The sequence below is a fragment of the uncultured Marivirga sp. genome (genome assembly GCF_963974845.1).
Lineage (GTDB): Bacteria > Bacteroidota > Bacteroidia > Cytophagales > Cyclobacteriaceae > Marivirga > Marivirga harenae.
In genome coordinates this window covers 288,357-344,432 of the sequence record NZ_CAXBEQ010000005.1, presented here as the reverse complement: position 1 = coordinate 344,432, position 56,076 = coordinate 288,357, and the positions used below count along the sequence as shown (strand labels likewise).

The 56,076-nt window shown below is 35.0% G+C and carries 64 protein-coding genes and 1 tRNA gene (2 of these 65 running past the window's edge); 27 read left to right on the top strand and 38 right to left on the bottom strand.

Annotated elements, in window-relative coordinates:
- The 4 genes from AAC601_RS13440 to AAC601_RS13425 all read left to right on the top strand — a co-directional run.
- Positions 1-817, top strand: the 3' portion of a protein-coding gene (locus AAC601_RS13440) for an o-succinylbenzoate synthase (RefSeq protein WP_340153539.1). It extends 257 nt beyond the left edge of the window; only the last 817 of its 1,074 coding nucleotides appear in the window; its start codon lies off the left edge, out of view; it ends in the stop codon at positions 815-817.
- A 251-nt stretch (positions 818-1,068) separates the two neighbouring features.
- Positions 1,069-1,521 (top strand): hypothetical protein, encoded by a 453-nt coding sequence (locus tag AAC601_RS13435; protein WP_340153538.1) that lies wholly within the window; start codon positions 1,069-1,071, stop codon positions 1,519-1,521.
- A gap of 342 nt (positions 1,522-1,863) precedes the next feature.
- Positions 1,864-2,028: a hypothetical protein gene (locus tag AAC601_RS13430; RefSeq protein WP_340153537.1), complete on the top strand. Its 165-nt coding sequence runs from the start codon at positions 1,864-1,866 to the stop codon at positions 2,026-2,028.
- A gap of 47 nt (positions 2,029-2,075) precedes the next feature.
- On the top strand, positions 2,076-2,459 hold the full coding sequence (locus AAC601_RS13425; RefSeq protein ID WP_340153536.1) for a hypothetical protein: 384 nt from the start codon (positions 2,076-2,078) through the stop codon (positions 2,457-2,459).
- Positions 2,460-2,615: 156 nt separating this feature from the next.
- Here the strand turns inward: AAC601_RS13425 and AAC601_RS13420 are convergent, their stop codons facing one another.
- On the bottom strand, positions 2,616-3,077 hold the full coding sequence (locus AAC601_RS13420) for a DinB family protein (protein ID WP_340153535.1): 462 nt from the start codon (positions 3,075-3,077) through the stop codon (positions 2,616-2,618).
- A 108-nt stretch (positions 3,078-3,185) separates the two neighbouring features.
- Between AAC601_RS13420 and AAC601_RS13415 the strand changes: the two genes are divergently transcribed.
- On the top strand, positions 3,186-5,210 hold the full coding sequence (locus AAC601_RS13415; RefSeq protein ID WP_340153534.1) for an NADPH-dependent 2,4-dienoyl-CoA reductase: 2,025 nt from the start codon (positions 3,186-3,188) through the stop codon (positions 5,208-5,210).
- 77 nt (positions 5,211-5,287) lie between these two features.
- Here the strand turns inward: AAC601_RS13415 and AAC601_RS13410 are convergent, their stop codons facing one another.
- From AAC601_RS13410 to AAC601_RS13365, 10 genes are all read right to left on the bottom strand, one after another.
- Positions 5,288-5,530 (bottom strand): hypothetical protein, encoded by a 243-nt coding sequence (locus tag AAC601_RS13410; RefSeq protein WP_303269559.1) that lies wholly within the window; start codon positions 5,528-5,530, stop codon positions 5,288-5,290.
- 65 nt (positions 5,531-5,595) lie between these two features.
- Positions 5,596-6,156, bottom strand: a complete 561-nt coding sequence (locus AAC601_RS13405; protein ID WP_303269558.1) for a hypothetical protein — start codon at positions 6,154-6,156, stop codon at positions 5,596-5,598.
- A 101-nt stretch (positions 6,157-6,257) separates the two neighbouring features.
- Positions 6,258-6,713, bottom strand: coding sequence for a DUF255 domain-containing protein (locus tag AAC601_RS13400; RefSeq protein ID WP_303269557.1), 456 nt, complete (start codon positions 6,711-6,713; stop codon positions 6,258-6,260).
- Positions 6,714-6,741: 28 nt separating this feature from the next.
- Positions 6,742-7,623 carry a metal ABC transporter permease gene (locus tag AAC601_RS13395; protein WP_340153533.1) on the bottom strand — a complete coding sequence of 294 codons (882 nt, stop codon included), beginning with the start codon at positions 7,621-7,623 and terminating at the stop codon, positions 6,742-6,744.
- 56 nt (positions 7,624-7,679) lie between these two features.
- Complete coding sequence (gene azu, locus AAC601_RS13390; RefSeq protein WP_303269555.1) at positions 7,680-8,258, bottom strand: azurin; 579 nt, start codon at positions 8,256-8,258, stop codon at positions 7,680-7,682.
- A gap of 69 nt (positions 8,259-8,327) precedes the next feature.
- On the bottom strand, positions 8,328-9,620 hold the full coding sequence (locus tag AAC601_RS13385; RefSeq protein WP_303269554.1) for an iron chelate uptake ABC transporter family permease subunit: 1,293 nt from the start codon (positions 9,618-9,620) through the stop codon (positions 8,328-8,330).
- Position 9,621: 1 nt separating this feature from the next.
- Positions 9,622-10,407 (bottom strand): metal ABC transporter ATP-binding protein, encoded by a 786-nt coding sequence (locus AAC601_RS13380; protein ID WP_303269553.1) that lies wholly within the window; start codon positions 10,405-10,407, stop codon positions 9,622-9,624.
- Positions 10,400-11,347, bottom strand: coding sequence for a zinc ABC transporter substrate-binding protein (locus AAC601_RS13375; protein ID WP_303269552.1), 948 nt, complete (start codon positions 11,345-11,347; stop codon positions 10,400-10,402). The genes AAC601_RS13380 and AAC601_RS13375 overlap by 8 nt, the downstream gene beginning before the upstream one ends.
- A complete protein-coding gene (locus tag AAC601_RS13370) occupies positions 11,328-11,990 on the bottom strand; it encodes a metal-dependent transcriptional regulator (protein ID WP_303269551.1) in 663 nt (220 codons plus the stop codon). Before AAC601_RS13370 ends, AAC601_RS13375 begins: the two co-directional genes overlap by 20 nt.
- A 129-nt stretch (positions 11,991-12,119) precedes the next feature.
- Entirely contained in the window at positions 12,120-13,253 is a 1,134-nt protein-coding gene (locus AAC601_RS13365) for a glycosyltransferase (RefSeq protein ID WP_340153532.1), read from the bottom strand.
- Positions 13,254-13,275: 22 nt separating this feature from the next.
- On the opposite strand from AAC601_RS13365, the gene AAC601_RS13360 reads away from it, so the two are divergent.
- The 3 genes from AAC601_RS13360 to AAC601_RS13350 all read left to right on the top strand — a co-directional run bounded on the left by AAC601_RS13360 (position 13,276) and on the right by AAC601_RS13350 (position 15,660).
- Entirely contained in the window at positions 13,276-14,091 is an 816-nt protein-coding gene (locus tag AAC601_RS13360) for a 2,3,4,5-tetrahydropyridine-2,6-dicarboxylate N-succinyltransferase (RefSeq protein WP_303269548.1), read from the top strand.
- A gap of 45 nt (positions 14,092-14,136) precedes the next feature.
- Entirely contained in the window at positions 14,137-14,985 is an 849-nt protein-coding gene (locus tag AAC601_RS13355) for a DUF3108 domain-containing protein (protein WP_303269547.1), read from the top strand.
- A gap of 81 nt (positions 14,986-15,066) precedes the next feature.
- Positions 15,067-15,660, top strand: coding sequence for a tetratricopeptide repeat protein (locus AAC601_RS13350; protein ID WP_303269545.1), 594 nt, complete (start codon positions 15,067-15,069; stop codon positions 15,658-15,660).
- A 244-nt stretch (positions 15,661-15,904) separates the two neighbouring features.
- Here AAC601_RS13350 and AAC601_RS13345 read toward each other — a convergent pair.
- Positions 15,905-15,978, bottom strand: a tRNA-Met gene (locus AAC601_RS13345).
- Positions 15,979-16,252: 274 nt separating this feature from the next.
- Between AAC601_RS13345 and AAC601_RS13340 the strand changes: the two genes are divergently transcribed.
- From AAC601_RS13340 to AAC601_RS13320, 5 genes are all read left to right on the top strand, one after another.
- Complete coding sequence (locus tag AAC601_RS13340) at positions 16,253-16,642, top strand: START-like domain-containing protein (RefSeq protein ID WP_303269543.1); 390 nt, start codon at positions 16,253-16,255, stop codon at positions 16,640-16,642.
- A 95-nt stretch (positions 16,643-16,737) separates the two neighbouring features.
- Positions 16,738-17,415, top strand: a complete 678-nt coding sequence (locus AAC601_RS13335; RefSeq protein WP_303269541.1) for a molecular chaperone DnaJ — start codon at positions 16,738-16,740, stop codon at positions 17,413-17,415.
- A gap of 202 nt (positions 17,416-17,617) precedes the next feature.
- Positions 17,618-18,010: a hypothetical protein gene (locus tag AAC601_RS13330; RefSeq protein ID WP_303269539.1), complete on the top strand. Its 393-nt coding sequence runs from the start codon at positions 17,618-17,620 to the stop codon at positions 18,008-18,010.
- Between the two features lie 115 nt (positions 18,011-18,125).
- The gene (locus AAC601_RS13325; protein WP_303269538.1) at positions 18,126-19,100 is read left to right on the top strand and encodes an alpha/beta fold hydrolase; all 975 of its coding nucleotides are present in this window, start codon (positions 18,126-18,128) and stop codon (positions 19,098-19,100) included.
- Positions 19,097-19,714 carry a hypothetical protein gene (locus AAC601_RS13320; RefSeq protein ID WP_303269537.1) on the top strand — a complete coding sequence of 206 codons (618 nt, stop codon included), beginning with the start codon at positions 19,097-19,099 and terminating at the stop codon, positions 19,712-19,714. Before AAC601_RS13325 ends, AAC601_RS13320 begins: the two co-directional genes overlap by 4 nt.
- On the opposite strand, the gene AAC601_RS13315 is transcribed toward AAC601_RS13320, so the two are convergent.
- A complete protein-coding gene (locus AAC601_RS13315; protein WP_303269536.1) occupies positions 19,704-20,123 on the bottom strand; it encodes a nucleoside deaminase in 420 nt (139 codons plus the stop codon). The genes AAC601_RS13320 and AAC601_RS13315 overlap by 11 nt on opposite strands.
- 209 nt (positions 20,124-20,332) lie before the next feature.
- Here AAC601_RS13315 and AAC601_RS13310 point away from each other — a divergent pair, with 209 nt between their 5' ends.
- The 3 genes from AAC601_RS13310 (at position 20,333) to hflC (ending at position 23,831) form a co-directional block, all read left to right on the top strand.
- Positions 20,333-21,802, top strand: coding sequence for a M20/M25/M40 family metallo-hydrolase (locus AAC601_RS13310; protein ID WP_340153531.1), 1,470 nt, complete (start codon positions 20,333-20,335; stop codon positions 21,800-21,802).
- A gap of 70 nt (positions 21,803-21,872) precedes the next feature.
- Entirely contained in the window at positions 21,873-22,862 is a 990-nt protein-coding gene (gene hflK, locus AAC601_RS13305) for an FtsH protease activity modulator HflK (RefSeq protein ID WP_303269533.1), read from the top strand.
- Positions 22,863-22,889: 27 nt separating this feature from the next.
- The gene (gene hflC / locus AAC601_RS13300) at positions 22,890-23,831 is read left to right on the top strand and encodes a protease modulator HflC (protein WP_303269531.1); all 942 of its coding nucleotides are present in this window, start codon (positions 22,890-22,892) and stop codon (positions 23,829-23,831) included.
- 127 nt (positions 23,832-23,958) lie between these two features.
- Here the strand turns inward: hflC and AAC601_RS13295 are convergent, their stop codons facing one another.
- From AAC601_RS13295 to AAC601_RS13255, 9 genes are all read right to left on the bottom strand, one after another.
- Entirely contained in the window at positions 23,959-24,219 is a 261-nt protein-coding gene (locus tag AAC601_RS13295) for a hypothetical protein (protein WP_303269529.1), read from the bottom strand.
- Between the two features lie 59 nt (positions 24,220-24,278).
- Positions 24,279-24,527, bottom strand: a complete 249-nt coding sequence (locus tag AAC601_RS13290; protein ID WP_303269528.1) for a hypothetical protein — start codon at positions 24,525-24,527, stop codon at positions 24,279-24,281.
- Positions 24,528-24,533: 6 nt separating this feature from the next.
- Positions 24,534-24,974, bottom strand: a complete 441-nt coding sequence (locus AAC601_RS13285; RefSeq protein ID WP_303269526.1) for a hypothetical protein — start codon at positions 24,972-24,974, stop codon at positions 24,534-24,536.
- 80 nt (positions 24,975-25,054) lie between these two features.
- Positions 25,055-25,765, bottom strand: coding sequence for an SDR family oxidoreductase (locus AAC601_RS13280; RefSeq protein ID WP_303269524.1), 711 nt, complete (start codon positions 25,763-25,765; stop codon positions 25,055-25,057).
- Between the two features lie 313 nt (positions 25,766-26,078).
- Entirely contained in the window at positions 26,079-26,777 is a 699-nt protein-coding gene (gene folE, locus AAC601_RS13275; RefSeq protein WP_303269522.1) for a GTP cyclohydrolase I FolE, read from the bottom strand.
- Positions 26,755-27,165 (bottom strand): 6-carboxytetrahydropterin synthase, encoded by a 411-nt coding sequence (locus tag AAC601_RS13270; RefSeq protein ID WP_303269520.1) that lies wholly within the window; start codon positions 27,163-27,165, stop codon positions 26,755-26,757. The genes folE and AAC601_RS13270 overlap by 23 nt, the downstream gene beginning before the upstream one ends.
- Positions 27,166-27,277: 112 nt before the next feature.
- On the bottom strand, positions 27,278-27,931 hold the full coding sequence (locus tag AAC601_RS13265) for a hypothetical protein (RefSeq protein ID WP_303269519.1): 654 nt from the start codon (positions 27,929-27,931) through the stop codon (positions 27,278-27,280).
- Complete coding sequence (locus tag AAC601_RS13260; RefSeq protein ID WP_303269517.1) at positions 27,928-28,596, bottom strand: hypothetical protein; 669 nt, start codon at positions 28,594-28,596, stop codon at positions 27,928-27,930. Before AAC601_RS13260 ends, AAC601_RS13265 begins: the two co-directional genes overlap by 4 nt.
- Complete coding sequence (locus AAC601_RS13255) at positions 28,596-28,934, bottom strand: PadR family transcriptional regulator (protein ID WP_340153575.1); 339 nt, start codon at positions 28,932-28,934, stop codon at positions 28,596-28,598. The genes AAC601_RS13260 and AAC601_RS13255 overlap by 1 nt, the downstream gene beginning before the upstream one ends.
- Positions 28,935-29,292: 358 nt before the next feature.
- On the opposite strand from AAC601_RS13255, the gene AAC601_RS13250 reads away from it, so the two are divergent.
- Complete coding sequence (locus AAC601_RS13250; RefSeq protein WP_303269515.1) at positions 29,293-29,565, top strand: hypothetical protein; 273 nt, start codon at positions 29,293-29,295, stop codon at positions 29,563-29,565.
- Between the two features lie 44 nt (positions 29,566-29,609).
- Here the strand turns inward: AAC601_RS13250 and AAC601_RS13245 are convergent, their stop codons facing one another.
- Positions 29,610-30,998, bottom strand: a complete 1,389-nt coding sequence (locus AAC601_RS13245; RefSeq protein ID WP_303269513.1) for an ATP-binding protein — start codon at positions 30,996-30,998, stop codon at positions 29,610-29,612.
- Positions 30,999-31,346: 348 nt separating this feature from the next.
- Here AAC601_RS13245 and AAC601_RS13240 point away from each other — a divergent pair, with 348 nt between their 5' ends.
- Both AAC601_RS13240 and AAC601_RS13235 read left to right on the top strand, forming a co-directional pair.
- Entirely contained in the window at positions 31,347-32,267 is a 921-nt protein-coding gene (locus AAC601_RS13240) for a hypothetical protein (protein ID WP_303269511.1), read from the top strand.
- Between the two features lie 3 nt (positions 32,268-32,270).
- The gene (locus AAC601_RS13235; protein WP_340153530.1) at positions 32,271-34,823 is read left to right on the top strand and encodes a CHAT domain-containing tetratricopeptide repeat protein; all 2,553 of its coding nucleotides are present in this window, start codon (positions 32,271-32,273) and stop codon (positions 34,821-34,823) included.
- A 62-nt stretch (positions 34,824-34,885) separates the two neighbouring features.
- Here AAC601_RS13235 and rplI read toward each other — a convergent pair whose 3' ends face one another.
- Genes rplI through rpsF form a run of 3 tightly spaced genes read right to left on the bottom strand, consistent with a single transcriptional unit; the run spans position 34,886 to position 35,979 of the window.
- The gene (rplI, locus tag AAC601_RS13230) at positions 34,886-35,329 is read right to left on the bottom strand and encodes a 50S ribosomal protein L9 (protein ID WP_303269507.1); all 444 of its coding nucleotides are present in this window, start codon (positions 35,327-35,329) and stop codon (positions 34,886-34,888) included.
- A gap of 24 nt (positions 35,330-35,353) precedes the next feature.
- Positions 35,354-35,611 carry a 30S ribosomal protein S18 gene (gene rpsR / locus AAC601_RS13225; RefSeq protein ID WP_013452439.1) on the bottom strand — a complete coding sequence of 86 codons (258 nt, stop codon included), beginning with the start codon at positions 35,609-35,611 and terminating at the stop codon, positions 35,354-35,356.
- Positions 35,608-35,979: a 30S ribosomal protein S6 gene (gene rpsF / locus AAC601_RS13220; protein ID WP_085515787.1), complete on the bottom strand. Its 372-nt coding sequence runs from the start codon at positions 35,977-35,979 to the stop codon at positions 35,608-35,610. The genes rpsR and rpsF overlap by 4 nt, the downstream gene beginning before the upstream one ends.
- A 142-nt stretch (positions 35,980-36,121) precedes the next feature.
- Between rpsF and AAC601_RS13215 the strand changes: the two genes are divergently transcribed.
- Complete coding sequence (locus AAC601_RS13215) at positions 36,122-36,565, top strand: hypothetical protein (protein ID WP_303269501.1); 444 nt, start codon at positions 36,122-36,124, stop codon at positions 36,563-36,565.
- A gap of 465 nt (positions 36,566-37,030) precedes the next feature.
- On the opposite strand, the gene AAC601_RS13210 is transcribed toward AAC601_RS13215, so the two are convergent.
- Together AAC601_RS13210 and AAC601_RS13205 are read right to left on the bottom strand one after the other, a co-directional pair.
- The gene (locus AAC601_RS13210) at positions 37,031-38,176 is read right to left on the bottom strand and encodes an acyloxyacyl hydrolase (RefSeq protein ID WP_340153529.1); all 1,146 of its coding nucleotides are present in this window, start codon (positions 38,174-38,176) and stop codon (positions 37,031-37,033) included.
- A 38-nt stretch (positions 38,177-38,214) separates the two neighbouring features.
- On the bottom strand, positions 38,215-39,147 hold the full coding sequence (locus AAC601_RS13205) for a chromosome segregation protein SMC (RefSeq protein ID WP_303269495.1): 933 nt from the start codon (positions 39,145-39,147) through the stop codon (positions 38,215-38,217).
- 116 nt (positions 39,148-39,263) lie between these two features.
- Here AAC601_RS13205 and AAC601_RS13200 point away from each other — a divergent pair, with 116 nt between their 5' ends.
- The gene (locus AAC601_RS13200; protein ID WP_303269494.1) at positions 39,264-39,848 is read left to right on the top strand and encodes an SAM-dependent methyltransferase; all 585 of its coding nucleotides are present in this window, start codon (positions 39,264-39,266) and stop codon (positions 39,846-39,848) included.
- Here the strand turns inward: AAC601_RS13200 and AAC601_RS13195 are convergent.
- Positions 39,845-40,624, bottom strand: a complete 780-nt coding sequence (locus AAC601_RS13195; RefSeq protein WP_303269492.1) for a class I SAM-dependent methyltransferase — start codon at positions 40,622-40,624, stop codon at positions 39,845-39,847. The two genes, AAC601_RS13200 and AAC601_RS13195, sit on opposite strands and share 4 nt — an antisense overlap.
- A 1-nt stretch (position 40,625) precedes the next feature.
- Positions 40,626-41,012, bottom strand: coding sequence for a Co2+/Mg2+ efflux protein ApaG (gene apaG, locus AAC601_RS13190; RefSeq protein ID WP_303269490.1), 387 nt, complete (start codon positions 41,010-41,012; stop codon positions 40,626-40,628).
- Positions 41,013-41,129: 117 nt separating this feature from the next.
- Between apaG and ung the strand changes: the two genes are divergently transcribed.
- Positions 41,130-41,792: a uracil-DNA glycosylase gene (gene ung / locus AAC601_RS13185; RefSeq protein ID WP_303269489.1), complete on the top strand. Its 663-nt coding sequence runs from the start codon at positions 41,130-41,132 to the stop codon at positions 41,790-41,792.
- On the opposite strand, the gene AAC601_RS13180 is transcribed toward ung, so the two are convergent.
- Positions 41,793-43,253: a leucine-rich repeat domain-containing protein gene (locus AAC601_RS13180; RefSeq protein WP_303269487.1), complete on the bottom strand. Its 1,461-nt coding sequence runs from the start codon at positions 43,251-43,253 to the stop codon at positions 41,793-41,795.
- A 174-nt stretch (positions 43,254-43,427) separates the two neighbouring features.
- On the opposite strand from AAC601_RS13180, the gene gyrB reads away from it, so the two are divergent.
- The 3 genes from gyrB to AAC601_RS13165 all read left to right on the top strand — a co-directional run bounded on the left by gyrB (position 43,428) and on the right by AAC601_RS13165 (position 47,578).
- Entirely contained in the window at positions 43,428-45,389 is a 1,962-nt protein-coding gene (gene gyrB / locus AAC601_RS13175; protein ID WP_340153528.1) for a DNA topoisomerase (ATP-hydrolyzing) subunit B, read from the top strand.
- A gap of 171 nt (positions 45,390-45,560) precedes the next feature.
- Positions 45,561-46,721, top strand: a complete 1,161-nt coding sequence (locus AAC601_RS13170) for an aminotransferase class I/II-fold pyridoxal phosphate-dependent enzyme (protein ID WP_303269483.1) — start codon at positions 45,561-45,563, stop codon at positions 46,719-46,721.
- Positions 46,718-47,578, top strand: coding sequence for a prephenate dehydrogenase (locus tag AAC601_RS13165; RefSeq protein WP_340153527.1), 861 nt, complete (start codon positions 46,718-46,720; stop codon positions 47,576-47,578). Before AAC601_RS13170 ends, AAC601_RS13165 begins: the two co-directional genes overlap by 4 nt.
- 37 nt (positions 47,579-47,615) lie before the next feature.
- Here the strand turns inward: AAC601_RS13165 and AAC601_RS13160 are convergent, their stop codons facing one another.
- Positions 47,616-48,308, bottom strand: coding sequence for an NAD-dependent deacylase (locus AAC601_RS13160; RefSeq protein ID WP_303269479.1), 693 nt, complete (start codon positions 48,306-48,308; stop codon positions 47,616-47,618).
- Positions 48,309-48,386: 78 nt separating this feature from the next.
- Here AAC601_RS13160 and AAC601_RS13155 point away from each other — a divergent pair, with 78 nt between their 5' ends.
- Entirely contained in the window at positions 48,387-49,334 is a 948-nt protein-coding gene (locus AAC601_RS13155) for an OmpA family protein (protein WP_303269477.1), read from the top strand.
- Positions 49,335-49,389: 55 nt separating this feature from the next.
- Here AAC601_RS13155 and AAC601_RS13150 read toward each other — a convergent pair whose 3' ends face one another.
- Both AAC601_RS13150 and AAC601_RS13145 read right to left on the bottom strand, forming a co-directional pair.
- On the bottom strand, positions 49,390-49,824 hold the full coding sequence (locus tag AAC601_RS13150; protein ID WP_340153526.1) for a peptidylprolyl isomerase: 435 nt from the start codon (positions 49,822-49,824) through the stop codon (positions 49,390-49,392).
- A gap of 70 nt (positions 49,825-49,894) precedes the next feature.
- Entirely contained in the window at positions 49,895-50,761 is an 867-nt protein-coding gene (locus tag AAC601_RS13145) for a substrate-binding domain-containing protein (RefSeq protein ID WP_340153525.1), read from the bottom strand.
- A gap of 152 nt (positions 50,762-50,913) precedes the next feature.
- On the opposite strand from AAC601_RS13145, the gene AAC601_RS13140 reads away from it, so the two are divergent.
- On the top strand, positions 50,914-53,238 hold the full coding sequence (locus tag AAC601_RS13140) for a transglycosylase domain-containing protein (RefSeq protein WP_340153524.1): 2,325 nt from the start codon (positions 50,914-50,916) through the stop codon (positions 53,236-53,238).
- 24 nt (positions 53,239-53,262) lie between these two features.
- On the opposite strand, the gene AAC601_RS13135 is transcribed toward AAC601_RS13140, so the two are convergent.
- The 4 genes in view from AAC601_RS13135 to AAC601_RS13120 are tightly spaced (at most 8 nt apart) and all read right to left on the bottom strand, a layout consistent with a single transcriptional unit that may run on beyond the window.
- Positions 53,263-54,141: a biotin-dependent carboxyltransferase family protein gene (locus AAC601_RS13135; RefSeq protein WP_340153523.1), complete on the bottom strand. Its 879-nt coding sequence runs from the start codon at positions 54,139-54,141 to the stop codon at positions 53,263-53,265.
- Entirely contained in the window at positions 54,128-54,799 is a 672-nt protein-coding gene (gene pxpB / locus AAC601_RS13130; protein ID WP_340153574.1) for a 5-oxoprolinase subunit PxpB, read from the bottom strand. Before pxpB ends, AAC601_RS13135 begins: the two co-directional genes overlap by 14 nt.
- Positions 54,799-55,554, bottom strand: a complete 756-nt coding sequence (locus AAC601_RS13125; RefSeq protein ID WP_340153522.1) for a 5-oxoprolinase subunit PxpA — start codon at positions 55,552-55,554, stop codon at positions 54,799-54,801. Before AAC601_RS13125 ends, pxpB begins: the two co-directional genes overlap by 1 nt.
- An 8-nt stretch (positions 55,555-55,562) precedes the next feature.
- Positions 55,563-56,076, bottom strand: partial view of an Nramp family divalent metal transporter gene (locus AAC601_RS13120; protein WP_340153521.1) — the 3' portion only. It continues 698 nt past the right edge of the window; only the last 514 of its 1,212 coding nucleotides appear in the window; the start codon falls outside the window, past its right edge; its stop codon occupies positions 55,563-55,565.

The following is a 56,076-nucleotide window of genomic DNA, read 5'->3' as shown; positions in this document are numbered from 1 at the left end:
TGAAATTGCAAGAGATGCTTTTCCTGAAGGTTTTCCATCTATCCGATTTGCTATTGAAACTGCCTTATTGGATGCAATGCATGGAGGTAAGAAGATGATATTTGATACGGACTTCTACAGAGGCAAAGAAAGAATTCCTATCAACGGCTTGATATGGATGGGAAGTAAAGAGTTTATGCAGAAACAGATTCAGGAAAAATTAGATGCAGGTTTTGATTGCATTAAAATGAAGATTGGGGCCATTGATTTTGAAACCGAATTAAAACTTTTAAAGTCCATTCGTGATAAATATAGCCAAAATGAAATCACCTTAAGAGTGGATGCCAATGGAGCTTTTAAACCATCTGAAGCATTAGAGAAATTAAGTGAGTTGGCTAAATTGGATTTACATTCCATTGAACAACCCATTAAAGCTGGCAAGACTGATGATATGGCTTTTTTGTGTAATAAAACACCACTTCCCATTGCATTGGATGAGGAATTGATCGGTATTTATAGAAAAGCAAGAAAGATTGAACTTTTAGAGGAAATACAACCGCAGTATATCATTCTTAAACCAAGTTTATTAGGAGGCATTCAATCTACAATGGAGTGGATTAAAATAGCCGAATCCATGAACATTGGTTGGTGGATGACTAGTATGCTGGAATCTAATATCGGCTTAAATGCCATCTGCCAATTAGCCTCTTATTTAAAAGTAAAAATGCCTCAAGGCTTGGGAACTGGGCAATTATATCATAATAACATTGCTTCACCGATTAGTATTGCCAATGGGGAAACTTTTTATAATTTAAATAGTAAGTGGGGTTCGATCTGAAAAAATACATATGTATTTGGGTGGTTTGTATTTAATTATTAAGTTTACATCAAACGTTCATACGATTTTTAAAAGTATTTCAGTAGTTTTAATATGTTTCGAAGATCCAAAAGTTGGTGGCACACGGACAATTAATGCAATCTACAACCATTAATCTAAGCGAAATTAAAAAAGGAGCCTATACGGTAAAAGTACAACACCAAGGATTAACCGAAACCAAGCAATTAATTATCAACTAAATTTGACTAATTATGAGAGACTTAATTTTTTTAATATTTCCCGCTCTATTGTTTATTTCATGCCAAGAGGAAGCAGTGGAGGAGGAGCTGGAGCCAATCGATAAAGATTCATTATATGGGAAATGGCAGTTGGTGGAAGAATGGGATGGGGTTATGTCCGATCCTTATGAAGTAGAGGATGGTTATTACCGTACTTTTAATTCAGATTCTACTTGTTCTGTGAGTTGGTCTTTTAAGGATTGTGATAATGTAAAATGTGCATTCAAATTATCAAGTGATAGTACTAGTGATATAATGGAAGTAGCGTTTACTTGTCAAGACAATGGTGAGACCGAAATAGTTAGTGGTTTTTATCGTTATGAATTGGAAGATGGTTTTTTAAAGTTGACTCCTCATGAAGATTACCATACATGTGATGAAGGTTGTTGGGAACGTTTTAAAAAGGTAGCCAACGAGGAGAAATGAATTCTTTTAAAGCTTGTCTCTCTTTATATCATAAAGTACTTATTGTGAGGAATTTATTATTTTTAATGATTCCATTATTATTGTTCAGTTCCTGCAAAGAAGAAACAGTAGAGGGGGGGGCTGGAGCCAATCGATAAGGATTCTATATATGGAAAATGGCAGTTAGTAGAGATATGGGGCGGGGCTACTTCAGGTTCCACATATCTAGAGGACGGTTATTTTTATACTTTTAATTCAGACTCTACCTGTTCAACTAATTATCTTGTTTTTTGTAAAACTGGTGAGGAGCTTTTAGTTGGTACTTATGGTTTATATGAAGATGATGAGGGAAAAATCATGAAAATGAGGATTGAATGTGAAGATAGACAAGATGGGATTATACCTAATTCTTTATTTAGGTATAAAATGGATAATGGCTTTTTAAAATTGACTCCCCATGAAAGTGTAAATACTTGTGATGAGGGTTGCTACAGAAGTTTCGAAAAAGTAGCTAATGAGGAAAAGTGAGTTTGAATTTTAAACAGAAGTTTTCTTTAGATTGACTATAACCGTTTATGAGAAACTTACTATTTATAATAATTCCATTTCTAATGTTTTTTTCCTGCAAAGAAGAAACAGTAGAGGAGGAGTTGGAGCCAATCGATAAAGATTCTTTATATGGAAAATGGCAATTAGTGGAAGAATGGGATGCGATTAGCGGATATTATGATGTAGAAGATGGTTATTTTATAACTTTGAACTCTGATTCATCTTTTTTAACAACACAACGAGGGGTAGGATGTCCTGATGGCAGAAAAGAAGGTTTTTTTGAATTGTCTTCGAATAGTATAAGCGACATGTTATACATAGAATTAGATTGTGTAATTGAGGGGTATGATGATTTTGTCCCCCACTTTTTATATCGTTATGAAATGACCGATGGGTTTTTAAAGTTATAGCCTCATGAAGATTTTAATACATGTGATGAAGGTTGTATTGAAAAATTTGAAAAGGTAACCAATGAAGAAAAGTGAGTTGCTGAAATTAACGCTTGTCTTCCATTTAATCATAGAATATTTCCCCTCTGGTCTTAGCGTCTCGCTAAGACCAAAATGTTAATAACCCAAAGCTCTTTTTAATGCCAAAACATAGCCTAAATGCACTGCTTCATGTATATTGTTAAACTGCAAAGCATCATTAAAACTATTTAAGGTTATTCCAAAGCTGGTTTCGTAAGGCTGATAGTCATCAAATCTCATTTCCCGAATATCATAGCTTAGTTGCTCATCGGCAATTTTTCCCAATTCAAAAATATTCGCCAATTCAGTTTTTGGATTTTCAATCTCAGAGGGAAAACTTCCTTTTTTATATCGTTTAATAAAATCAGTAGGGAGTGTAAAATCTAAACCTGACATACCATAAAGTAAAACATTTTGGGTAACTACCGCATGGCCAATATTCCATAAAATATGATTATTGAATCCTTCAGGAATCATGACTAAATCAGCTTCATTTACTTTTTCCACGGCCTTTTCAAAATTATTTCTGATAACCTCATGGTTGGTAATAACTTGCATATTCTCTCAATTTTGTGACGAAAATACCAATAAATTCACGATATTTTAATCCTTTTAGAAAAGATTATATAAATTGCTAATTGTTCGGCATGCATACTAAATTTAATTATGGCACATTCAACTTATCCGCACTTATTTGAACCTTTAGACTTAGGTTTTACACAATTGAAAAACAGAGTTTTAATGGGGTCTATGCATACTGGACTAGAAGAAGCTAAAGATGGCTTCGAGAAAATGGCTGCTTTTTATGCAGAAAGGGCAAAAGGCGGTGCAGGATTAATTGTAACTGGTGGAGTTTCTCCTAACTGGCAAGGTTGGCTGAAACCTTTTTCCATTCAAATGACTAAAAAAAGCCATGCAAAAAAGCATAGGATCATCACAGATGCAGTACATGAAGCGGGCGGCAAAATATGTATGCAGATATTACATGCTGGTCGATATGGCTATCACCCATTTAGTTTAGCACCATCTGCTATCAAAGCACCCATCAATCCTTTTAAACCCTGGAAGATGTCCAGTAGAAGGATAAAATCTACCATTAAGGATTATGCAAAATCAGCGCAGTTAGCGAAGTCAGCAGGTTATGATGGGGTGGAAATAATGGGATCTGAAGGTTACTTAATTAATCAATTTATTGTTAAGCACACAAACAAGAGGACAGATGAGTGGGGTGGGAGCTATGAAAACAGAATTAAATTCCCAATTGAAATTGCCAAAGCCGTGAGAGAAGCAGTTGGAAAAGATTTCATTATTATTTTCCGTTTATCCATGTTGGATCTAATTCCGGATGGCAGTACTTGGCAAGAAGTGGTACAATTAGCCAAGGAATTGGAAAAGGCCGGAGTTAGTATCATTAATACTGGTATTGGTTGGCATGAGGCGAGAGTCCCAACAATTGTAACTAGCGTACCAAGAGCAGCTTTTACTTGGGTGACCGAAAGAATGAAGGAAGAGGTAAGTATTCCTTTAATTACCACAAACCGTATTAACATGCCGCAGACAGCTGAAGAGATTTTATCTTCAGGTCAGGCAGACATGGTATCCATGGCTCGACCATTTTTGGCCGATCCGGAAATCATCAATAAATCGGAGCAAGGAAGAGAGGATGAAATCAATACCTGCATTGCCTGTAATCAAGCGTGCTTAGATCATGTATTCAAAAATATTACAAGTAGTTGCTTAGTGAACCCAAGAGCTTGTCATGAAACAGAACTCGTTTCTCAACCGCTGAAGCAAACTAAAAATCTTGCTGTCGTAGGAGCAGGGCCAGCTGGATTGGCTTTTAGCACTGAAGCAGCAAAACGTGGACACGAAGTAACTTTATTTGATGCAGCAGAAGAGATTGGCGGCCAGTTCAATATGGCGAAACAGATCCCAGGCAAAGAGGAGTTTTATGAGACCTTGCGTTATTATAAAAAGCAGTTAGAGTTAACGGGAGTTAAATTACAGTTAAGTAAAAAAGTATCTGCTGAAGAATTAAAAGAATTTGACGAGGTAGTTGTAGCCACAGGAGTTAATCCTCGTGATCCAAAAATACCGGGTCAGGAAAATGAAAAAGTGCTTTCATACATTGATGTGCTGAAATCACATAAGCCAGTGGGTAAAAAAGTAGCTATAATTGGGGCAGGAGGTATTGGGTTCGATGTTGCCGAATATCTCACTCATCCTGAGGAAGAAAATCATGATGACTTGCAAGCCTTTTTCAAAGAGTGGGGAGTAGATATGGATTTCGAAAAAAGGGGAGGAGTGGAAGGAAAACCTATCAAAATAGAAGCGCCAAGAGAAATTGTAATGTTTCAGCGTTCGGAGGGTAAAATGGGAGCGAGGCTAGGTAAGACCACAGGCTGGGTACACAGAAATTCATTACGCAATCGCCAAGTGAAAATGGTGACCAATGTTCAATATGATAAAATTGATGATAAAGGCTTGTATATTACTAAAGATGGAAAGCAAGAGTTAGTAGAGGTGGATCATATTATTTTATGTGCTGGACAATTGCCAGAAAAAAGTTTATTCAACTCCCTTGCCGAACAAGGAATAAAATCGCATTTAATAGGAGGAGCCTTTGAAGCTGCTGAATTGGATGCCAAAAAAGCGATTAAGCAAGCAACGGAACTCGCTTTAAAAATATAAATCGGGATATGAGTAAGGCATGAAATTACCCAATTTTAACCTGTTATGATTAAGTTAGTAGGATGCTCTGTATAAAGTTATTGACAAGGCTGATAATATGAGATATTAGCACGATAAGCGGCAGCTTCGGTGTCAGCTCCCGGATGTGATTCATAACGTTCAATAATCCATGTTTGCCATGTATCATCAACATTTACCAATGAGTCTCCTAGAATTTCTTCAACTACCTCAGGTGTCATTTCCCGTCCCCCATACATAATTTCCAATGTGGCATGACGGCCATAGGTTTCATCCACAAATCGGAACCATGAAGCACGCATCGTGTAGGACTGATGTGCACAAGACAGATTGAGTTCTTCATGTGAAGTTCGAAGTAATGCAAGTGTTAGCCCCCCTGTGATACCCAGTGACCAGCAACTACGTTTTCGTTGAAACCGTAAAATGGAAACCCAGTCTTTTCTGGGTCGATGAGCTGTGCTACGTACTCCGCCCAAGCCTCATTGTAGAAACCGAGAGACGACCACTCTAGTGCACCGAGCTTAACAGAGGTACTAAATGCAATGGCATGCACCAGTTCATGAGTGAAGAGTGACCAGTACCCTCCTTCAGAAGCTGAGTAGCGCCACAGCTGTATAGTTCCGTTGCTATCTACATATGGTCCTTGAGTTTCATAATTGCCGTTTAGCTTTACGGCAATGGCCGAGTCGAGTTGAAAATCCGTGGGAATAATCTTAGTTAAGGCGGTGTATAACTTTTCTGCTCGTTTGATACCTTCCTGCATTTCTTCTATCGAGCTTGTTTGTGTGGTTGCAGTGAACAAGAAGTGCTCACTGGAGAGTTCCAATGGTTTTGCAAAGAATCTGCATCCACTCATTATAGTCATGATAATGCATGCACTTATGCCTACTGATGTTCTGAACACTATTCCCTTTTTGGATTTTATCATATATGCACTAACAAAGATGTAACCTAGCGTTAGATACCTCAATTTGCAGGTGAATCAGTGTAGAAAAAACCATCTGCATGAAATTTCTTCGATTAATTTTGCTATTCCCATTGAAGAATTTTTTCTAAAGTATCCTTGAATTTCTTAGCATTCTGGTAGCCAGGCACAGGCTGAATGGTTTTAAAATCTTCTTTTATATAGACTATAGTGGGGTAACCCGTAACACCCATGGATCGGGCAATCATTTGAGCCGTTGTAGTATCTCCAGCCATTGTTATAGGTTCAGTATTTTCCGCATTTAGTTTTACGGCATAGAAACTTTCATTCACCATTTCGACAACTTCTGGATCTGAAAATGTTTCTTTATCCATTTTTTTGCACCACCCACACCAGTTGGTATACACATCCACAAATATTTTTCTAGGCTCTTTCTGATTGAGCTTATAAGCTTCAGTGATTGTTAGCCAGTTAATTTCTTTTTCGGTTTTAGGCTTAATTGTAAAACCAACAAGCACTAGTGCCCCAATAAACAGTATGCTTAAAAAATAATTCTTCATGTTAACACATATTACGTCAGTAATAAAATTACGCTTTTATTGATTCAAAGTTTGTAACCTTGGTGACCTTTTTGCTTTTGATCCTTACGTATGCAAAAACAACAGCAAAAATTAATCCACAAACGGTAGCCATCGCACCAGCTATCGAGGCGTTTAATGCTACAGCCAGATAATAGCCGAAAAAAGCGCATAAAAAACCAATCAAGCAAGTAAGCCAAATCATGCTTTTTAAATTATTTGTAATTAAGTATGCTGATGCTGCTGGTGCAATTAAAAAAGCAACAACTAATATAGCTCCTACCGATTCAAAAGATGCCACTGTAGTGAAAGAGACTAATGCCATTAATAAATAATTCCACAAAGTGGCTGATATTCCAAGTGCTACTGCGTATTCCGGATCAAATGAGGTGATTTTGAGTTGTTTAAACCCAAAAACAACAAAAAGAATCACTAATATTAATACCGATCCAATCAAATAGATGGCCTGTGGACCAATATCCATTCCAGATGATAGAATGATTGTATCCAGAGGAACATAGGCAATTTCTCCATACAGTACACACTCTTGATCTAGATCAACCTGTCCTGTATAAGCTGAAATTAGTATTACTCCTATTGCAAATAACCATGTGAAGGTTACACCTATGGATGCATCGGTTTGTAGTTTGCCTTGCTTATGAAGGAATTCAATAATGATGGTAGTGAGTACTCCTAAAGTTCCTGCACCTAGAAGCATGGTCACAGAATCACGACTTCCTGAAAAAAGGAAAGCCATTACAATGCCCGGCAGAATTGCATGGGAAATGGCATCTCCTACCATAGCCATTTTTCGTAGAACCAAAAAACAGCCTAGAATTCCACAAGCAGTGGCTACCAAAGTACCTGTTAAGATGATGTAAAATCCGGACATATTTGGAATTTAAAAAAAAAGGTGTCATTTAACATGTAATGACACCTTTAAATCTTTTATTGAACTATAAATTTACCTTTCATTAAAGCAACATGGCCTGGAAATGAACAGATAAAGTCGTATGTTCCTTTCTCTGGTGCCTCAAAGGTAATCGTAGTTTCTTCTCCACCGCCTAAAGTTTTGGTGTTAGCAATAACTTTACTTGCTTCGGCTTCAGGTATATAATCGTTATCAGCCGCTCCTGCTGCTTTTTGACCAAATTCCATTATGTCTGTTCCTTTAGTCAAAAGCACCCAATTGTGGCCCATTTGCTGTTTAGTCATTTTGCCCACGTGTTTCAATGTCAGCTTAACGGTAGAACCTGCTTTTACTTTCATCTCATCAAGATTAAACCTCATTTGATCATTTCCTTCGATCGTAATTTCTACCACATCTTGTTCATTTTTATTTGCAGCATCTTCTTCTGACTTTGATGCCTCTGGAGATTCTGCGCGTTCTTTAGCCTTTTGCTGCATGATCTCTTTCGAGGTCATCGTTTTTTCCTTGGTAGTAGATTCTTCTTGAGAACCATTTCCACCACATGCAATGAATAAGCTTATACTTATTATGCCGAATGTTAATTTTAATAATCTCATAATATTATTTTTTTAATTGTTTCTATGTATTCAATCGTCTGAATAGTGGATATGTTTTGCTTTTTCGTATTAATTATATGGTATTTTCGAATTATGTGGATCTACTTCAGGATATCCTAATTTTTCTTCAAGTTTTCTCTCCAGTTCAGGCGTTATTATGTGCTCTATTGTGTCAGCATCCTCATGTACATGATCAGGAGCAATCCGTAAATATTCTGTTAAATAGAGTTCCCAAAGTCTATGTAATTTCACTAATCTAGCTGCCTTTCTTTGTCCATAATCTGAAAGGAAAAATCCTGCTTGATTCCGCTTCAAATATCCTTGTCTTTTTAGCCTAACAAGAATCCTCTTCATTAGTCGAAGGCTATAATATCTTTTTTCTCTTAGTTTTTCTAATGATTTAGGTTCGCCAAATGAATTTTCAAATTCCGCTATTTGATGAAATGCTTTCAAAATATTTTCATCTTGAATCTGCTTCCTATTTTTCAGTTGCTGCCATAATCTTGAGAAATATCCTTTTTTTGGTGCAAATAATATTGAAAAGATAGCGAACATCGATAACACCATCACCACCCAGGGACCTGTGGGCATATTTGGAGCGATATAACTTATAAATGCTCCTGAAACACCAGAAAAGCCACCTATAAAAGCAGCTAGTATTAAGATTATGGATAGGCTGCCAGACCAATACTTAGCAGCTGCAGTTGGAGTAATCAAAAGTGCAGCCATTAAAACTACACCTACCGCTTGAATACCTGTAACTACTGCTAATACGGTCAAAGAACTTAGAAGAAATTCAATCCATTTTACAGGTAGACCTACAGACTGCGCAAAATCTTTATCGTAAGTGATTAGTTTTAATTCCTTATAAAAGAGCAAAATCATAAAGATAAGAATGATACTGATTGCCGAAAAAACAACCACATCCTGAGCTAACATGCTAGCTGCTTTGCCAAAAAGAAATGAATCTAGTCCAGTTTGAGCTGCATTGCCTGATTGCTGTATATAGGTGAGAAGCATAATTCCCACGCCAAAAAATACAGACAAGATAAGTCCAATTGCGGTATCTTCCTTAATTTTTGACTTCTTTACGATGTAATCAACGGCAATAATCGATAACCATCCTGTGAAAAAAGCCCCCGATATTAATAAGAAATAGTTCTTAGTGCCACTTAAAATAAAAGCTAAACAGACACCAGGAAGAATAGCATGCGCAATTGCATCACCAATTAAAGCTTTTTTCTTAAAGAAAGTAAATGCTCCAACAACAGCAGCGCCAGCTCCCAAAATTATGGTACCTAAAGATACATAAATTACATTGGCATCGTTAAAATCAAAAAAGCTGAGTGCGTTTTCCCACATACTATTCTCTGTTTGGAAATCTATTTTTTTGAATCAAATCACTTATTTCAGTCAATAAGGTTAGTTTACCACCATAAGTTTCTTGCAAGAGTTCAGGTGTAAAAGCCTCGTTTATAGGTCCTGAGGCAACCAATCGCATATTTAAGAGGATAATCCAATCAAAATATTTTGCAACTGATTGCAAATCATGATGAACTACAATCACTGTTTTGTTTTGGGCCGACATTTCACCCAACAACTCAATTATAGCTTTTTCTGTGGAGGCGTCCACACCCGCAAAAGGCTCATCCATAAAATAGATGTCTGCTTGTTGGGCCAGTGCGCGAGCTAAGAAAACCCTTTGTTGCTGTCCACCCGAAAGCTGAGATATTTGGCGATCTTTAAACTGTTCCATACCCACTTTTCTTAGGCTATCCATTACAATTTCTTTGTCTGCCTTTTTTGGTCTATTGAAAATGCCCAGTTGCCCGTATCTGCCCATCATCACCACTTCATAAACGGAGGTGGGGAAGTCCCAATCTACACTTTCCCTTTGTGGAACATAACTGATTTTGTGGCGCATTTCTTCTAGGGGCTTACCATTAATCTGAATATACCCACTATTGAGGGGAAGTAAACCCATTATCGCTTTCAATAAAGTCGATTTTCCGGCACCATTCGGCCCAATAATTCCAATTAGTTGTCCCTCAGGTAGACTTAAGTCAACGTCCCACAGAACGGGTTTCCGTTCATAAGCAACAGAAAGATCGTGTATTTCGATAATAGGATTTTCAACTTGTCTAATCATTTTCTATATTTTTTGATTCTATCAATAATCCAGAGACAATCTTTTCTACATTTGAATCAACCATTCCAATATAGGTCCCTTCATAGGTCCCCACTTCTCCCATAGCATCAGAATATAAACTTCCACCAATAACAACCTTATGACCCTGACTTCTACAGCCTTCTAAAACGGCTTGAATTGCTTTTTTAGAAACGGATGTTTCAGTATAAATAGCTGGGATATCTTTTGTTGCTATGTAATCCACCAAATTACTAATATCCCGCAAGCCAAACTCTGAAAGGGTTGAGATGCCTTGTAAACCTCGTACTTCTATATTGTAAGCCCTTCCAAAATAACCAAAGGCATCATGAGCAGTGACTAAAACTCTTTTGTTATCTGGAATTCTATTAGTTTGGTATTCAACAGCTTGATGTAGACTATCCAATTTGTACGTAAATTTTTCGGTATTAGAACGATAGAGATCTTGATTAATGCTGTCGGTCTTTATCAATTCAAAACTTAGTAATTCAATGGCTTGTTTCCATAAACTTACATCAAACCAAATATGCGGATCAACGGCACCTTGAAACTCTGTATTATTCAGATGAGTTTCATTTGGAAGTAGTTCAGCCATCGCAATAACTGTCTTTTTTCTCTTGAGCTTCTGAAGGATTTCCCCCATCTTTCCTTCCAAAAATAGGCCGTTATAAACAATGATATCTGCTTGTTGTAATTTTTGCAAATCACCTTGGGTAGCTTTGTACAAATGAGGATCCACACCAGGTCCCATCAAAGCATCAACTTTTGCTTTATTTCCAACTATATTTCCTACTGCGTCCTTAATCATTCCGGTGGTACAAACTATATACGTTTGCTGGCCTTTTTTTTCTGTATTAGTACAAGAAAATGATAAACTAAGAATGAAAAAAAAGAGTACTATTTTAGTGAGTGACCAATACATTTTCTGCTACTTCTTTACTGATGAATAATTTATTTTTCCCGTCAACGAGTATTTCCATGGAACCGTCAAACTCTACTTTTTCGGTAACCTTAGTTTTGGCTCCAAGATAAATTCCTATACGATCTAAATGTTGCAAAAATATGGAGTTTGTATCTTTGACTGCCACCACAATTCCATCCCCTGAGATCTCAACTTCGGCCAGTGGTACTTGGGGCTTTTCTTTGAATAATCCATTTTCGTCAGGAATAGGATCACCATGTGGATCGAACTTTGGATGCCCTAAAAATTCATCTAATCTTTGGATCAATAGGGGAGACTTAATGTGTTCTAATTGCTCAGCAATTTCATGCACTTGATCCCAATTGAATTTCAATTTTTCCACCAAGAACACTTCCCAAAGGCGGTGCTTACGGATGACTTGCAAGGCAGCGATTTTGCCTTTCTCAGAAATTTTTACGCCCTGATATTTCCGGTAAACGACCATTTCTTTTTCAGAAAGTCTCCGCAACATATCGGATACGGAAGCAGCTTTGGTGTCCATTTCTTCCGCAATGGAATTGGTAGTAACATCCAACTCTCCAGCATTTGAAAGATGGTAAACAGCTTTCAGATAATTTTCTTCAGCGAAACTTAATTTCTTCATTCCAAATCATATTTACTGCAAAGTAAAATAAAATTAGGTTAATCTAAAAATATTTTCAATAAATATTTAAAACTCGCTTTAAATGCTGATAAGTAGTATTATTATCAATGTTTAGCTAAGGCTAAAAAATTAATTAGACAAAACATTGTCAATGAATTTTTCGAGCGTTGCCTCCTGGCTTTTCCATTGAATTTCAGATTTGGGCCGAAATCTGTAATATTCAGTTGCATAGAGTTGTTTTAAAATGGTAGCCGTATTATTTGGATGTTGGTAATTAACACATATGCCAGCATTATATTTTTCTAAAAAAGCTTTCCATCTTGTGTGAGGAGGGATAATCATAGGTATTCCTAGTGCCAAGTAGTCATATATCTTAGTTGGAAAGCGACCTTTAATATTGTAATTTAAATGATAAGGGAGTAGGGCTACATCAGAGTTCTTGATTTGATCAATTACTTCTGTTTGCGGGATCGGGCTGTCATTTGCTATTAGCTTAATAAAACTTTGGTTTTCGCATTCCTTTTGTAGTAATTTAAAGTATTTATAATCAGATGAATAACCTACAATTATTAAAGTAATTTTGGGATTAAGTTTATACAGTTGTTTACAGAAATCTACGGCTTCAATTGTTCCATATGACTCACCAATGGTCCCACTATATATAAATTTTATAGGCATACCCTCTGCTATGATAATAGGTTTATCAATCTCCTGTATTGGTTGTACAGATTTATTCAATAGCTTGATATAAGGCTTCTTATGGAAGAAATTAAGTTGGTTTATATAACAATCTTCAGCTAGGAAGTAGCCGCTCACGAAGTATTTAGAAGCCCCTTCTGTGAAATATAAGAATAGGAGTGAGATGATTTTAGTAATGCTGTTATCTACAGCACTATATTTTACATTTAATCTATAGTTCTCCTGTATGTCGTATATTATTCTAGTACCAAATAATATTTTGATTAAATACATAACCCACAGTAATTCAGGTGTGTTGACTATTATGAGTTTAGGTTTTAGTTTAAGAAATTTTTTGAGTACAGAAAATGGAGCAAATAGCCTTTTTACTGAATTTCTTCTGAATTTAAATACAGGATGGAGAAAAATATTTTCATGTTGATATTTCTTTTTTGAATCAAACCCTATGATATTTACCTCATATTTATTTGTTTGCGCTAATGATTGTCCAATCTTGTAGCAAGAACGAACATCATCAACAGGTTTGAGAACCGAAGTGATTAATACTTTTATTTTATCATCCACAGATTAAAGATATAAACAGAAAATGGAATTTAAAGAATTTATTGAAAAGGCTTGGGACAATAGAGAATTATTAAAAGATAAAGATACACAGATAGCGGTGAAGACTGTAGTGGAGGAGTTAGACCATGGAAAAATTAGAGTTGCCGAACCTGATGGCAACGGAAATTGGAAGGTAAATGAATGGATAAAAAAAGCGGTGATCTTATACTTCCCTCTTCAAAAAATGCAATCTATAAATGTTGGCCCTTTTGAATTTCATGATAAAATAAAGCTAAAAACCGGCTATGAAAAATTGGGCGTTCGTGTGGTCCCTCATGCGATTGCTAGATATGGATCCTTCGTGAATGAAGGTGTCGTTATGATGCCATCTTATGTTAACATTGGAGCTTATGTAGATAGCGGTACAATGGTTGATACCTGGGCAACAGTAGGTAGTTGTGCGCAAATCGGAAAGAATGTGCACCTTAGTGGAGGTGTAGGAATTGGCGGAGTTTTGGAACCGGTTCAAGCTGCTCCAGTTATTGTAGAGGACAATGCATTTATTGGTTCGCGCTGTATAATTGTTGAAGGAGTTCGGATTGGAAAAGAAGCGGTTTTAGGTGCTAATGTTACTTTAACTGCAAGTTCTAAAATCATTGATGTTACTGGAAAAGAACCGGTAGAACATCTTGGATATGTTCCAGAAAGATCGGTTGTAATTCCAGGGTCTTTTACTAAAAAATTTCCAGCAGGTGAATATCAAGTTCCTTGCGCGTTGATTATTGGTAAAAGAAAGGAAAGTACGGATAAGAAGACTTCATTAAATGCGGCACTTCGAGAGAATAATGTTGCCGTTTAGTCGTTTACAAATTGTTTGGCATCTAATTTGAAGAACAGTCTATTTATGAAGAAGTTGTTACTAATTTGCCTCTCTGGATTATTTATATGTAGTGCTGTTGGGCAGAGATATGAAGATTTATACTCGGAAATACCTCAAGAAGATTTTCCCGTCATAGAGAATGTCCCCTTTGAAGCTGGTGAGGAAATTGAGTATAAAATCTATTATAGTTTTATTACCGTGGGGAAAGGACAACTGAAAGTTCATAAAAACCCCTATAAAATCAATAACAGAGCGGCTTACAAAGTGGATGTAAAAGCAAAAACCACTGGCATGGTTGACTGGGTAGCCAAAATCGATGACCATTGGGGTGGCTACATTGACACTGCTTCATTGGTGCCTCATCAATCTTATAGATTTATTAAAGAAGGGAATTACAGAAAAAATGAGATAGTTAAATATGATCATAACTCCCAAATGTTGGAAATTAAAAGTATGGGGAGAAAAGATGACGACTTTGGAGAACCCATGTACTATGAATTCCCACCACAGATTAGAGATTTGATCAGTGGCTTTGCTTATTTCAGGGCAGTAGATTTTGATACTTTAATGCCACAGGATACTATTAAGATTCCTGCATTTTTTGAAGATACATTTTATAATCTGGAAATTGTTTATTTGGGAGATGAAACCCTGGAGTTGGAGATAGGAAAAGTGCGAGCGCATAAAGTTACACCTGTAATGCCCGAAACTAAAATATTTGATGGTGAAAATTCAATATTAGGTTGGTTCTCCGCTGATAAAAATAAAATCCCGCTAAAAATAAATGCAAAGCTCTATGTTGGTTCAGGTGGATTGGAAATAACGTCCTTTAGAAATATTAAATATCCCATCAACTTTGATATGAGTAATTAACACCAAGGTATCGGTGTGCTCTTTATTTGGCATTTCTAACTCAATTGAGTTACTTTTGCATTTTAATTTTAAAAATCAAGAATGAAGAACTTAGTATTATTACTTATTTTCCCAGTATTTTTCTTTTCATGCGAAGAAAAAAATGAGCTTGACAAAGCTAATCAACTTTACAATGAAGAGAATTACGAAGCTGCAATTCAATTTTACAATAAGCATCTGGAGATGAAGCCTGCCGATGAAATAGCTATCTATAATCGTGGCCGTGCATATGAGGAATTAGGACAATACGATAAAGCAGTTCAGGATTTCTTAGAAGTCATAGATATAGACCCAAGAAATACGGGTGCTTTTTTAAGTTATGGTAAGCATTTCTACAGGGAGAAAGACTATGAAAATGCAGCCTTTCAATTTGAAAAGGCTTATAAACTAAATACAAATTCTACGAGATCGGCTACCTTATTAGCTAGAGCCTACCATAAAGCTGGGAAAGTAGAGGACGCAATGGAATATTATAATATTGCCATAAATAACGATAAAGATAATGCAGAGGCTTATTTATATAGGGGAGCTTTAAAAGTTCATTTGAATCAATCAGGTGCATGCAATGATATCCAATTGGCTAAGAATATAGGGTATGATGGTGCCGAAGAATTATATAATAAATACTGTAATTGATTCTTTAAATTAAGCAGTACTGTATCCAGGCGAAAATTTCTAATTTTCGCCTTTTTTGTTTTTACTATCGACTTTCTACCAAAAACTGCCGTCCACTAGTTGGCGGATATGAATCATGCGCCTTAAGCAACTGAGTCTGCTCAATGAGTTCTTCGGACAGTTTATAATAATTTATTGAAGCAATCATAGTCACTAATACAGCGAGCATATAACAAAAAAGGCAGCCGAAGCTGCCTTTAAATAGTAGCGAGAAGCAGATTTGAACTGCCGACCTCAGGGTTATGAATCCTGCGCTCTAACCAACTGAGCTACCTCGCCATTTAATTTATTTCAATAATTTAAGTTCTTCTATCGAGAGAGAATCAGATTTGTTTCTTTGCATATTAGCTGAAACTTCCGCTTCTACAGCCAAACTAACTTGCTTCGACCTCATTTATTTTAACACCTAAATCCTCTTGATTTATTTGTCTGTCCGAAATTGGAGTGCAAACATAATGAATTATGATTTCATAATCCAAAAAAAATTGAAAAAGAATTTATTGTGATATATCATATTTAATCCTAACTTATCGACTATTAAAATGAATAGGTTATGGGACTGAAAAAATTTACCGGAGACTTCGAAATAAATGCCTCAAAAAAAATGCTGTATCCATATATTAGTACAGCAAGCGGCTTGTCACAATGGTTTGCTGATGATGTAAATATTAATGAGGACAAGGAGTATAATTTTATATATGATGATGAAGATCATCCGGCAATAATGGCTGGGCATAGGGTGAATCAATTTGTTAAGTTTGAGTTTCCTGAAGAAGGTGAAGAGGATGATCCGGCTTTTATAGAAATTCATTTAGATGAAAATGAGCTGACTCAATCCATGTACATGAAAGTTGTTGACTATTCTGATTTCGAGGATGAACAGGAGCAATATGAAGTATGGGAAGGTTTAATAAACAACTTAAAGGAAATAGTAGGGGGTTAATTTTTCTGTGACTTTTGGAATCTTTTTTAAGTTTGTTCGTTAGTAGAGATAGTATTAAAAAAAGCCAGTCTAAGCAGTTATTGTAGCATAATAAAATGAAGTATTTTTTTTCTATTCTAATTTTCTCTTTCCTATTTAATTTCGAGAATTCAGTAGCTCAAAATCAAAAAGAATCATTAAATTTTTACTATGAAAATGCTCAAAGTGCCATGGAAACTGGTGATTATGAGACCGCAAACACCCAATTCAGAAAAATTCTAAAATTAGGAGTCAAGCTTCCTTCTGAAATGCCTTATTTATTTGCAAAAACTTTATTTGAAGTAGGTCAATATCAAAATAGTCAAAGCTTTTTGGATAAGTATTTTGAAATAATGGGTAAAGCTGGTACCTATTATGACAATGCAGAAGAACTAAAAAAGCTATTGGCACTTCAACTCAATAAAAGTCTTTCATGTCAATATTGTGATTTGAGTGGCTACAGACTGGAAACTTGTGTAACCTGCAATGGTGAAAAACAATTGCTAAAAAAATGTGATTATTGTGAAGCAAAAGGAAAAGTTGGATGTACTGCCTGCAGTGGAGATGGTGTTTTAATTCAACTGGGTGCTATGGGAAATAGGAGTTATAAAACATGCCATCAATGTAACGGTGAAGGTATTAATATATGCCCAGTTTGCGAGGGTGACAAAGAGCTTTACACTTATTGTCCCAATTGCTTGGGTAGTGGTAGCACCAGCACTGAAAAAATTTGTAATCATACCGAGCATAATTAGCCTTTTCACTATCGTAATAAGTAGAGTTCCATGGTTTATGTCCTTGACCCTATACCTATACTTTATCGTAAAGATTTTACTTTTTATCTAAAAAGATAAATTTATTTAAGTCATTTTAATGATTTACTTCTTTATTTTAATATTATTTGTTTAATTAGTACCGAATTAAATAAGTGATAAAAAATAATAAAATATTATAATTATGTCGTATTGTAAAGTTGTTGAGCATAAAGGGGTAAAAATAGTTTATACTGATATTGAAAACACCAACGGAAACGAAGCTATTCCAGCATTTGATGCAGTGCAGAAATTGGTTGCAGAATTTCCGGATAAATCAGTTTTGTCCTGTGTGAATGCAACTAATGCTAGGTTTAATAAGGATCTTCTCTCTAAAATTAAAGAAACAGTAAAGAAGAATAATCCAAAAGTGAAAGTTACTGTTGTTTGTGGTTTAAGTAAGCTATCGACATTGATTCTAAATTCCATTATTGCGGCTACTGGAAGAAAAATGAAACTATTAGATTCTGTTGAAGATGGAAAGGAATGGCTTTATCAGTATGAAATTAACAGTGTTCAGCAGTCTGAAACGGCCTGAACTTGCACGAAATATTTATTCCAGACCCAATTGGAAACAATTGGGTTTTTTTATGCTTTTACAATGTGTCAACGCCCGCAGTTTGTTATCTTCGATCCTTTTAAAATAGTAATGAATGCCAATAATCAAGAACACCCATTATAAACCCCCATTTTACCTTTTCAATCAGCATTTAGAAACAATAGTTCCTAGTGCCATCAGAAAAGTAAAAGGAGTAAAATACGAGAGAGAAAGGATAGAGACTCAGGATGGCGATTTTTTGGACATTGATTGGGTTAAGAATAATAATTCTCGTTTAATTATTGCTTCTCATGGATTAGAAGGAAGTTCAGATAGACCCTATATCCAGGGGATTGCAAAACTGTTTTCTCAAAATAATTGGGATGTATTGGCATGGAATTGTAGAAGTTGCAGTGGCGAAATGAATCGTAAAAAGTTTCTGTATCACCATGGATTCACCCAAGATGTAGAAGAAGTGGTGAGTAGAGCAATAGCAAATGGCTACAAGGAAATTGTACTCATAGGATTTAGTATGGGTGGTAGTTTGACTTTAAAGTATGTAGGCGAAAACGGCCAGGATTTATATCCTCAAATTAAAGGGGCTATGGCAGTGAGTGTTCCTTGTAATTTATCAAGTAGCTCAAAAATGCTTGCTCTGAAGAAAAATAAGTTCTATCAAAATCGATTTATGAGGAAGTTAGATATTAAGTTAAGACAAAAAAATGAACAATACCCTGGCTTACTAGAGATTAGGCATTGGAAGTCATTCAGAGATTTTCATGATTTTGACACTCACTATTCTGCAAAAATATTTGGATACCAAGATGCACAAGATTTTTATGATAGCGTGCAGTGTCTTCCGCATTTGATGAATATAAAAGTTCCTACTTTAATCTTAAACGCTTTAAATGATCCAATGCTAACTGGTGATTGTTATCCAGAATCACAGGCAGAAGCAAACCAAAACATTTTACTGGAGCTAACCACTCACGGAGGTCATGTTGGCTTTCTACAAATGGGAAAAGTTTATACCTATGCTGAGGAAAGAGCATTGACATTTTTTAATGAAACTTTGAGGGTATATCAATGAAAAAGGAAGTCATTCAGAATTTAGAAGATTTTTTTAATGACTTTCAATATTTCAAAATGGAAGGCTATGATGCTTTCCATCAATCTTTTTTAAAAGGACGTAAAATAATTGTTGGTAATATCACTCCCTACGAAGATGGTTTAATGCTGGAAATTCAACTAGCACTAACAATTGATCAAGTAGAAGATTTAATTTTTAGATTTTACAATCAAGATTTTACAAATCTGAAACTCACTTATTGGGAAAACCTTAGTCAAATATCAGAGGGGCTCTCAAAAAGAAGCTTTATTCAAAATACTGTTGAGCTTCGCAAAGCTTTATATGAAATAGAAAGCGCCTTAGTTAAGAGAGGCTTCAGTTGGTTGGATGAATTCACTGATTTGAAAATTCTGTCCGATTATATACAGAATTTAATTTTCGCTGAAAATCTAAGACCTAAAAACTTGTTCAAACTTTGTCAAAGAAGTTATTTGTTAAGATTGATTTTACACGAGCAGATGACTGAAGCAACTTTTTATGATTACTATGAAGAATTGCAAGCTCATAAAATACCAGAACATCAACTCGAAGAGTTTATTGCTTTCCGTAAATATTTGGCTTCAGTTATTTTTTAAAAAGATCCTCACATTCTTCTGCTAAAATACCACCACTTATAATGGGTCCAAACCAGGCTTCTGCTGCTATTTGTTTTGCTCTAATATTAATTTGTTTCCCATATTTCGAGGCCGTAGGGATGTCACAACCGTAGATTACTTCACCAATCCCTGCCCAAATGATGGCTGACATACACATCGGGCAAGGTTCTACAGTGGTGATTATCATCAATTCTTCTGCTCTATCATGATCCAATTGTTTTAGTTTATTAATGGCATTTATTTCTGCATGAGCCACTGCTCCATCATGAATAGTGGTATTGTATCCACTGACGTGTTGACCTTCTGGGTCTACTATTATAGCTCCAAAAGGAGTTTTACTTTCTTTGGCTAAATCAATTGCCATTTTCATCCAAAATTGAGTATTCATGTATTTAAATTTTGTTTTTGTTGATCATAAGTTTTCATAGCTTGCAAAGGGAGCCTATCAGAATCAAGCATGAAGGGAATTTCTAAAATCATTTTTTTAGTAGGAATATGTCGATTTAACCTGATTTTTTTAGCTTTTATTTTAAAGGTATGTACATTTTCTATTTTGTGATTAGATTTGCTTAACTTCAAATTTCTAAACTAATAGCAATGAAAAATACAAAGAATACTATTAAACTACTACTACTAAGCCTACCAATTTTCCTGTTTATATCATGCGAAACTAAGACAGAGAAAGACGAGAATGTTTTGGCATCTATTAATACTGAAGTAAAAGAAAACAGTAAAGCATATGTCAATTTGGAGAAGATGATTTCCGAAATTGGGCATCGTCTTACGGGATCCAAGAACGGTGCCGAGGCAGAAGAGTATACTTATAATCTTTTTAAGTCATATGGTTTTGAAGACGTAGAATATCATGAATTTGAAGTGGAAGCGTGGGCTCGTGACTCAGTGAGTCTTGAAGTTAACGATAATGAGGTAGCTGAAGTTGTTTCTTTAGGGCATTCACCTGTTTCAGCAGATATTGAACATGAAGTTATTGATGTTAATAACGGACTTAGAGCTGATTTTGATAGCTTAAAAGATGAGGTGAAAGGTAAGATTGCCTTAGTTTATATTGGGATTTTGGATGGAAGTCCAGAAGGCTTAAAAAACATTCATCGGTCGGAGAAAACAGCATTAGCGATAGAATATGGCGCCAAGGGGATCATCATAACAAACCAGGTTCCTGGCGGAGTACTACTGACAGGTACGGCATCCGTTACTGGCAGTTTGATTGATATTCCAGCCATTTGCATTAGTTATGAAAAAGGTATGGAGCTAAAAAAGCAATTAGCGGAAGGAGAAATAATCAATGCTCACATTCAAATGAGTAATAAAAGTGAGGTTATAAAATCCAGAAATGTAATCGCAACTTTAGCAGGAACAGAAAAGACAGATGAAAATATTATTTTAGGAGGTCATTTAGATAGTTGGGATCTTTCGACAGGGGCCATTGATAATGGAATTGGCATTGCTGCTATATTGGATATAGCTAGAACGTACAAGATACTTGATTTGCAACCAAAGAGAAACATTAAGTTTGTAATGTTTATGGGTGAAGAGCAAGGCTTGCTAGGGTCCAAAGAAATGGTAAAAATGTTGGCTGACAAAGGCGAATTGGGAGAGGTAGCATACATGATGAATATTGATATGAGCGGAAACCCGAAAGGATTTAATGCGGCAGGTAGAAATGAAATGATGCCGATTTTTGATGCAATTGGACAAAAAATACAAGCTGTGGACTCTAGCTATGAAAATACAAATGCCAATAAGGCTGGATTGCATAGTGATCACCAATCATTTATGATGGAAGGAGTTCCTGTTGTTGGTTTGGTTGGGAACTTAGAAAGGAAAGTATATAGTTATTATCATTCAAATGGTGATGATTTTTCTCTAGTAAATGAAGAACATCTTAAGAATACTGTTCGTTTCGGAGGTATGTTTTTGTGGGAATTAGCTAATGCTGATAAAATACCAGCAAAGAAATTAGACTTCCAGGAGACCCGACAGTTTTTAATTGAGCAGGGACTGAAAGATGAATTGGAATTAGGAAACGAATGGAAATGGGGAGAATGAATGGGAATGAAAAATTAAAGGATTATTAACGCATTAAGTAAAAACAATTAACCAATAAAATAGCATATTTATGGCAGAATTTGAATTTGACGGGGACAAAGCAAAAGAGTCCTTTCAAAAAATAGTAAAAAACATACGCTTGATTGTAGTAGTGGTAGTGGTCTTAACAGCTGTTATTAGTACATTTTTTCAAGTAGGAGCAGAAGAAGTTGGGGTTGTAACTCGCCTAGGAGCATACAATAGAACACTTGAATCAGGATTGAATTTTAAAATCCCTTTTGTAGAATCAGTGACTAAAGTACCCGTTGAGCGGCAACAAAAGCAGGAGTTCGGATTTAGAACCACTAGTGCTGGAGTACAATCAACTTTTACCAAGCGAGGAGCAGAAGGGGAGTCTTTAATGTTAACCGGAGACTTGAATTTAGCTGATGTGGAATGGGTAGTTCAGTATAGAATCGATAATCCTTATAATTTCCTTTTTAAAGTAAGAGATCCTGAAAATACACTCCGAGATATCTCTGAATCAGGAATGAGACAAATTGTTGGAGATAGAACAGTAAATGAAGTATTGACGGTAGGTAGGGCTGAAATTGCTGGAAAACTGAAAGTACTAATCCAAGAGCTTTCTAATGATTACGAATTGGGAATTAGGGTTGAACAAGTGGTATTACAAGATGTGACTCCTCCAGAGCCCGTAAGAGCAGCTTTTAATGCTGTAAATGAAGCGCAGCAAGAGAAAGAGACTTTGATTAATCAGGCCAAATCAGAATACAACAAAGTTATCCCGAAAGCAAGAGGGCAGGCAGAAGAGACTATTCAAAAAGCAGAGGGTTATGCAACTGAAAGAGTTAATAATTCACAAGGTGAGGTAGCTCGATTTAATGAATTGTACACTGAATATGTAAAAGCTCCTGGAGTTACAAAAAGCAGGATTTACTTGGAAACCATGCAGGAGGTAGTACCAAAATTAGGTGATAAAATTATTACTGATGATAAAGGAGGGAATGTATTGCCATTATTAAACATGGCTACTCAATCAGGAAGCAAGATTAATCAGTAGTCATTTTTAAATATTGAATAAGAAGATATGAAAAAATCATTAATAACCATATTAGTTATAATAGTAGTTGCTTTAATAGTAATTGCTCAGAGTGCATATATAGTGAAAGAGTCGGAGCAGGTAATTATTACACAATTTGGTAAACCTGTGGGAGATGCCGTTAAAGATGCAGGGATTCATTTTAAGATCCCGTTTGTACAAACTGCTAATTTCTTTGATAAGCGATATTTAGAATGGGATGGTGATCCTAATCAAGTACCAACAAAAGATAAGAAGTTTATTTTTGTGGATACTTACGCTCGTTGGCAAATCACAGATCCTCTACAGTTCTATAAGCGTTTAACAAATGAGCGTGGGGCGCAGTCTCGTTTAGATGATATTTTGGATGGCGAAACTCGTGATTTCATAGCAAACAACTATTTAGAAGAAGCGGTTAGAACTAGCAATAGAACTCCTATTTCAAGCGGTGCAATAAGCGAAATAGTAGATGACAGTTTAGTTCAAATCAATGTTGGTCGTGACAGTATTCAAGAATATATCCAGAAATCGGCTAATCTTCAAACTCAAGATTTAGGAATTGAAATATTAGATTTCCGTTTCAAAAGGATCAATTATGTAGAAGAAGTCCGAACCCAAGTTTATGAGCGAATGAAAAGTGAGCGTTTCAGAATTGCAGATAAATTCCGTTCAGAAGGGCAGGGGGAAGCATCAAGAATTAATGGTGAGAAAGAACGAGAACTTAAATCTATTCAGTCGGAGGCTTTCAAAGTAGCTGAACAGATAAAAGGTAAAGCTGATGCCGAGGCGGCCGCAATTTATGCCAATGCATACAATAAAAACAATGCCTCGAGAGAATTATATTCTTTCTTAAAGTCCATGGAAACCTTCCAGAAGACTTTTAATGATGAAACTACTGTTATTTTATCTACTGACAGTGATCTCTATAAATACTTAAAATCCATGGATTAATAGAATCAGTTGAAATCTATATTCACAAAAACATCTGCTCCGAAGGCAGATGTTTTTTTTAAGGTTGAACATAAAAAATGCATCCATTTTAAAACAGATGCATTAGTAATAAACCGTAAATAATATGTTATTTATCTTTTTCTTCGTCTTTTTTATCTATTGAAATTTCTAAGTCAAAAGTTTTAAGCTGTTGTTCTAACTTCATAACGTAATCAATTGACTGTTCGATCATGGAATGCTGCGAACTAATTTGCTCTTTCAGAAAAGAAATTTCATCCTGAAGCCCATTTATTTTTTCTGTATACTCTTTTTTTAGCTTCGCCCTTTCCTCTTTGGATTTACGTAATAAATCTTGGTAAAAATAATATGATTCTGGAATTCTACTCATACAACAGTACTTAACCGTTTTTCAAAATTGTTACAATTTTTCGAGATTCGATAAGCAAATTAATGTATGCTTTGAAAATTACCTGAATCTATCTTCTTTTTAAGACCTTTTAATTCTTTACCTAATTTATTGGCGTAATCTACGGCCATTTTTAGCATATCCTGCTGAGCCATTAGTTGCTCTTTTAGATAGGAAACCTCGCTTCTGAGTTCACCAACCTGACTTTCGTACTTCGACTTTAAGAGTTTTATTTCATTATTTGACTTTTCTAATTCTAATTTTAACTCTTCTACAGTGCTTTTTGACATATTTTATTAATTATCAATGGCATCTTGGATTGAATTCTTGTACTGGATGTCCATTTCGTTAAATTTTAAGTTTGGATTCTCTTCTCTAATTTTTTCCCTACCAATTTTTACACTTTGTTGGAAAACTTTATTGTCTGGCAATATTTTCCTATGCGTCTTCAATCCTTTATGCCACATTTCTTCTTTCCATTCTGTAAAATACCATTCCATTGAAGGTTGGTGAAAAACTGTTAGTTTCCTTTTGTCGAAAATCAATTTTGCGATTTTTTTGGAATCGACTAACTTTCCAATTGTATTGAAAATCGCTTTAAACTCTTCTATAGGTATGTATGTGCTCGTTGCTTCAACAATAGCAACTGGCTTTCCCTCTACAAAAGAAACTTTGGCATGTGTACCTGTGTGATATTCTTGTAAACTGTCCGTGATTGTTTCTGTATCGTTACTCATATTTGTAAAAGTTGTGTTGATTATAAAAATATTGTTATTGAAAAATAACCTACAGGGAGGTTCAATTGTTTGATTAAATCTTAGATATTTCTAATTCTTTCCATTCCACCATCTACTCCAATGATTTGACCAGTAATCCAACTATTTTCGCTGTCGAGTAGAAATTTTGCTGCATTTGAAATATCATCAGGGGTTCCATATCTGCCTATTGGGTGTCTTTTATTTGAGGCTTCTTTTTTCTCATCTGTAGATAATAGATTTTTAGCCATTGGAGTGTCCGTCAAACTAGGGGCAACCAGATTAACTCTAATCTTTTTGCTTGCTAATTCTGCAGCCAAACTTAAACCAAAACCTTGTAGTGCTCCTTTCGCAGAAGCAATAGAGGCGTGAAAGGACAAACCAGTGTTTGCTGCCACTGTGCTGAACAGGACTATACTTGCCCCATCGGCCTTTTTCAGTGACTTTAAAGATTGCTGGATGACCATCGCTGCACCAACAGTATTTAGACGAAAGTCATTGATGTAATCATTTTCTTTAATACTCTGAAAAGGTTTCAAATTAATACTGCCTGGACAGTATGCTAAACCATGTAGCACTTCTGGCAGATCTTTTAGTTCATCTTGCATTTCTAGAACATCTAACCTGATGTATTGAAAGTCACCCTGAAAATCAGGTTTGTTTCTAGATGCTAATATGAGATTTGCTCCTTCATTTTGTAATTTCTTGGCTAAGCTTAAGCCAATGCCTGAGCTTGCGCCAACGATTAAAATATTTTTATCTTTGAAAGACATAATGTTCTTTTTTGTTTAATTATTATGTATTTAACATTGAACAAGGGCTAATGTTTATTTAAATGTAATTTCCTTTATAATGATGTAGTGATTCCAATTTTATCTAGCATCTTGAGGTTTCTGGTATTCTTCTTTTTCTTAAAAAAGTCGGTAGGAAATTGTCTCAATTTCGCACTGATCAGATTAATGCTTGATTTAATCTGGATCTCATGTCATTACCAAGTTTTGCGTTTTTTGCTGAGGATCATTCTAAATCAAAAAAAAAGCCCACTTGATATTTAAGCGGGCTTACAGTTAGTAATAAATTTTGGTATTAACTATTATTGGGAGAATTGATATAATCTAAAAATTCTCGTCTCGTAGCTTCATCATTGAATTTACCCCCAAAGTATGAGGTACCTGTTCTACTGTTGGTATCTCCAACACCTCTAGAAGAAACACACATATGATTGGCGTCCATTACTACTGCAACATCCTCCGTTTGCATCACTTCTTTTAATTCCTCAGCAATTTGGACCGTCAATCGCTCCTGAACTTGAGGCCTTTTAGAATAGTATTGTACAATCCTATTGATTTTAGAAAGACCAATTACCTTTCCGCTAGAAATATATGCTACATGGGCTTTTCCATATATTGGAACAAAATGATGTTCGCAGTGCGAATAGAAAGTGATATCTTTCTCCACCAACATTTGGCTATATTTATATTTATTTTCAAAGAGCTTAGGTTGCGGTTTGTTTTTTGGATTCAATCCACTGAAAACTTCTTTGACATACATTTTAGCAACCCTGTTAGGCGTGCCTTTTAAGCTGTCATCACCTAAGTCCATTCCTAAAATGTGCATGATTTCCTTGAAATGCTTTGCTATCATTTCCATTTTCAGATCATCGTCCATTTCAAAAGCATCTGCTCTTAAAGGAGTCTCAAAGTTTGAGGCTACATGATCATCTCCAAATTCTTCTAGATCATTAATTTTTTCCAATTCTTTATTATTCTGATGGGTATTCGACATAGTTCCTTTCCGTTTCGTACAACTTAATTTTTAATTCTTTTTTGGGATCAATTTTTTCCCTCAATAAATTAAAAATTACGATTGCAATATTTTCAGCAGTTGGATTGAGCTTGGAGAATTCTTCCGTATCTAAATTCAAGTTTTTATGATCAAACCGATTCAAAACTCTTTCCTTAATCAAATCACTTAATACTTTCATGTCCATAACATATCCAGTATCAGGATCAACTTCTCCTGTTACCTTAACGATAAGTTCATAATTATGTCCATGAAAATTGGGATTATTACATTTTCCAAAAACCTTCTGGTTTTTCTCTTCCGACCAATTAGGATTGTTTAACCTGTGAGCCGCATTAAAATGTTCTTTCCTGAAAACTGATACTTGCATTAATATTTATTTATTGAAGGTCAAATATACGGCAATAACACGGAAGAGTTTGAAGTGTTTAATAAATATATAAAAAAGTTAAACGTTATATGTCATTATTTGCAATGATGTCTTAATCTTTATAAAGTTTATGTAATCTATCCGTTTTCTCTATGATGCGTTGGCTACCTAAATGGACAGCATAAACAGAAAAGATGATGATAGAGATAAGAAAGAGCGGCAAGAACTGGTTTGCTTTATCAAGGTAAAGGAATCTTAAATTAAAAACATTTACGGCTAATAAGGGAACAATAGCAAAAGCGGCTTTGAAGCTGATATAATTTTTCAGATACTTTTTTGAACGATAGGTAATGTATGTATACGTTAAATATAATGTCATGAATGCCATTAGTAAGCCTTGAACCACCAAATCAAAGTATTCAGGCAAGCGAACGGAAACCAAACTTAGAATTACGATGATTAATGATGGGATCAACATCCTTTTTGTAGAAAATATTGCTAGCAGTGCCTGCCAGTAGGAGTGAAGCAATTCCTTGTTAAGCCGATTTACAATTGCTTCCTCTATTTCTGCGAAACCAAATATGCCAAATGATTTATGCACCTGGCTAAAAGCATCTTCCAATTCAATATCAGGATTTTCTTCCATCTTACTTTCAATTGCAGAAGCAACATGATCTATGATTTCGTATTGCACATCTGTATGCGTAAATCCTCTCTTTGAAATCCAGGATTTAATTTGCTCAATCTGGTGGGGTGCTAATTTCATAAGTATTGTACCTTAATTTTAGTTCTAAATACTTTCATCCCAATATAGACTGAAGTAAAAAACAGCATTAATAAAAGCAGTACGATAATAGGGTAGGTTTCGAAAATACTAATCGTAGGTTTTCCAGGCTCTAAAACTAAGACCGGTAAAAAAATAGTTAAATTAAATATCGTGGTCGGTAAGCTCAGGTAGTGTTGAGTAGCATTGAAATGTGCTGATTTGAATCGTTTTTTTCCTCGTTTTTTGGTGTACATTAAAATTGAACCATAAATAAGTAATCCAACATTAAGCGCTAAGATTGGAACCAAAAAATACCAAACTATTGATTTAACTGGTATAAACCCCATTAGTAAAATAGCAAGAAAGAGGATTCCTAAGGTAGATAGAATCTGAGGCCATCTCCAAAAGTTCTTGAATTCATTCCAATAGATATCATTAACAGACTTTTTAGTTTTTTTTAGTAAATTATCGTTGATCCTTTTGACTTTTTGAAAGTGAAAGTGCTCGTCCAGTTGTTCTAAAGTTTCCTCAAAATTTTTTTCACCTGTTTCGTAAGCTGAAGCATAATGATCGTAGAGTTCATTATACAATTCTATGTAATCAATCGGCTTATTAGCAATGTGTTTAGCTAGCTGATCTTTTTGTTCTTGAGTTATTGTCTTCATTATCCTAATTTCAAGTTAAATCCTAGGACCCGTTGCATGTTCAACAGAAATGCCTCTAATTCTTCCATTCGTTCCGATGTGGCTTTTTTTCCTTCTTCTGTAAGTCTGTAGTATTTTCTTACTCTTCCATCTACTTTTCTGCTTTCAGTAGTCAAAGTGCCCTCAGCTTCCAGTTTATGGAGAGTAGGATAGAGGGCGCCTTCTGTTAGCTTGATTTCATCAGCAGTAAGTTGCTTTACTTTCTGCGTAATTTCATAACCATACATCTCACCTGCGTTCTGCAGAAGATGTAAAACTATGGTGGACAGACTTCCTTTTATCAATTGCTGATTTGCCATGTTGCAAGTATACAAAATTTTCTTATGCATAGGGAAATTAGGTATTAAAATATTTGAGAAAGTTTTCATACCCACTTAAAGCAATTCTAAATTTGAACAGTAATTATTATCGAAAAAAAGAGAGTATGAATAGAAATTTAGTCAGCTTGGAATTAGCTTTTATTACATCAGTAATAGGTGTTATGAATTAATTTAACACTCCAAAATCAATTAGCAACAGTGAAGCAGAAAGAAATGAAATGGTTCAAACTAGTTTTAGTCAAGCGGAAGAGGAAGGCGGTGAATTAGCTATTGCGATGGGCTATTCGCAGCGATACAGTCATTAATGTATTTTGTTGTCAATAGTGTAAATTGGGAGATGTCAGAATGCTATGCACATGAAATTGAAGAAACTATCGAGGAAATAGAAGCTGCAAATGTGATGGATGAATGCTTTGGGATTTCCAAATTAGTGGGGACTATGACTAATCTAATGTTCAAGAAAGTGGAAGTAACAATTGAGAATCGTGACAAAACAGCTTTTTCTATCTTTTACAAATTAATAGTTCAATCCTGTAATTCCTTTCTTCAGACCACTAAGCATCATTTCAATAAGATAGAAACGCCAACAAATGATTTGTTATCTAACTAGAATCTCAACAAATAATATATTTAATAACATTTGATAATTGCCTTTCATTTTGTAATTGAAATGTGTTTCTCTTGATTTTCTTCAGGAGAAAGTAGGTTTTTGTTAATAGTAAAATGGAATGTGCTCCCTTCTTCGGGTACAGAATCAATCCAAATCTTACCATTGTGCATTTCCACTATTTTTTTACAATTAGCCAGTCCTAAACCTGTGCCCGCAAATCTATTTTTATGTAATCTGTGGAATATTGTAAATATTTTTTCCTGGTGTTTTTGGTCGATACCTATGCCGTTATCCTGAATTGAGAACTCCCAAAATTGACTGTTTTCATTTGCTTCAATGTTAACTGTAATTTTTTCATCTTCTTTTTTAAACTTCACGGCATTAGCTATCAAATTTTGGAGAAGCTGTTTAAACTCAATTTCATAAGCAGTTATTTCTGGTAACTGGTCGTAATTTATACTAGCCTTATTTTCTTTAATCAATTGACTAAGGTCTTGTTCGAGTTCTTTCATTAGAGCATGGACTGAGAAGGTTGACTTTTTCTTATCTTTTCCCAATTGAGCGTACTCTAATAAGGAATCCAATAGAAGCGCCATTCGAATAGAAGAGGATTTGATATGATTTAAAAACTCTTGTCCTCTTTCAGGGATTGATTCTTTGTATTTACTAATGGTTAAATCAGAAAAAGCTTGCATTGTCCTCAATGGTTCCTTTAAATCGTGTGCAATTATATGTGCAAACTGACTCAATTCCTCATTTTTCCCTTGAAGGATGTTTTGGGTGTCCTTCATTTTTTTATTGTCTGATTTAACTATTTCATTCAGTGTCCTTTGCTGATGAATGATAATATCCATTTTCCTAAAAATCATTTCAAAGCATGCTACAATAACAATACTGACAAATATTAGATTTACAGTAATACCAAACCATGTAGTCATGCTTTGTTCATTTGTCAACTGGAGGTTTAACCACTGGTATTCAATATTGAGTCCCACTAAAACTAAAATTAATGAATTAATCAGAATCAATTTGTAGGCAATGGTTCCAGAATGAATCAAACATGTCACTATAATACATGAATAGAGATACATCATTCCAGGCCCTTCCAGACCAAGGTTGAAAATTAAAGCCCAGGAGACCGTAAGAAGACTAATAATTAAAATTACTTTCCTTGATTCAATTTTAATGGGTTTGGCAAATGCGAGAATTAGTAGGACGAAAAAAAATGCAATATTCAATATGAGGAGATTGATAAAGCCTGTATGATATGACGCAATTATTCCTGGTATTATTGCTAAGGGTGAAAAAGTAAAAGTGTACAGTATCAGGTAAAAGAACAGCTGATTTCGATAATATTTTAGATTTTGATTGGTGTCAGTTTGACCTAAAATAGTCTGCGCCATCCTAACTTTATACGCCCCCCAGTACTTCATTAGTTTAGTTTAAAAAATTATTAATATTTAGATTCTAATATAAAACTATAAATTAGAATAAGGAAGTCTTTACTACTTGTAAGTAGTTAACATTATATTTTATACTCTTTTAATTCTTAATGTATATTACATTTAAAATTTTGTAAAGGGATAAAAATCTCACTTTTTTTATCAGCAAAGTCGTCACTAGGCTCCTGCGAATATAGAATTTTGTAATCAAATAATATATTTGAAGCTGCCTGTAATCATATTTACATTAGTTTTTATTACATTTTCAATTAATTAAGCTATTTTTATATTGCAAATTATTTGTTTATGCATGTATATAAGAGATTAATTAGCTTTTTTTTGATATTACCACTGTCGTACTTCTTACACGGGCAAGGGTGTAGCGATGCCGGATTTTGTACGATGGGGGCAATGAAACCAAGTCAAGAATTTAATAAAAATGTACCTGTAAAATTACGTTCAATTTCAGTTGCGTTTTATGAAGGTCAAAGCAATACTTCTGCGCTGATAAGAGCAGGAATTTTTGATTTTGGTTTAACGATCGGTGGTCAATATGAACTTCAGGTAAAAGTTCCATATATGCATATAGATGGAAATTTTGGTACAACATCAGGAATAGGAGATATTTCATTAAGTTTAACCAAAAATCTATATACAAATCCAGAATGGGATATAATGGGAACATTGGGGGCGAAAATCCCAAGCAATAGATCCAATATTACTGTACCTGGACAAGATGCTGTCTACCCTATGTACTATCAAACATCTCTTGGTACATATGATTTGGTAACAGGAGCTTCATTTATAAATAGAAAATGGTTGATCTCTGTTGGCTTGCAAAAACCAATAATCCATCAAAATGAGAATTCCTTTGATGCTTCGGTTGATTCTTGGAGTTGGTATGAAGGTGGCATGTCTTATGTCAGAAGACATGATGTCGGTAGGGACTTACGAAGGGGTGCAGATGTGATGATGCGATTTGAACGAAATTTCAGAATGTCAAGAATTAATTTTAATGTTGGTTTATTACCGATTTATAGAATCACCAAGGATCAAGCTTTGAACGAAACCAATGAATACGAAAAGATAGATGGCACCACTGGATTAGCACTGTCAGCACTCTTTGGTGTAAATTACAGTTTTAACGTATTTTCTAGTGTTCATTTGATTTATGGTCACAGAATAACGGATCGGGAAGTTAACCCAGACGGGCTCACCAGAAAGCATGTAATCAATCTTAATTACACTTTTAACTTTTAAATTATGTCAAGATATTATTTTTTAATATACCTGATATTTTTACCATTTCTAGGTTTTAGCCAGCTATTATCAGAGCACTACCATGCCACGATATTTAAAAGCCGCAGCCAAAATATTGACATTCTGATTGATAATTTAGATTCCGATTCAACTTCTCATGAAGTGAACTTGTTACTGGCAGAATTATATTTCTTGAAAGGAAGGAATGATAAAGCAATGAAGCTGCTTACATCGTTTGAAGAGAATGATGAAATCCAAAATCACAAAAAGCCTGAGCTTTATGCCAGATGGTTAAAAAATTATGGATTGATCTTATGGAATCAAGGAAAAAGGGATCGAGCACTCGAGTTTTTACAGCAGTCATTGGCTGAATACAAAAGAATTGAAGGACTTGATAGGGCCAACATAGCTGATATTTATAATAATATTGGATTGGTTTATGTCAGTACTGAACCAAAGAAAGCTGTAGACTACTACAAAAATGCTTTAGCTATATATTCCGACTTTGAGGATGAAAATTTAGATAAAATTATTCAGCTTTCGATTAATATAAGCTTGGCTGAAGTTAAGCAGGCTAATCAAATTGAAGCTTTTAGAATATTAAATGATGCTCTATCCAGATGGAAAGCTAATCATCAAGAGGGATTACCAACTGAAGCATTTATCAAAGCAAATTTAGGCGGTATTTATCTTGCTACTGATCAATTAGTGTTGGCCAAAGATTACCTCAATGAAGCCAAATCTATTTATCTTCAAAATTATGGTGAACGTAATTCTGAACTAGCCAATGTATTTGCTCAGTTATCAGAATTAGCCGTAAAAGAGAAAGCTTATGAGAAATCACTAAAGTATATTCAAAAAGCTTTGAAAGCCAACAGTTTTGAATTTAGCTCTGTGTCTTTTAATCAAAATCCTAAGGTCGAAGATGCCAATAGGCTTAATATTCAACTTACACTTCTAATGAGAAAAGCCATTATTTTAGAGTCATATTATTTTGGCTTTTCATTGAAAAAATCTCATCTAGAAGCTGCTTTAACAACAGTAGACCGTGCAGAAGAAGTTTTGGAGAGTATCCGGGCAGGAACTACCAATAAAAAGGATTTACTGGAGTTAAGCGATTTAGCCTCTGAACTTTTTGAGGATGGGCAAAGAATTGCTTTACAGTTACAAGAAGTGACTTTATTTGGTAACAAATTTTTGATAAAAGCCTTTCAATATGCAGAGAAGTCAAAATCATCTCTACTAAAAACATCAGTTGTGGAGTCTGAGGCTCAAAGTTTTTCAGGAATTCCCACGGAGATTTTAGAGAAAGAAAAGGAGTTTTCTAGTGAGTTAGCTTACTTAAACACTCAAATTGCATTAGAAGAAGAGGTCTCTAAATTGAATTTCTTGAGAGATCAATATTTCCAATTAAAGCAGAAGCACAACAGATTTATTGAAGAACTCGGTCAGGAGTATCCGGAATATTACAATTTAAAACACCGTGGATCATTTGTAAATGTCATTGATATTCAAAATAGGTTAAGTAGTGATGAAGTTATTTTAGAATATTCATTTGCTTCAAAAAGCAATACGATTAATCTTTATATTATATCTAAAAGTAGCATTAACTATAAACGCATTTATGAATTGGATGAAGTAATAAAGTATTTGAAAGCGTATCGAAATACGTTAACTTACAATTTACAGATGAGTTTTGAAACCATAGCGCATGAACTTTATCAATATTTATTGCCTGTCAAATTCAACAGTTATATTAACAAATTAATCATTGTTCCGGACGGTGAATTATGTACAATTCCATTTGAAGCATTAGTAAAGGACCAGCAAGAAAGCAATAGGTTTTATGAGTTAGATTATTTGATTAAATCGTATGAAATAAACTATGTCTATTCAGCTACATTGTATCATGCTAGTGAGTCAAGAAATTACGGTAATGAAGCTTTATTGATTTCACCAGTGGAGTTCGGAGCTGGGATTCCCATGTTACCAGCTTCTGAGCAAGAAAGTATGCATTTTATAAGCTGGTGTGACCAGCAGTCGTTATCAATTGAGTCACTTGTAAGAAGTGATGCTACTAAAAGTAAGTTTAAAAATTCTTCTTTAGATAACTTTCGATTTATTCATTTGGCTACTCACGGAACTGTTGATTTAGAATCTCCGGATTTATCAGGAGTGTATTTTAAAAAGGAGGAGAATAGTAGTCTGGCAAATGATAACGTGCTTTATGTAGGAGAAATTTATGGGCTTAGTATTAATGCTGAGTTAGTGGTCTTGTCGGCTTGCGAAACTGGATTGGGAAAAATAAATAGGGGAGAAGGAGTGATGGGCTTAGGTCAGGCTTTTGCTTATTCAGGTGCTGATAATTTGATTCTATCACTATGGAAAGTAGCAGATGAATCGACCTCATATTTGATGCAATCATTTTACCAAAAGGACTTAGGGTTAGCGAATCATTCGTTTTCTAGTGAACTAAGGAATGCTAAACTTTCCATGATTAATTCAGACTATAATGCGCCATATTATTGGGCCCCTTTCATTCTTTGGGGAAAGTAGTCAATAAAAAAGCCTTTTGCATTACTACAAAAGGCTTTCAATAAAATTTATTTTCTTAGTTCTTAGTCAGCTTCCACAACTAGCGAAATTTCTTTTTTCACCTCTTTGTGTAAATCAATTACTGCCTTATATTCTCCTAATTGCTTAATGTCACCAGAAATAGCAATTTTCTTTCTGTCAATATCAAAACCCTTTTCTTTCAATGCGTCAGCAATTTGAAGAGTGGTTACAGCACCAAAAATTTTACCGCTTTCACCAGCTTTAGTTTTAATATTAAGTGTTAGATCACCAATTTTATTTGCAAGATCTTCGGCATCATTTTTCAATTTTTCAGCCTTGTGAGCTGCTTGACGAATATTCTCTGCTATTTTCTTGGCATTGGAATTATTGGAGATAATTGCAAATCCTTGCGGGATTAAATAATTTCTTCCATATCCGGGCTTTACAGTTACTGTATCATTTTTATAGCCCAATCCATTTATATCTTGTGTTAAGATTACTTCCATTTTTATAAATTTTTATTGGGTTAATTATTTTAATGAATCAGTAACATAAGGTAATAAAGCAATGTGCCTTGCTCTTTTTACTGCTTGTGCCACTTTTTTCTGATATTTTGCACTTGTCCCTGTAATTCTGCTTGGTAATAATTTACCTTGCTCATTTACAAACTTCAATAAGAAGTTAGGATCTTTATAATCAATATACTTAATGCCGTATCTTTTGAATCGACAATATTTCTTTTGATTATCTTGCTTTTTCTGGTTTATTGGCTCGTTATGAAGTGTCATTTCGCTACCTCCTCTTTTTGTTCTTTAGGTTTATTAAATGCGCCTTTTCTGCGTCTTTCTCCGTATTCTATAGCGTGCTTGTCTAAAGCAACGGTTAAGAATCTCATGATTTTTTCGTCTCTTCTATACTCCAACTCCAGTGCAGCAACAATTTCAGGTGTAGCTTTGAATTCAATTAGATTGTAGAAACCAGTACTTTTATGTTGAATAGGGTAAGCTAATTTTTTCAAGCCCCATTGCTCAACATTAATGATTTCAGCCTTTTTGTCTTCTAAGACTTTTCTGAATTTGTCGACAGCATCCTTCATCTGTGCATCAGATAAAACGGGAGTAAGTATGAATACCGTCTCGTAATTTTTCAATTGCATTTTTTATTTATTTAATTTGAAGCGCAAAAATAGTGATAATCTTTAAATACAACAAAATTTAAACGAAAGTTTATTGAATAATTATTCCCCTCTTGCAACCTTTAAAGGATTTCGGATGTCTTAAAGATTGATAGCAATATTTATGAAATACATTTTTACTTTTTCAATACTTGTTTTAGTTTCAATTGCATGCTCGGATTTTGAGCAGTTAAACGAAGATCTTTGCATTCCAGTGGTTTGTGGAGAAATTCATAATAGTGATGCCAATTTAGCTTTGTTTAATGACAGTGGAGTGGATTTTGATACTTTTTATTATGATATTGGTGGATACCAGGATTCTGTCGGCTTCTTCCCTTTGCAACAATATACCTGTTGGATCAATATAGATACCATCAGCACAGAATATATATTAGCACAAGGAATTTCAGATAATATAGTATATCAGTCGGATACATTATGGATGGATGCAAATGCACAGACCTTTGCTCAAGGGGTTTTTGTATTGGAAATTTTTATGATAGACTCTGACAATAAATTGGAATTTCAATTTGTTGAAGATTATACTGGAGAGTGTAAAGACATCTAAAAATTGACTTATTCCCAACTTTTTTAAGCTAGGATAGTTTTTGCAATATGTCTAGAAAGCTTTTACTGTCAGTGTGTTTCCTATTAATACTTTTCGTATTGTTAGTACCTAGTACCTAGTGAAGATGATTATTTATCACGTATTGCAAACGACTATGGTGCTAGTCACCAGAATTTTGATTTGAGTGCTGAAGATCTTGCTGAATACGGGGAATTTGAATATCACAACAGACTTTTATATAGTCAATTTGAATACCGCTTTGGGAATATCTCTGTGTCATATTATGGTTTCCTTTCATTCATCATTTTTGAAAAATCCGATTTTGTCGAACGAAAAGCTCCTGAAATTACCGTGTAATTATCTATTCAAAACTTTCTTTTCTCCAATTGGGCCAGTATAATGCAATGAATTTTTTCAAATATTAGTAAAAAATTGGCTTATAAAAATTTAATTAAGGATATAATTCTACAAATTAAGGACGTACCCTAAACTAGCTTCTGAAAAATCAGCCTGACCAAAATTAGCATTAATATGAGTTGCAACATAGAAATTATGTCTTGGATTTTTTGCTGTATTTATTAAATATAGTTTCAAGCCCATTCTGCTGGGAAATAATTTTTTAAGGGTATACTTCACTGACTCTGTGTTTTCAAATCTTTCAGAAAAATGATAGTAAAAGGGCTTTGAAATATTGATTCCTCCTTCAATGGATATACCTACATGATAGATCAAATATTCAACGCCCATCAAGAAAAAATGATTGTTTGGATGAACGTTTAGGTTCTGTAATTCAATACTTTTATTAATAGAATCAGCAAAATGTTGATAATGACGGGTACCAAAGCCCGCGTACCATCTGAAATGTTCATTAAAAATAATTCCGACTCCGAAGCTTTGACTAAATACAAGTTTTTTTTCACCTCCTACCGGAGATGTGGTATTACCAAATTCATGGAATCCAATCCCACTTCGCGCTTTTATAAATAATGTTCTATTATTTGGATTGCTATTTATTTTTCGGGTAACATTTCTGGAGGTTTTGAGCTCCTTGGCCGTGATTGCAATTGAAAATACAGCAGAATTAAGTCCATAATTTGGAAGTTGAACATGTCCATTAGAAGAATGTCTGTACCCAACTCCCAGTCGAAGGTTTCTTTTCATGAAAACATCGTAGGACCAATAGTACATCCACTGAAATGCCCAATTAAAGTGGCTTCCTATTGATTGATTCTTTTCGTTCTCTCTGTAAGTTTTCGTAAAATAAGACGCTCCAATTCCCCATTGGAACATACCTTTTTTCATTCTCAACCCTAAAACTGGCATTAAATTAATTTCATGCCCATAGACCTTCGTATTACCTAAATTGTAAAATCCAGCTTGTACGCCTAAAAGTGGATATTTATAGTATTGATTGGTTGCAGTCTGAGCCTCGGCACTTTTATAGTAGGTAACAGCAAGTCCAGTTTTTACACCAAATGATGGGGATTTTAGGTAATTGGGGACAATTGAGCCTATTAGTATTTCTGGAATTACATACCGTTTGTTTTCTTGACCAGTAGCCTCAAAACAATAAATGATGGAAATTAATAAGCAAAATGTTTTAATGCTCATGGTCCTTGAACTAGCAAAGTAAAAAGAAATATTTATGATTAATTAACGGAGAACTTCTCTTTACCAATCAAATAATTATCAGCGTATAATTCTAATTGGTAAACTCCCTCCTCATATTCTTCTCCTCTGTCATAAATAAAAGATAGTTCCTGCTGTGTATTATCAAACAGAATTTCTTGCTTCGCTGTATAAAACATTTCCTTTCCATCGATCATGAAAGAACCTGAACCCGTGTTTACATCAAATAGTGCATTGCCAATTGGGTTTATTACCCTAAGAATAATATCTTTTCCTTCTGGTTGTGCTACACTGTTTTCAGCCAAATTGAATTGAATTTTCAATTTTTCTATATGTCGAGGTTTATATTCTTTGTCATCTCTTTCTCTCCCTCTTGAATTTATTGCAATTATCTTAATATTTTCAGCCTTTAATCTTGAAGCCATTTCGACTTTATCCTCTAATTCTTCTCTGTTGTTTTTAAGACGAGAGATACTATCATTTAATTGATTTTTCTCAGTTTTCAGATTGGTGTTTTCAGAAAGCAATTCCTTATTGATGGCTTCAAGTCTAGCTATTTTTTCATCTTGCAGGTTCAGTAATTCTTCGTAACCACCTACTTTATCCTTATAGCGTTGAATTTGGTTTGCAGCCCAATTATTAGATTTTTTTAGCTCTTCTTTTTCAGATTCCAAATTTTTACGAATCAATTGTAATTCTGATATGTCTCCACCCAAACTTTCTATTTCTGCGATCTTCATATCTAATTGAGTGCTGATACTATCCAGCTCCCCATAAGTTTGTTCTAAATTTTGTTGTAATTCTTCATTTTCTTTCTCAGAATCCAGATAAAATTTGACTCCAATTATCGCTACAATTGCTACAAGAAATACAATGATAATAATATTTCTCTTAGAGCTTTTATTCTCTTTTTCTAATTGGTTGTAAGCTGAATTTTTTGATTCCTCTGACATAATAGGTCGAACTTTTTAATAAGTTTGCTGATGAAATTAAGTTTTTATACTACAAATAGTATGTTTTCTTCGTTAAATACAAACCACAAATTTAAACAAATATTATATTTTACCGCATGGAGTTAAATGAATCTTACTGGACAGACAGATATAAAAGTAATCAACTCGGTTGGGATATAGGTTATCCATCACCTGCTATCGTTCAATTTATGGAAACAGTCGAGGAAAAGAATGCAAGGATATTAATTCCAGGGTGCGGAAATGCATATGAAGCCGCCTATTTGTGGAAGAAAGGATATACAAATGTTCACTTATTAGATTTTTCTGTGATTCCGTTAAAAAAGTTTTCTCATGATAACCCAGAATTTCCTAAAGGGCAGTTGTTAAATATGGATTTTTTTGATGTTGAAGGAGACTACGATTATATTATTGAACAAACATTTTTTTGTGCCTTAAAGCCTCAATTACGAGAGAATTATGCTAAGAAAATGTATGAATTGGTAAAGCCAACGGGACAATTGTTAGGTTTGCTTTTTGATATCCCACTTTTTGATGATCGACCACCTTTCGGGGGAAATAAGGAGGAATATAAAAACCTTTTTTCTAAATATTTTAATATTTTAAAAATGGATACTGCCTATAACTCAATTCCGGAAAGACAAGGGAGTGAGTTGTTTATAAGAATGGTTCCTAAAAATTAGAAATCTAAAACGTAATTTTGCTTCTTAAAATCGGGATTAAAAAATAGTATACCCGCATCAAAAAGGTCAATGCTAGATTTTACTTCGTTTCTTTGCCTAATCTCTAACCACGCTCTTTTCATTCCGGCTGACCAGTGAATATCATCCATAATATAAATCGAGTTGGGTGCAAGATAGGGGAGTAGAACGTTAAAATAGTGAATGCTTGCCTCATAAGTGTGGTTTGCATCTGCATAAACTAAGTCGACATCCTTTTTTGATTGTTGTAGAAAGGCTGGTAAGATTTCAGTGATGTCCCCGTTGTGAAATTTTATGTTTTTTTGTGCTGAATTTACTTTTTTTGCTATCGCCATCGCATTATGGTCTGCCTCAAAAGTATGGATTTCAGCGTCTTCATCAGCTTTAGATATATATGCAGTGTTTATTCCTAAACTTGTACCGAGCTCAATAATGTTCCTGAATTTGTATTTTCTGATTAATTGAAAAAGAAGTTGAGAGAACTTAGGGCTAGATAAACTGTGTTTTGCAATCGATTTTACTTTGCGAACCGTTGATTTTTCCACTTTTGAACCTGCTCCCAAATCTAATATCTTATATTCAGAATTATCTTTTAACAATTCTGATCTAAGCTTTTCAATTGGTTCCCAATCATTAGAATGTTTTTTTCTTTTTATCAGGTTTGTATAGAAATTGTAGAAGTATAGTGAATGAAGTGAATGCTCGTCTGTTTTGAAATGGAAATAGCGAATGTATTCTTTTACTAAAAAGAGGTTCAATTTAATTCAATTTATAAGGAGCAATCATATTAAATTCAGGAATTCTTACCTCAATTAATTGTCCGTCTAACATTCTTTCCATTTGATAGAAACCATGCATTTTACCAAAAGGGGACTTTAAGTTACATCCTGAAACATAAGTATGTTTTTGGCCAGATTCTAAGATAGGTTGTTGCCCTATTACTCCTTCCCCTTCAACTTCTTTTATTTCTGAACCCGCGTCATGAATAAACCATTGCCTTCTAAGGAGTTGCACGGTTTGGTCTCCTTTGTTTTCGATCACTACTTTATAGGTAAATACATAGTGAAATTGAACCGGACTACTGTACTCCGGTTGGAATTCCGTCTCAACGCTTACGTGTATACCTCTTGTAATTGACTGAACCATAATGTAAATATAGGTAATTCAACGAATGAAGCACATTAATAGTTTATTGATTTATTACATAGCCTTAAATCTATTGGCTTTTTATATCTTTTTCTAAATTTGGGTAAATATTAATTTATGCAGGTAAAAATAGAACAAAGTTGGAAAAATAGGTTGTCAAAAGAATTTACGAAAGATTATTTCCTTGATCTGGCAAAATTTGTAAAATCTGAATATCAAAATAAAACTGTTTATCCTCCTGCAAAAGAAATTTTCAAGGCTTTTGACGCTTGCCCGTTTGATCAGGTAAAAGTAGTAATTTTGGGACAAGATCCATATCACGGTATAGGTCAAGCTAACGGCCTCTGTTTTTCAGTGCACCCCGGTGTTGCAATGCCACCATCTTTGGTCAATATCTTTAAGGAAAGAAAAGCTGACCTCGGTAAATCAATGCCCCCCAATGGCGATTTAACAGGCTGGGCTAAACAAGGAGTTCTTTTATTGAATGCAACCCTAACTGTAGCGGCAAAATCACCAGGCTCTCACCAGAAGAGAGGCTGGGAGAATTTCACTGATTCTGTAATTCACAAGCTATCTAGTGAAAAAGAAAACCTAGTTTTTATATTATGGGGAGCCTACGCACAGAAGAAAGGGGCAATAATTGATCGAAGCAAGCATTTTATTATTGAATCAGCCCACCCATCACCTTTTTCGGCTCACCGTGGCTTTTTTGGGTCAAAACCATTTGGTAAATGCAATGAATACTTAACCTCCCAACAATTGGAGGCAGTTGAGTGGTAATTACGGACTGATTTCTTGCTCTAATTCAATGCTCACCTTAACCCCATTTCGCTGTAGAGTCTCCAAAGTATTTTTTAATTCTTCTGCTTCTTTTTTATTACCTGCTTCAAAAGTTATTCCTCTCATCCAGAGATATTTAAGATTTACAAGTTTCAGTATTTCTGTAGGGAATGTATGGATTTCGTTAAACGAAATATCTAGATCTTCTAGTTCCTTATAGTTCAATATAAACTCAGGGAAACCTTGGAAATAGTTGTTCTGGATATGGAAATCTGTTATGTGTTCTAAGTCTGCTATACTTTCCGGTAAGTAGGAAATCCTGTTATGGTGAATATAGAATTCTTTTAATGACCTTAGCTTGCCAATACTTTCAGGGATACTGAAAAATCGATTATGAGCAACATATAGTCTTTCTAGTTTTTGTAGGTTTCCTAGCTCTTCAGGAAGTTTTTCAATTTGATTAAAATATAAATCTAATTCTACTAACTCTATCAAGTTGAAAAGAAAAGACGGGAGACTGTCTAAATCGTTTTTATAAAATGATAATACTTCCAAGTTCTTTAAACTTCCTAACGCAGGATGAATATTATCACTCTTGATGTCATTTTCAGCAAATTGTAAGTCGACTAGATCTTTTAATAGACCAATCTGTTTTGGAACTGAAGTTAAGTTATTAAAGGATAATACAATGTATTTAAGACCTTCAACGCTATCTTTAGCTATGTTTTGAAGATCTATATTATTTCTAGATAAGTTTAAATGTTCTAAATTTTGTAGCTTTTCTAGATGAAATTTTGAATCTTCTCTAAAATCATTTCTAGCAAAATCAATTTCTTTCACATTCTTAAGCTTGTGGAAGTTTTTAGGAACTGGAGAGTAAGGACTATCTCTGTACACCAATTCTTTAATATTTATATTTCTTGTAAATTTTATCCTTTGACCTGGAGCATGATTATAAATTCGGATGGTTTCCAAGCTGTCCAAACCGAATATGGACCAATTCAATAACCATGGGATTTTTTTTACAGATGTGTTAACTAATTCGATTTCTTTTAAATTTTTACATTTTAACAATTTAAATAGCGGGAGCCTTTTAATATCTTCTCCTTCAAAAGAAATATGTGTAATAGTATCGTATTTATTGTGGTTTTTAAGCTGGTTTGCCCGAAGGTGAGTTTCAGATTGCGATCTAAGATAGTAGTCGAATTTAGGTATTTCTCTCAACAACGAAAAGGCAGAATCATAGCCAATGAAATTTTGTGGGTCTTGGTAGCTACTGTCCACTAATTCTCTTTTAAAAACTCCATCCTCCACGCTAATCTTAAAGCCGTTGCTCATGATCATTTGGTAGTGGTGATAGTCAATAGAATCTTGCTCATTGTAAAATTTATATGTTTTTTGAGCTTGGAGCTGTTGATAACATCCAACTATAACTATGAGAAATATTATAAATCGTTTCATAGAAGAATAACTAACTAATGATTAAATACTAAAGATATAGTATTTAAAATGGAATAGCAAAATATCTTATTTTTTATTTTAATCCCCGATAACGATACAAAAAGTAAAAAACAGATAAGAAAGCTATCAAAATCCATTAAAATAACCTATTTTTGACCTTTTGGTAAAAACACTATGAGTACAGAAAAAGATAATAAGAACAAAGATTATTCAGCGGGTAATATTACCGTTTTAGAGGGATTAGAAGCAGTAAGGAAAAGACCTGCCATGTATATTGGCGATGTCGGAATAAAAGGTCTTCATCACATGATCTGGGAGGTTGTAGATAATTCTATTGATGAAGCCATGGCGGGGCATTGCTCTGAAATCAAAGTAGAGTTAAATGAAGATAATTCAGTTACTGTTACTGATGATGGCCGTGGTATTCCTGTTGATATTCACGAGAAAGAAGGTCGGTCTGCATTAGAAGTTGTGATGACTGTTTTGCATGCTGGTGGAAAGTTCGATAAAGATTCTTATAAAGTATCTGGTGGTTTGCATGGGGTAGGGGTTTCCTGTGTAAATGCTTTATCAACCATGCTCAGAGCTACGGTTTATAGCAGGGACGGTAAAATTTATGAACAAGAGTATTCTGAAGGTTTTCCGAAAGCCCCTGTTAAGCCTGTGGGTGAAACGGACGTAACGGGAACAAAAATTCAGTTTAAACCAGATGAGACTATATTTATAGAATCTGTTTATAAATATGAAACTGTTGCTTCTCGATTAAGGGAATTGGCGTACTTGAATGCTGGTATTAAAATCAAATTAATCGACCATCGAGAAAAGGATGAAGAAGGAAATGTAAAAGAAGAAGACTTTTTCTCAGAAGGAGGTTTATTAGAGTTTGTTGATTACTTAGATGGTAGCCGAGAGAAATTAATTCCGCAGGCTATATACATGGAAGGGGAAAAGAATGGTGTTCCTGTTCAAGTTGCTTTAAATTACAATACCTCTTATACTGAAAATGTAGTTTCTTATGTGAATAATATTAATACTATTGAAGGAGGTACACATGTTTCTGGTTTTAGGAGAGCTTTAACACGAACGTTAAAAAGTTATGCTGACAAATCAGGGCTTTTAGAAAAGCAAAAAATTGAAATCACAGGTGATGATTTCCGAGAAGGATTGACGGCTATTATTTCTGTAAAAGTAGCAGAACCTCAATTCGAAGGTCAGACCAAAACTAAATTAGGTAATTCGGATGTGATGGGAGCAGTCGAAAGCTGTGTTTCCGAAACACTTCAACATTTCTTGGAAGAAAATCCTAGAGAAGCAAAAACCATTGTTCAGAAGGTGATTTTAGCAGCGCAAGCGAGAAATGCAGCTAAGAAAGCTCGAGAAATGGTGCAAAGGAAGAATGTGATGTCTGGAAGTGGATTGCCAGGTAAATTGGCAGATTGTTCTGAAAAAGATCCTGCAATTTGTGAATTGTATCTGGTAGAGGGTGATTCAGCAGGAGGTTCGGCCAAACAAGGTCGTGACCGTAATTTTCAAGCTATTCTGCCTTTGAAAGGTAAGATTTTAAATGTAGAGAAAGCCCAAGAGCATAAGATCTATGATAACGATGAAATCAAAAATATCTTGACCGCTTTGGGAGTTCGATTTGGAACTGTAGATGATGAGAAAGCGCTAAACCTTGAAAAATTAAGATATCATAAAATAGTGATCATGACGGATGCTGATGTCGATGGTTCTCACATTCGAACGCTGATTCTTACTTTATTTTTCCGGTATATGCGTGAATTGATTGATAAAGGATATGTTTATATCGCTCAACCACCATTATACTTAATTAAAAGAGGAAAGACAGAGCGCTATGTATTTACAGAGGATGAAAGAGTAGAAGTAGTTAAGGAAATATCGCCAGATGGCACCGAAGGAGCCGTTCATTTACAACGATATAAAGGTTTGGGTGAAATGAATCCTGAGCAGCTTTGGAATACTACAATGGATCCTCAAACTAGAAAAATGAAGAAGGTGTCCGTAGAATCTGCTGCTGAAGCGGATCATTTGTTTAGCATGTTGATGGGGGATGAAGTACCACCGAGGAGAGACTTTATTGAGAAAAATGCCAAATATGCTAAAATTGATATTTAAAAATTTTCATTAAATCACTTATATTAAGGCCTGAGTTTATCGCTCGGGCTTTTTTGTTGGCGAGAATTTCATGTCTTTCTGAAAATCAGCATATATTTTTTTACTGTTTTGATTAGCCAACTTATTAAAGCGTCAGAATGACGTCCAAATTGCATTAATTTAGTTTCGATAATGATAGATACTGCAAATAGAATTAAAGGAGTTGAAGAATATTATTTTAGTAAAAAACTTCGAGAAGTTAGCGCTTTGGATAATCCTGATTTCCCAGTTATAAATCTTGGAATAGGGAGTCCAGACTTGGCTCCACATAAGCAGGTAGTAGATGCTCTAAATCAATCTGCTATAAAACATGATGTACATGCTTATCAATCATATAGAGGAATTCCAGAATTGCGTAATGCTATCGCTGATTATTATCTAAAATACTTTGAGGTGGAATTAAGTGCTGAGGAAGAAATCTTACCTTTAGTCGGTTCCAAGGAAGGGATCATGCATATTACACAGGCTTTTGTCAATAGTGGAGATACGATTTTGGTTCCAAACCCGGGTTACCCTACCTATGCAGCAGTAGGTAAATTGGTGCAAGCGAATATCCAGTACTACAATTTAGCAGAAGGGGATAATTGGCAAATCGATATCGATTCACTGAAGAAATTGGAGTTGAACAAAGTTAAATTACTCTGGCTCAATTCTCCTCACATGCCTAGTGGAGTGCAATATTCTGTGGATGTGCTCCAACAGTTAGTTGAATTAGCTAAAGAGCACCGATTTCTGATTGTAAATGATAACCCTTATTCTATGATTTTGAATAAGAAGTATCAAAGTATAATGTCTCTGGAAGGAGCCAAAGATGTGGCGATAGAGTTGAACTCATTAAGTAAGTCACATAATATGGCAGGCTGGAGAATTGGTTGGTGTATGGGAAACTCCGCATTCCTCAATGCAATTTTGAAAGTAAAAAGCAATATGGATAGTGGTATGTTTAAGCCTTTGCAACTTGCGGCAACTGCAGCTTTGAAATTAGAAGATAAGTGGTTTGATGATTTAAATGAGATTTATCAACAAAGAAGAATTTTAGCGGAAGCAATCCTGAAGAAATTAGGCTGCACTTTTGATGAGAAGCAACAAGGACTATTCATTTGGGCTAAACTGCCTCCAAAGCTATTATCTTCTGCAAACTTGATTGATCAGTTATTGAATAATTATAAAATATTTTTAACTCCTGGATTTATTTTTGGTACACAAGGAGAGGGCTATATTAGAATCTCACTATGTGCTACTGAAAGCCAATATAGAATCGCATTAGATCGGCTTCAAAATTTTGCTTTATGATTCAGAAAATTAATAGTCTCAGTATCATTGGACTTGGCTTAATTGGAGGTAGTTTTGCTTTAGTTGTAAAGAATAAGTTTCCCGACATTATAATTTATGGCGTAGATCAAAACCCTGCTCATGCAGCAAAGGCCCTTGAATTGAATTTGATTGATGAAATTAAGACTTCAGATGACTCCAAAGTGTTGGGTTCTGACTTAATCATTTTGGCAATTCCCGTGAATGCAATTATTGAAATACTTCCGCAATTACTATCCAATATTTCGTCAAATACGGTTGTTGTTGATACGGGATCCACTAAGTCTAGTATTTGTCAAGCCGTCAGTCATCATAATAACAGATCGCAATTTGTTGCGGCACATCCAATTGCAGGAACAGAATATTCTGGTCCAGAATCCGCCTTTGAAAGCCTTTTTCGTGGGAAGAAAAATTTAATTTGTGAATTTGAATTATGCAATACCGAAGCAAAGGAGTGTGCCAATTGGTTTTTTAAGCTAGTGGAAATGGATAATATTTTTATGGATGCTGAAAGTCATGATAAACATTTAGCCTATGTTTCACACTTATCTCACATTAGCTCATTCATGCTAGGATTGACCGTTTTGAATATTGAGAAAGATGAAGAAAATATTCTGAATTTGGCTGGAAGTGGGTTTGCAAGCACAGTACGTTTGGCAAAAAGCTCTCCAGATATGTGGGCTCCGATTTTCCAACAAAATAAATCATACCTCAGCAAAGCTTTGGATGAGTATATTTTGCAATTAATGAACTTTCAGGAGCAGTTAAAATCAGACAACTTTAATGAGATTAAGGTGCTGATGCAGAAAGCAAATGAAATTAGAAAGGTTTTGGATTAACAGAAATCTCGTTATTGATTTTGACAGCCTAATTCTCTTAGCACGAAGCAATCAATTTCTCTTTTGCCTCTTTCATGCCTTCAACTGCACCTTTAGCTATTGCTGTAATTTGATTAGTACCATAGTATTCCGGAGTGCTAGGGTCTATCACATAAATAGGGATATTTCTTTGCACCTCATGAATTAAGCTTGCTGCAGGATAGACCTGCAATGATGTACCAACCACTAATAAAACATCTGCTTTGGCGGTTATTCGAGCTGCAGGCTCAATCATCGGAACCATTTCACCAAACCAAACAATATGCGGCCGCAATTGAGAGCCTTTCTCACATAAATCTCCTTCTTTGATTTCCCAGCCATTAAGCTCATATATTAGATTTTCGTCAACACAGCTTCTTGCTTTTTTTATTTCACCGTGTAAATGTAAAACTTTTGAAGAACCGCCTCTTTCATGCAGATCATCTATGTTCTGAGTTATGATTTGAACATCATAATCCTTTTCTAATTCAGCTAGCATTTTATGTGCTTCATTTGGTTCAGCATCTAAAACAGCCTTCCGTCTTTGGTTATAAAAGTCTAAAACCAAGCTTTGGTTTTTGGCCCAGCCTTGTGGAGATGCCACTTCCATTACGTCATGGCCTTCCCACAGACCATCTGTTCCCCGAAATGTTGGTATACCACTTTCTGCACTTATTCCAGCACCTGTTAAAACTACTAAGTTCTTTCGCATAACTATATATATTTGAAAAGATACAATCTATTTTTAGTAAGTTTCGTTACAAGCTTCAATATAATAAAACCTGAAAAAATGTTAGTAAAAAAAATTTTAATTGCCCTAGTAATTTTTAGCAGTTTTGCTTGTGTTACTCAGAAGAAATATGATGAGCTTCTAGCCGAAAAAGTCAAGACTGACGCTGAAAAAATGGAGTTGGAAGATAAGGTGGAAATGAAAAATAACACCATTGAATCTTTAGAATCGCAATTATTAGAAGCACAAGAGGAACTTGAGCAAAGCAAAAAAGCGTATCAGGCTTCTCAAAGTAGTCTGGATTCTTTACAGCAACAATATGAAACACTGAATGATTACTATGATAAGTTGATGAGTAGTAGTGGGAAACTCAACAAAGATCTTTCTAATAAAGAAAAGCAATTGCTTCAAATGGAGGCTGACTTAGAGATTTCCAAACAAAGAAATGATGAATTAGCTGCAAATTTAGCGGAGCGCGAAGAGAGAGTTGCGGAACTTGAAAAGGTGTTGGCCGATAAAGAAGCTGCAGTTAATGCTTTAAAACAGAAAGTAAGTGAGGCACTACTAAATTTTAAGGAAAATGATTTAACGGTAGAGGTCAAAAACGGAAAAGTTTATGTTTCACTAGCTGAGCAGCTCCTTTTTAACTCGGGCAGTACTGTGGTAGATGCAAAAGGTGCTGAGGCACTAAAGAAATTAGCCCAAGTTCTTAAAGACAGTCGAGATGTGAATATTGTGGTTGAAGGACATACGGATAATGTTCCGATTTCAGGGAACAACAAATATTTAAAAGATAATTGGGATTTAAGCGTGCTTAGAGCTACTTCCATTGTACGGATTTTGACTCAAAATGGGGCTTCTCCTGATAGGGTTACTGCTGCGGGGAAAGGTGAATTTGCACCGAAAGCCGCAAACGAGAATGCTGAAGGTAGAAAAGAAAACAGAAGAACAGAAATTATCTTAACTCCTAAGTTGGATGAGTTATTTCAGATTTTAGAAAGCAATTAGTTGGAAGCTGGAAGTTAGAAGTAGGAAGTATTTTTAACTTCCTACTTCGAGCTTCTTACTCCAAAATCGTCACTTTCTCCATCACATCCCCTTGACGAATTTCATCAATGATATCTAAACCTTCATACACTTTTCCAAAGGCAGTGTGCTTGCCGTCCAAATGTTGAGTATTTTGTCTGCTATGACATATAAAGAATTGAGAACCTCCCGTGTTTTTTCCAGCATGCGCCATTGATAAAACTCCTTTTTCATGATGTTGCTTGTCTCCATCTGTTTCACAGTCAATGGAGTACCCTGGGCCACCAGCACCTGTTCCATCAGGACAACCACCTTGTACCACAAAATCGGGAATCACTCTATGGAAAGTTAAACCATCATAAAATCCTTCTTTTGCCAATTTGTGAAAGTTTTTTACCGTATTGGGTGTGGCATCATCATAAAATTCAATTTTTAATGTGCCTTTGTTCGTTACTATTTCTGCTTTGCTCATAATTATATATTAATCTTATTGAAATTACTAGTCTTAATCAATCCGGCTTGCTTTTCTGTGTTCTGTACTTTTAAATACTATTGCGTTGCCAAACGAGTTGTTCAGTATCCGCCATTTCATCAATTATATTAGCTTCTTTTAAGGTGTATACTACATTTTTCAGCATCTTATTACTAACCCAGCCGTCCGTAGCCCATTCAGTAGCATGATACCATTTGGCAGCGTCTTCTTTTTTAATTTTGAATCGTTCACTAACCATGTTTACTGCGTCTTCATTTTCCATAAACATGGCAGAAGTACGTTGTATTTGCCGTAGTACTCTTGATATATCCTTGGGCCTTTCATTAATGATTTCAGTATGTGCTGCTAATACGAAGCAGGGCCAAGGCGTTACATATTCACCGATACGTTTCAATTCTCCTCTTTCAACATAAGGCTTGGTGGTGTACTTTTCCCAATAAAAAACATCTGTTTCCTGCTTTTGAAGTGATGCTAATGCGCCTTTTAGGTTTTGGATAATTTTGAACTGCGATTCCTCTATTTTTTTATCATTATTTAAAGCATCTACTATTGGCATTAAGTGTGAACCGGATCCAATTCTACTAATGGCAAACTGCTTATCGTAAATCTCTTTATGGTCTCTTATCGGGTTCTCTGTTCCGCTATGTATGCCCCAAATTAGTGGGCTTTTTACATAACCGCTGATGATTTTGGCAGGCACACCTTGTAAAATCCCACTCACTATACCTTCTGTTAAAATAGCACAAATATCAACTTTATTATTGATGAGTGCTTCTCTCATTTCGCCTGTGCCTCCTTCAAATGTTATCCATTCAATTTGTAAGCCTTCATTCTTAATGGCTCCGGATTCTATTGCTAGGTGGATTGGTGTATTGTAATGTTCTGGTACTCCGCCTATTCTTATGGTTTTACTCACAGTATTCTTCCTTTTTTGAGTGTACAAACATACAATCTTTCTTTTTTGAATTAATGAAATATCACAGGTTTTGTTTGATTTTTCGCCCTTTATGACATTTTCATTACACTTTTTGAGCTGTTTTTCCGTTCTTCGCAGGATAATTCAACAGCATGCCAAAGAAGAAAAGAAAAAACAGTCTAAAGAACAAAATTATCAAATACATATCCTTGCTGATTGGCTTCGGGTTTTTACTATTAGTTTTGTTTTTCTATAGTATCAAATCTGGCCTGTTTGGAAAATTACCAAATGAAGAGTTTTTGACTAATATTAAAAATTCTCAAGCTACAGAAATTGTGGATGAGAATGGGGAAAATATTGGCTTCCTTTATCGTAATTTTCGCTCTAATGTAGAATTTACTGATTTTCCAGACCATCTTGTCGATGCTTTAGTTGCAACAGAAGATATCCGTTTTTTCGAGCATTCAGGTATTGATTATCGAAGTTTGCTACGAGTTTTAGTGAAAACTATAATTCTACAAGATCGATCGGGCGGAGGTGGGAGCACCTTATCTCAACAGTTGGTAAAGAATTTATTTCCTCGTGAATATTCGAATAAATTTGAGATTCTTGTAATCAAAATCAAGGAAGCCATTATTGCTCAAGAGCTGGAGCAAATATATTCTAAAGAGGATCTACTAACTTTATATCTAAATACAGTTAGTTTTCCAGATAATACTTTCGGCATTGAGGCCGCTTCACGCACTTTTTTTAACAAGCCAGTAAATAAGTTAGATTTAAGCGAATCGGCCATTTTAGTAGGAAGTTTGAAAGCTACTTACACATTCAATCCAAGAATATTTCCAGAGAATAGTATAGATAGAAGAAATATTGTTCTGTCCCAAATGAAAAAGTATGATAAAATAAGTGAAGAGACATACTTAAAGGCTGTTAAGGAAGATATTGAATTAGATTACCGTCCTATGAAGGCGGACAAGGGGATCGCTCCTTATTTTAGGGAACAAGTAAGGAAGAACCTGATTTCATGGGCTGAAAAATATGAAAAGGAAACTGGCGAATCACTTGATATATATGGAGATGGTTTAACAATTCATACTACCTTAAATAAAAGGATGCAGTTATACGCTGAAACTGCTATGAAAACGCATATGCAGAATTTACAAAAAGCTTTCGAAGAAAATTGGGGCAATCTTGCGCCTTGGAAAAAGAAAGGAGTTTATCAAAAGCATATTCAAAGAACTCACCATTATAAAGCCTTAAAATCACAAGGGAAAACCGAGCAGGAAATTCAACAAATATTGAGGGAGAAAAAGAAAATGCAAGTTTTCAACTGGTCGGGTGCTGAAGTACAGACTATGAGTGTTATTGATAGCATTCAGCATGCATTAAAAACGTTGCAAGCTGGATTCTTAGCAATAGAACCGAAAACCGGGGCTGTTAAAACCTGGATAGGAGGAATTGATTTTGAATACTTCAAATATGACCATGTTTCACAAAGTAGAAGACAGCTTGGTTCTACTTTTAAGCCTTTTGTGTATTTAAATGCATTGGAGAATGGAGTGAAACCCTGTGAGTACTTTCCTGCCAGTGCAGTTGCATATGAAAACTTGGAAGGATGGAAACCAACCAATAGCGATGATGAGGATTACACATATGTAAATGTTAATATGCAGGAAGCGCTAAGGAAATCCATGAATACTGTCTCTGTCAAAATATTAGAAGAGACTGGTATTCCATCATTACTAGAGTTTGCTGAAAATGTTGGAATAGAATCTAAATTGCCCGAAGTCCCTTCATTGGCACTAGGAACTGCAGAGCTTACCATGCTTGAATTAGCAAAAGCCTATTCTTCTTTTTTAAATGATGGCAAATCTTCAGAACCATTTTTTATACAAAAGATTACTAATAGTTCAGGAACTGTATTGGCAGAATTTGAGCCAGAGAAGCAAAATGAAAAAGCGTTTTCCACACTTAATCAAGAAATGATTTTAAAAATGATGCAAGAAGTTGTCAATTCAGGCACTGCATCAAGATTGAGATGGAGATATAAATTGAATAATGATATAGCAGGTAAAACTGGAACCACTCAAAATAATAGAGACGGTTGGTTTGTAGGACTTTTACCAAATCTGGTGGTGCTAAGTTGGGCAGGGACAGACATAGGAAGTATTGGTTTTAGAAGTACATCAATTGGACAGGGCGCTAATTCTGCTTTACCCATTTTCGGATTATGGATGCAAAAAGTAAATGCTGATGCTAGCTTAAATCATTACAGTAAGAGCAAATATCCCAGTTTATCAGAAGAAGCAAAGGGCTTGATGGACTGTCCTCCTATTAAGGAAGATGGATTTCTAAAAAAGCTCTTCACAAATCCTGACAAGGAAAAAAGTAAAAATTTTGAAGAGGAGGGAAAGCAAAATCAAGGATTATTTAAACGAATTAAGAAGTTGTTCAAAAAGGACGAGTCATCTGACTAAATAGCTTTTTTTTGAACGTTTATTTCATTCAAGACTAAACCAGATTTCATCACCAGGTTTTAATTGCGCTATTTGATCTAAGTCCTTATCAGTTATATTCACAATTCTAGGATATCCACCTGTTGTTTGCGCATCATTTAGTAGTATGATGGGCTGACCACTACTTGTAAGCTGGACAGTTCCCGGAATAATACCCGAGGAAATCATTTCTTTCTTTTCTTCTAATGCGGTTAGTTCTGTTTTTAATCTATAGCCCATTCTGTTGGCATCTTGAGTGATCAGGTGACCTTGGCCAAAGAACTTTGCGATCGCAGTCCTTGAAATGTTTTCAAATTCAGGTCCAGGTTTTACTTTTAATCTTATTTTATTGGCTAAAGGGGGAGTTGAAGTATTTTTGTCTAAAGTTCCGTTTTTGTTCAAATGTGCTGATTCAATTTTCAATTTAGAGCCTTTTTTGATTATGCTATCGGGTGTTGCTTCAGCTGCTTGCAAAATAGGGCTAGCACTTCCTTTCCATTTCTTGGCGTTCCATTTACCTGCAACGGCCATATAAGCCCTGCATCCATAATTTAACTGTCCGAACCTAACAATCGTACCACTTTTCACATGAAAGGCTTCTTCGTTTTTTACAATTTTATTATCAATGTAAATATCAAACTGTGCTCCCGTTACAGCCACTAAAGCATCTGTATCAAATAGAATTTCAGGCCCCATCATGGTTATTTCTAGCACGGGGGTTTGTTGCTTGTTACCAACCAAATAATTAGCCAATTCGGCAGAACGTTTATCTAACGCTCCTCCAATTGGAACTCCCAAATGTTGCAGACCTGCTCTTCCTTGATCTTGAACGGTTGTTTGCATTCCTGCTTTCAAAAATATTAAGGTCAGTTCACTTTGCTTCATCTTGAATCTTTTTAAATTCTGTGGCAGAAATAGTATAAAACTTAACCAGATCACCCATTTTTAATAAAAAAGGCTCTTCTTTTCTTGAGTTAAATATTTTTAAAGGTGTTTGACCAATCAATTGCCAACCACCCGGTGCCTCGCTAGGGTAAATTCCAGTTTGAATACCTGCTAATCCCACACTTCCAGATTTTACGAGCTTTCTTGGAGTTGATTTTCGTTTACATTCTAATTCTTTTGGTAATTTACCCAAATAAGGAAATCCAGGCAAAAAGCCCATCATATAAACATCATAAGTCTGACTAGTATGTAAAGAAATGATATCTTCTTGACTTAATTTTAAATCTTGAGCAAGAGATTCGATGTCAGGGGCATAATCTGTTTCATAGCAAACTGGGATTTCAATGATTTTTGATTTTGATTGAGTTTGTTCTGGCTTTATGCCTAATTCCTTGATCTTATCTTTTAATATTTCAAAATTGATAGATTCAGGATCAAATACTACCGTAATGGAGCAGTAAGCAGGAATTTGATAAACAACTTCTTCAATATTAATAATGGCATTATGATAAGATTTGACTAATTGATGAGTTTCAGAGTCAATCTTTTGTTCAAAATTAATGAGCAAAGCATTATCTCCATAAGGAATAATTTCCATCACAGTATTAATTTTTTTATGCTGATTTTATTTTCTATTTGATGTATGGCTTTCAATATATCCTCTGCTAACGGGTTATCTCCATGAATACATAAACTATCTACTTCCAAGTTGATTTTCCTTCCGCTTGCCGTTTTGGCTTCACCATTTTTGACTATTGATTGGAATTGTTCAATGCTTTCTTCAACACTTTGCAAAACAGATCCCTCTTCTTTTCTGGACATCAATTGGCCATCTTCTTGGTATTTCCTGTCCAAAAAACCTTCTCTGATAAACTTGAATCCAAATTTCCGAGTGAATTCTTGAAAAGGACTTCCAGCAAGTCCCAAAATGGCCAGGCTAGGATTGATTTCATTAACTGCTTTAAGAAAAACTTCTGCCTCCTTTTTATCATGGGCAATTGTATTGTACAATGCACCATGGGCTTTTACATACTTCAATTCTCCTCCCAAACTTTTAACCATGCCTTGCAATGCTGCAATTTGGTACTTAATAGTTGCTTTTAATTCATCACTTGAAAGCCTTATTTTACGCCTTCCAAATCCAGCTAAGTCCGGATAGGAGGGATGTGCACCAATTTGCACGTCATAATATATTGCCTTCTTGATAGTATTTTCCATGTGTAAAGGATCACCACCATGAAATCCACAAGCAATATTGCATGAGCTGATATAAGGGAAAATTGCATCGTCATTTCCCATTGAAAACTGACCAAAACTTTCACCTAAATCACAATTAATATCTATTGAAGCCATATTATTCATTATATAAATCCCAATGCACCAATTATACTTTTTATTCCCAAAATTAAAGTCACAATAATAACCACAACGCCAGTAACATTTATGAGTTTTGAATTCACATGTTTTCCCATGAGCGCCTTGTCATTGACAATCCATAAAAGATAGATGGCCAGAATTGGGAGAAGTAATCCATTGGCTACTTGTGCAAATAAAATTAAGGCAGTTGGACGGAAACCTAGTGAAGCAATTATGATACCTGTAAAAAGTACAAAAGCCCACACCATTTTAAATTTTTTGTTTTTTAATCCATGTTTCCAATCCAATATCTCTGATGTGGCATATGCTGCCGCTAATGGTGCTGTTATACTTGAAGAAAATCCAGCGGCTAAAAATCCGAAAGCAATAAAATGAGATGACCAACTTCCTAAAAGTGGATCGAGTTGATGCCCCAAAGCACTGATCCCATCAATTTCTTGAGGGCTTCCTTTAAATGCTACGGCAGCTGATATCATTATAGCCATCGTAATGATTCCG

Excerpts from the sequence above, each read along its gene's own strand:
- AAC601_RS13150 (WP_340153526.1), bottom strand. The coding sequence starts at position 49,824 with ATGAGCAAAGCAGAAATAGTAACGAACAAAGGCACATTAAAAATTGAA.
- AAC601_RS13265 (WP_303269519.1), bottom strand. The coding sequence starts at position 27,931 with ATGAAATTAGCACCCCACCAGATTGAGCAAATTAAATCCTGGATTTCA.
- rpsR (WP_013452439.1), bottom strand. The coding sequence starts at position 35,611 with ATGACACTTCATAACGAGCCAATAAACCAGAAAAAGCAAGATAATCAA.
- AAC601_RS13235 (WP_340153530.1), top strand. The coding sequence starts at position 32,271 with ATGTCAAGATATTATTTTTTAATATACCTGATATTTTTACCATTTCTA.
- hflK (WP_303269533.1), top strand. The coding sequence starts at position 21,873 with ATGGCAGAATTTGAATTTGACGGGGACAAAGCAAAAGAGTCCTTTCAA.
- AAC601_RS13405 (WP_303269558.1), bottom strand. The coding sequence starts at position 6,156 with ATGATAAAATCCAAAAAGGGAATAGTGTTCAGAACATCAGTAGGCATA.
- folE (WP_303269522.1), bottom strand. The coding sequence starts at position 26,777 with ATGTCGAATACCCATCAGAATAATAAAGAATTGGAAAAAATTAATGAT.
- AAC601_RS13140 (WP_340153524.1), top strand. The coding sequence starts at position 50,914 with ATGCCAAAGAAGAAAAGAAAAAACAGTCTAAAGAACAAAATTATCAAA.
- AAC601_RS13285 (WP_303269526.1), bottom strand. The coding sequence starts at position 24,974 with ATGAGTAACGATACAGAAACAATCACGGACAGTTTACAAGAATATCAC.
- apaG (WP_303269490.1), bottom strand. The coding sequence starts at position 41,012 with ATGGTTCAGTCAATTACAAGAGGTATACACGTAAGCGTTGAGACGGAA.
- AAC601_RS13165 (WP_340153527.1), top strand. The coding sequence starts at position 46,718 with ATGATTCAGAAAATTAATAGTCTCAGTATCATTGGACTTGGCTTAATT.
- AAC601_RS13425 (WP_340153536.1), top strand. The coding sequence starts at position 2,076 with ATGAGAAACTTACTATTTATAATAATTCCATTTCTAATGTTTTTTTCC.
- AAC601_RS13205 (WP_303269495.1), bottom strand. The coding sequence starts at position 39,147 with ATGTCAGAGGAATCAAAAAATTCAGCTTACAACCAATTAGAAAAAGAG.
- AAC601_RS13375 (WP_303269552.1), bottom strand. The coding sequence starts at position 11,347 with ATGTATTGGTCACTCACTAAAATAGTACTCTTTTTTTTCATTCTTAGT.
- AAC601_RS13370 (WP_303269551.1), bottom strand. The coding sequence starts at position 11,990 with ATGAAGAAATTAAGTTTCGCTGAAGAAAATTATCTGAAAGCTGTTTAC.
- AAC601_RS13160 (WP_303269479.1), bottom strand. The coding sequence starts at position 48,308 with ATGCGAAAGAACTTAGTAGTTTTAACAGGTGCTGGAATAAGTGCAGAA.
- AAC601_RS13435 (WP_340153538.1), top strand. The coding sequence starts at position 1,069 with ATGAGAGACTTAATTTTTTTAATATTTCCCGCTCTATTGTTTATTTCA.
- AAC601_RS13350 (WP_303269545.1), top strand. The coding sequence starts at position 15,067 with ATGAAGAACTTAGTATTATTACTTATTTTCCCAGTATTTTTCTTTTCA.
- AAC601_RS13125 (WP_340153522.1), bottom strand. The coding sequence starts at position 55,554 with ATGGCTTCAATAGATATTAATTGTGATTTAGGTGAAAGTTTTGGTCAG.
- AAC601_RS13215 (WP_303269501.1), top strand. The coding sequence starts at position 36,122 with ATGAAATACATTTTTACTTTTTCAATACTTGTTTTAGTTTCAATTGCA.
- AAC601_RS13395 (WP_340153533.1), bottom strand. The coding sequence starts at position 7,623 with ATGTCCGGATTTTACATCATCTTAACAGGTACTTTGGTAGCCACTGCT.
- ung (WP_303269489.1), top strand. The coding sequence starts at position 41,130 with ATGCAGGTAAAAATAGAACAAAGTTGGAAAAATAGGTTGTCAAAAGAA.
- AAC601_RS13355 (WP_303269547.1), top strand. The coding sequence starts at position 14,137 with ATGAAGAAGTTGTTACTAATTTGCCTCTCTGGATTATTTATATGTAGT.
- AAC601_RS13280 (WP_303269524.1), bottom strand. The coding sequence starts at position 25,765 with ATGTCTTTCAAAGATAAAAATATTTTAATCGTTGGCGCAAGCTCAGGC.
- AAC601_RS13360 (WP_303269548.1), top strand. The coding sequence starts at position 13,276 with ATGGAATTTAAAGAATTTATTGAAAAGGCTTGGGACAATAGAGAATTA.
- gyrB (WP_340153528.1), top strand. The coding sequence starts at position 43,428 with ATGAGTACAGAAAAAGATAATAAGAACAAAGATTATTCAGCGGGTAAT.
- AAC601_RS13330 (WP_303269539.1), top strand. The coding sequence starts at position 17,618 with ATGTCGTATTGTAAAGTTGTTGAGCATAAAGGGGTAAAAATAGTTTAT.
- AAC601_RS13420 (WP_340153535.1), bottom strand. The coding sequence starts at position 3,077 with ATGCAAGTTATTACCAACCATGAGGTTATCAGAAATAATTTTGAAAAG.
- AAC601_RS13415 (WP_340153534.1), top strand. The coding sequence starts at position 3,186 with ATGGCACATTCAACTTATCCGCACTTATTTGAACCTTTAGACTTAGGT.
- AAC601_RS13260 (WP_303269517.1), bottom strand. The coding sequence starts at position 28,596 with ATGAAGACAATAACTCAAGAACAAAAAGATCAGCTAGCTAAACACATT.
- AAC601_RS13155 (WP_303269477.1), top strand. The coding sequence starts at position 48,387 with ATGTTAGTAAAAAAAATTTTAATTGCCCTAGTAATTTTTAGCAGTTTT.
- pxpB (WP_340153574.1), bottom strand. The coding sequence starts at position 54,799 with ATGGAAATTATTCCTTATGGAGATAATGCTTTGCTCATTAATTTTGAA.
- rplI (WP_303269507.1), bottom strand. The coding sequence starts at position 35,329 with ATGGAAGTAATCTTAACACAAGATATAAATGGATTGGGCTATAAAAAT.
- AAC601_RS13385 (WP_303269554.1), bottom strand. The coding sequence starts at position 9,620 with ATGTGGGAAAACGCACTCAGCTTTTTTGATTTTAACGATGCCAATGTA.
- AAC601_RS13210 (WP_340153529.1), bottom strand. The coding sequence starts at position 38,176 with ATGAGCATTAAAACATTTTGCTTATTAATTTCCATCATTTATTGTTTT.
- AAC601_RS13400 (WP_303269557.1), bottom strand. The coding sequence starts at position 6,713 with ATGAAGAATTATTTTTTAAGCATACTGTTTATTGGGGCACTAGTGCTT.
- AAC601_RS13410 (WP_303269559.1), bottom strand. The coding sequence starts at position 5,530 with ATGCGTGCTTCATGGTTCCGATTTGTGGATGAAACCTATGGCCGTCAT.
- AAC601_RS13270 (WP_303269520.1), bottom strand. The coding sequence starts at position 27,165 with ATGCAAGTATCAGTTTTCAGGAAAGAACATTTTAATGCGGCTCACAGG.
- AAC601_RS13290 (WP_303269528.1), bottom strand. The coding sequence starts at position 24,527 with ATGTCAAAAAGCACTGTAGAAGAGTTAAAATTAGAATTAGAAAAGTCA.
- AAC601_RS13325 (WP_303269538.1), top strand. The coding sequence starts at position 18,126 with ATGCCAATAATCAAGAACACCCATTATAAACCCCCATTTTACCTTTTC.
- azu (WP_303269555.1), bottom strand. The coding sequence starts at position 8,258 with ATGAGATTATTAAAATTAACATTCGGCATAATAAGTATAAGCTTATTC.
- AAC601_RS13380 (WP_303269553.1), bottom strand. The coding sequence starts at position 10,407 with ATGATTAGACAAGTTGAAAATCCTATTATCGAAATACACGATCTTTCT.
- AAC601_RS13320 (WP_303269537.1), top strand. The coding sequence starts at position 19,097 with ATGAAAAAGGAAGTCATTCAGAATTTAGAAGATTTTTTTAATGACTTT.
- rpsF (WP_085515787.1), bottom strand. The coding sequence starts at position 35,979 with ATGCAATTGAAAAATTACGAGACGGTATTCATACTTACTCCCGTTTTA.
- AAC601_RS13170 (WP_303269483.1), top strand. The coding sequence starts at position 45,561 with ATGATAGATACTGCAAATAGAATTAAAGGAGTTGAAGAATATTATTTT.
- AAC601_RS13250 (WP_303269515.1), top strand. The coding sequence starts at position 29,293 with ATGTCAGAATGCTATGCACATGAAATTGAAGAAACTATCGAGGAAATA.
- AAC601_RS13310 (WP_340153531.1), top strand. The coding sequence starts at position 20,333 with ATGAAAAATACAAAGAATACTATTAAACTACTACTACTAAGCCTACCA.
- hflC (WP_303269531.1), top strand. The coding sequence starts at position 22,890 with ATGAAAAAATCATTAATAACCATATTAGTTATAATAGTAGTTGCTTTA.
- AAC601_RS13315 (WP_303269536.1), bottom strand. The coding sequence starts at position 20,123 with ATGAATACTCAATTTTGGATGAAAATGGCAATTGATTTAGCCAAAGAA.
- AAC601_RS13255 (WP_340153575.1), bottom strand. The coding sequence starts at position 28,934 with ATGGCAAATCAGCAATTGATAAAAGGAAGTCTGTCCACCATAGTTTTA.
- AAC601_RS13180 (WP_303269487.1), bottom strand. The coding sequence starts at position 43,253 with ATGAAACGATTTATAATATTTCTCATAGTTATAGTTGGATGTTATCAA.
- AAC601_RS13340 (WP_303269543.1), top strand. The coding sequence starts at position 16,253 with ATGGGACTGAAAAAATTTACCGGAGACTTCGAAATAAATGCCTCAAAA.
- AAC601_RS13295 (WP_303269529.1), bottom strand. The coding sequence starts at position 24,219 with ATGAGTAGAATTCCAGAATCATATTATTTTTACCAAGATTTATTACGT.
- AAC601_RS13430 (WP_340153537.1), top strand. The coding sequence starts at position 1,864 with ATGAGGATTGAATGTGAAGATAGACAAGATGGGATTATACCTAATTCT.
- AAC601_RS13200 (WP_303269494.1), top strand. The coding sequence starts at position 39,264 with ATGGAGTTAAATGAATCTTACTGGACAGACAGATATAAAAGTAATCAA.
- AAC601_RS13335 (WP_303269541.1), top strand. The coding sequence starts at position 16,738 with ATGAAGTATTTTTTTTCTATTCTAATTTTCTCTTTCCTATTTAATTTC.
- AAC601_RS13135 (WP_340153523.1), bottom strand. The coding sequence starts at position 54,141 with ATGAAGCAAAGTGAACTGACCTTAATATTTTTGAAAGCAGGAATGCAA.
- AAC601_RS13245 (WP_303269513.1), bottom strand. The coding sequence starts at position 30,998 with ATGAAGTACTGGGGGGCGTATAAAGTTAGGATGGCGCAGACTATTTTA.